The following is a 55490-nucleotide window of genomic DNA, read 5'->3' on the forward strand; positions in this document are numbered from 1 at the left end:
CGAGTACATCGACGTGGACGTCGAGGGCCCCTACAAGCCCGAGCACTACCGCTACTGAGTTGTTGGCCCCGCCTCCGGCGGGGCGGCGAGTTCGCCATGAAGTCGGCAGTTCGAGGCCGATCCCGCGACGATCGAAAAGCGTGATCGCCGCGGGATGGGCCTCGACCTACCGACGCGAACTCGCGGGGTGGGGGCGTTGCGCTACGTCCACTCGACGCTGATCCCGGCCACGCCGGGCCCGATGTCCTCGAAGTAGGCGCTGGCGAACCCGCCCAGCCCGCACACCAGCTCCTCCAGGTCCACCGGCACGGCCTCGGCGTCCACCCGGAACTGCTTGGTGCACCGCGCGGGCAGGGCGCGGCGGTTGAACGCCAGTTGCAGCAGGTACCCGCGGCACGGTTCGCGGAACGCCCGCCGGTGCCCCGGCGTCGGCCCACCTGTGTCGTCCACCACGGTGAAGCTGAACACGTGCTCCTCGCCCTCGGCGAGCCTGCGGTCGAACAGCAGCTCGAACGCCAGCCCGCGGGTGGCCGGCTGCCTGCGCAGCCGTCCCAGCCGGCAGCCCTCGCCCGGCCGCACGAGCGCGTTGTCGATCAGGCACCCCTGGTCGCCCTGGTGCACGGCCAGGTACCGGTCCGGCCCGGCCTTCGCCGCGCGCACCACCATCCGCGTGCTGATCGACCGCTGCTCGCGTTCCGGCCCGATCAGCACGGTGTCGTGCACGGACAGCACCTCGATGTCGGTGTTCGCGCCGACATCGGTGACGGCCTCGAACTCCGACAGCACCGGCACCGGCGACACCCAGCCGCTCGGTCTGGGCGGCCGGGGCGGCGGCCGGTTGCCGACCAGCGACACCAGCGACTCCGGCGGCAGCTTCAGCACGGTCTCCAGCGCGCGCACGGTGGCGATGGCGCGGGGCACTTCGGGGTGCCGCAGGCCGCGCTGCCAGTAGCTCAGGGTGGACTGCCCGACCTGGACGCCGAGCTGCTCCAGGTGCGCCCGCAGCCGGGCCAGGGACAGGCCGCGGTGCGCGATGGCGTCGTGCAGGGCGCGGTGGAACGGCCCGTAGCGCAGGGTCTCGGCGAGACCGCCGGGCAGGCTCCCGGGCAGGTGGGCGGCCTGCTCGTCAACCGGTGTGGCGTGCCCGGAATCCGCGGTCACCGCGGCACCACCCTTCGCGCAACCGGAAATGGGGTTCACCGTAGTCACTCAATCTGGTGACGCAAAGGATCTCTCGTCACCCGACTGGGCGATGTCATGCGGCCGATCGTGAGCGAGCACCGCCCCTTAGGGTGTTCTCGTGGGAAAACTCGTCGTGATCGAGGGCTTGGACGGCGCGGGCAAGCGCACCCTGGCCAAGGCGTTGACCGACGCGCTGGAGGCGCGTGGCGCGAAGTTCGCCACCGGCGCGTTCCCGCGCTACGACGAGGACGTGCACGCCGACCTGGTGCGCGACGCGCTGCACGGCAGGCTGGGTGACCTGACGGAGTCGGTGTACGGCATGTCGGTGCTCTACGCGCTGGACCGGCGTGGCGCGGCCGACCGGATCCGGGCCGACCTGGACCGGTACGACGTGGTGCTGCTCGACCGGTACATCGCGTCCAACGCGGCTTACGGCGCGGCCAGGCTGCACCAGGAAGCGGACGGCGAGTTCGTCGAGTGGCTGCGGTCGCTGGAGGTGGACCGCTTCGGGTTGCCGATCCCGGACCTGCACCTGCTGTTGCGCGTGCCCGCGGGGGTGGCCGCGGACCGGGCGGCCCACCGCGAGGCGGAAGAGGCCAGGGGACGGGACCTGTACGAGTCGGACGGTGGCCTGCAGGCTCGCTGCGCCGCCGTCTACGACGGGCTGGCCGCGGCCGGGTGGCTCTCGCCGTGGGAGGTGCTGGACGGCACCGCTGACCTGCGGGTCGAGTCGATCCTCGACCGGTGGTTCACCCATTAGTGTAAGAAGGTAACAAAACGTCACCACTGCGCCGATGAGTCGCTGAGGATTCCCGTTCAGCGAGACGAGGTGGGCTCGTGGACCGGCGGCAGAGACTGGCTACGGAGTGGACGCGCGCGGCGACCAGCAGCGATGACCGCTGGGCGGTGCGTGGGCTCCCGGCCACTAGTGGGACGATGTTGGGTATGAAGGCACGCGTGCTCGTCGTGGACGACGACCCCGCTCTGGCGGAGATGCTGACCATCGTGCTGCGGGGCGAGGGCTTCGACACCGCTGTGGTGGCCGACGGCGCCCGCGCGCTGCCCGCGCTGCGCGAGTTGAAGCCCGACCTGGTCCTGCTGGACCTGATGCTGCCCGGCATGAACGGCATCGACGTCTGCAAGGCGATCCGGTCCGAGTCGGGCGTCCCGATCGTGATGCTGACCGCGAAGAGCGACACGGTGGACGTGGTGCTCGGCCTGGAGTCCGGTGCGGACGACTACGTGGTCAAGCCGTTCAAGCCGAAGGAGCTGGTGGCCCGCATCCGCGCCCGCCTGCGCCGCACCGAGGCCGAGCCCGCCGAGGTGCTGCAGATCGGCGACCTGACCATCGACGTGCCCGGCCACGAGGTGCTGCGCGAGGGCAAGCCGATCCAGCTCACGCCGCTGGAGTTCGACCTGCTCGTGGCGCTGGCCCGCAAGCCGCGCCAGGTGTTCACCCGCGAGGTGCTGCTGGAGCAGGTGTGGGGCTACCGGCACGCGGCGGACACCCGGCTGGTGAACGTCCACGTGCAGCGGCTGCGGTCGAAGGTCGAGCGCGACCCGGAGCACCCCGAGGTGGTGCTGACCGTGCGCGGCGTGGGTTACAAGGCCGGCCCTCCGTGACAGGGCGCCACCCCGGACGACCCCGCGAGGTCGCGTCGGTCGTTCGTGACTCATCCTCCGGCGACCACGCTCTTCGATCGTCGGAGGATCAGTCGCGAACGACCGACTTCCAGGCGACCGGGCCTCGCGACGCCGGAGGTGGCGCAATCCGACGCCGTTTCGACCCCGTGGTGCGCGAGATCCGCCGCGGGGTGGAACGCGCGCGTCGCCAGGCGATCGCGTTCGGCGAGCTGTGGCGCCGCTCGCTGCAGCTGCGCGTCGTGGTCAGCACGCTGGCGCTGTCGTCGGCCGTGGTGTTCGTGCTGGGCATGGTGCTCCAGGTGCAGATCACCGGCCAGCTGCTGGAGACCAAGATCGACGCGGCGGTCCGGCAGACCGAGGCCAGCGCGGCGGCGATCGCACCCGACCTGGCGGGCCTCAACCCCGGCCCGGACAGCGTCAAGACCCGGTTCACCACCGCCCTGAACAAGATCAACACGTCGGGTGTCGACCTCGACCCGACCAGTTCCGGCGCGGGCGCGTTCGAGCCGGTGCTCCGCGACCCCGTCGGCACCGGCTCCGACGGCCTGCCGGTCGCCGTCGGCCAGTACTGGGACGTGCCCGACGGGCTGTTCAAGATGCTCGAACGGGGCAGCGCCGGCTACCAGATCACCACCGTGGAACGCGAGGCCGGACCCACCACGCTGCTCGTCGTCGGCAAACCGGTGAACAGCTCCGCCCGGCCCATGCACCTGTACCTGCTGTTCCCGCTGACCAGCGAGCAGGCCACCGCGGACGTCGTGCAGAGCACCCTGGTCGTCGGCGGCGTGGTGCTGCTCCTGCTGCTCGCGCTGATCGCGAACCTGGTCACCCGGCAGGTCGTGCGACCCGTGCGACAGGCCGCCGAGATCGCCGAGCGGTTCGCCGAGGGCAGCCTGGACCAGCGCATGCCCGTGGTCGGCGAGGACGACGTGGCGCGGCTGGCCGAGTCGTACAACGAGATGGCCGCCAGCATCCAGCGCCAGATCCACCAGCTGGAGGAGTTCGGCCAGCTGCAACGCCGCTTCACCTCCGACGTCTCGCACGAGCTGCGCACACCGCTGACGACCGTGCGGATGGCCGCGGACGTGCTGCACGCCTCGCGCGAGCAGTTCCCCGGCGGTCTGGCCCGCTCGACCGAGCTGCTGGTGGACGAGCTGGACCGGTTCGAGTCGCTGCTCGGCGACCTGCTGGAGATCAGCAGGCTGGACGCGGGCGTCGAGGAGCTGGCCGCCGAGCTGGTCGACATCCGCGTGCTGGCCAGGCGCGCCCACGACGCGGTGCGCGCCATCGCCAACAGCAGCGGCACCACGATCGTGATGGACCTGCCCGACCACGAGGTCACCGCGGAGCTGGACTCGCGCCGGGTCGAGCGGATCCTGCGCAACCTGCTGGCCAACGCCATCGACCACGGCGAGGGCATGCCGGTCGAGCTGACCCTGCGCGGTGACGGCGAGGCGGTCGCGGTGACCGTCCGGGACCACGGCGTCGGCCTGCGGGCCGGCGAGGCGGACCTGGTGTTCAACCGGTTCTGGCGCGCCGATCCGTCCCGCAACCGCCGCACCGGCGGCACCGGCCTCGGCCTGTCGATCAGCCTGGAGGACGCCCGGCTGCACGGCGGCTGGCTGCAGGCGTGGGGCGAACGCGGCCTCGGCGCGGTGTTCCGGCTCACCCTGCCGTGCCGGCTCGGCCACGAGCTGACCTCCAGCCCGTTGCCGCTGGAGCCGCCCGACCTGCCGCCGGTGGTCGAGCCTGAGCCGGACGCGCCCGAGCCGGTCGAGGAGGTCGAGCTGACCGAGGAGGAGATCACGTGGCAGCCCGCGCAACCGGTCACCGGCGAACGCGAGGAGGTCCGGTGAGGCTGCTCGTCGTGCTGCTGGGCGTGCTCGTGGCCGCGGGCTGCGCCGCGATACCCACCGAGACCTCGCCGATCGCGGTCAACCCGTCGGCGGGCAACGCCAGCGCGGCCGCCGCGCCCGAGCCGGTCGACGACATCGACCCGTTGACGCTGGTCCGGGAGTTCGTCAACGCCTCCGCCAACCCCGAGAGCGACTACGCGGCGGCCAAGGCGTACCTGACCGAGGACGCCAAGAAGACCTGGAACACCAAGGGCGCGCCGACGATCATCGACACGACGTTCAACACCGTGCCGACACCGGGCGTGACGGCGGACGACAAGCACCGCACGGTGCTGCTCCAAGGCCGCAACGTCGGCCGCCTGCAGCTGGAGGACAACTCGTTCATCCAGCTCATCGGCCCTCTCGACACCGCGATCGGGATCGAGCGCGACGCCGACGGCCAGTGGCGCATCTCCTCGCCGCCGGACGGCGTCTACGTGCCGCTGGGCGGGTTCCAGCAGAACTACCGGCGCGTGACGCTGTTCTTCTACAGCCTGGACTTTAGCGTGCTGGTGCCCGACCCGCGGTGGGTCGTCATCGCGCCGTCCACGTCGATCCCGAGCCGGGTGACGAGCCTGCTGCTCAAGGGCCCTTCGGTCGGCATGCGCGGCGCGGTGACCACGGCCATCCCGAACGGGGCGACGCAGCGCCGCAACACCTCCGAGGCCAACGACGGCGCGTTGGAAGTCGACCTCACCAAGGTCGGTGACATCACCGTGCAGGTCGGCAAGCAGATCGTCGCGCAGGTGGTGAAGTCGCTCGCCGGCGTCACCAGCAGCCGCATCCGGGTGATGGTCGAGGGCCAGCCGGTCAACGACGAGCAGCACGAGTGGCGGCCCGCGGACGTGCAGACCGGCGAGGAGTTGACCACGCCGAACGCCGACCTGACCGGCATGCTGGTCGGCAACGGGCGGGTCAGGCAGGTCAACGGCGACGCGGTGCCCGGCCCCGCGGGCGCGGGCGAGTACCAGGCGTTGAGCGCGGCGCAGTCGCTGGACGGCAGCCGGCTGGCCGTGGTCAGCCGGGTCGGCGACGACGCCGTGCGGCTGCGGGTCGGGCCGGTGCAGGAGCAGCTGGCCGAGGTCGACCTGCGCGCGTCCGCCATGACCAGGCCGACGTGGCTGCTCAGCGGTCGCCAGGGCGAGCCGGGCGTCGAGGTGTGGACGGTCGCCGACGGCGCGAACGTGGTGCGCGTGATCAAGACCGACCGCGGGTGGACGGCGAACGCGGTCAACGCCTCCGAGCTGGCCGAGCTGGGCGGCATCACCGAGCTGAGGCTGTCGCGCGACGGCACCAGGGTGGCGGCCGTGGTGGGCGGGAAGCTCGTGGTGGCGGCCGTGGTGCGGGACCAGGACTCGGCGGTGTCGCTGCGGTCGCCGCGCCACCTGCAGCCGTCCGTGCTGGGCAACAACGCGTTGTCGGTGGACTGGCTGGCGCAGGACGTGCTGGTGGTGAGCACGTCGGTGTCGGCGTACCCGATCGCCAAGGTGAACATCGACGGCGTCCGGGTGGAGCGGTACAACACGTCGAACCTGACCGTCCCGGTGGCCTCGGTGACCGCGGCGCCGGGTCGCAACGTGCTGGCGGTGGACCAGAGCGGGTTGTGGAGCGCGAACGACGTGGGTGACGTGTGGCGTGCGTCGACCACCAAGGTCGACCCGGGCACCCAGGCCTTCTACCCGGGCTGAGGGTCGGGGACGGGGCCGCCCCCATCTTCACCCGATCGTGCAAGGTGCGCACCTCGGCGGAGGGGCCGGTTTTGTCGGTGGTCGCCGGCATCGTCGGGGCCATGCTGATCAACCTGCTGTTCCCGCCCCGTTGCCCCGGCTGCGGCACGTGGGGCGTGCGCCTTTGTGGTCGTTGCCTGGCCCTGTTCGGGATGCCGAAGCGCGTACCCGGTACGGGGCCACCGGTGTTCGCGCTGGCCGGGTACGCGGGCGCGGCGCGTGAGCTGGTGCTCGCGTTCAAGGAGCGCGGGCGTCGTGAGCTGGCGGCCGTGTTCGGGGCGCTGGTCGCCGCCGCGGTGCCCCGGCTGCCCGGCGTGGGGTCCGATCCTTGGCTGGTGCCCGCGCCGTCGCGGGCGTCGGCGGCCCGTGCCCGCGGCGGTTCCCACGTGCTGAGAATGGCACGTGCGTCCGGCTTTTCCGCCGTGCCAGCGCTCGCGTTCGCGAGAGGAGTTCGCGATTCGGCGCGGCTCGACGCGGCGTCCCGGCAGGTGAATCTGGCGGGCCGTGTCCTACTCGTCCCGGATTGCCTGCCACCACCGGGAACACCGGTTGTCCTGCTGGATGACGTGGTGACGACGGGATCGACGGCACGAGCCTGCGTTTCGGTGTTGAAAGCGGCCGGAATGCGGGTACCCGCTGTGCTCACCCTGACCGCCGCACGCAGAACCCACCCACACGGGTGAATCCGTCCGGGAACCTCCCGGGACGCTCGGCCGTTGGCCGGTTATGACGCCCGCGCAGAGGCCGTTCGCCGTAACCACTCTGCCGACGAGCGCCTGTGCCGGTCTCGGCCGTTCGGGTGAGCGGTGGCCGGGGTGGCGATCGAACGCGCCCGCGTGGCGTGCCGCCGGGAGGAGTTTTTCGTCGCTCTGCGTTACGACAAGAAAATCTTGGATCTCCCCCGCCCCGGGGGCTGTCGCAGCGGCGAATACCGGGCTAACGTGCACCGCTATCAGCGTTCCCGGCACGCGGGGAGGAGGCGAACAGCCCATGACCCTGGCGCCGGTGGGGCGCTGAGGGGCCACCCTCAGCGACAAGTCCGCGAAGACGATCGCGGTCCGGCGCCCAAGCGATCCAAAGCCATTGCTCGCAGCAAAGCGAGGGAGGTCGTGTATGGACATCGTCGTTAAGGGCCGCAACGTCGAGGTGCCCGATCACTACCGGGTTCACGTCGCCGAAAAGCTGGCCAGGCTTGAGCGTTACGACCGCAAGGTCATCCGCTTCGACGTGGAACTCTTCCACGAACCGAACCGCAGGCAGTCCAAGAACTGCCAGCGGGTCGAGATCACCGGCAAGGGGCGCGGTCCGGTGATTCGTTCCGAAGCATGTGCGGGCGACTTCTACGCCGCCCTCGACTCCGCGGTGAACAAGCTCGAGAACCGGCTGCGGCGCTCGCATGATCGCAGGCGCGTGCACCACGGGCGACGCGGCCCGACGTCGGTCGCCGAGGCGACCAGCGGACTCGCGGAGTCGCTACCCCTCCGGCCCGACGGCGACGGCGGCCAGGCACAGGGCCTGTGGCTCGGCCACACCGCGGTGCTGGAAGCGACCGAGCCGGAACCCACGCACGAGGGCATGGCGGAAGTGCCCGCGCAGCGCTGGGAAGACGGCATCGAGGACAACCTGCCCGGCCAGATCGTGCGCGAGAAAGAGCACACGGCCAAGCCGATGACCGTCGACCAGGCCCTCTACGAGATGGAACTGGTCGGCCACGACTTCTACCTGTTCTCCGACGCCGACAGCGGCCGTCCGAGCGTGGTCTACCGCCGAAAGGGGTTCGACTACGGCGTGATCAGGTTGGCCTGAGCGCCATCTGACCACGGTCCCCTCACTCGACTTCGCCGCAACCCCCGGCGTCCCGCACGCCGGGGGTTGCGTTGCCCGGACCATTTCCCGCACCCCGCGAACCGTGATCACCGGAAAATCGGTCACGGACCATCGGTGCGACGTCGCGAAATCATCACCTCGAGCACGGTGATCTCCGGCCAAGACCGGTGTTCCCCGTGACGTGGGATTTGTCTCCGAATCGGGCGAGCCGGCAGGCGCCGGACCCCCTACGTCCGTCCGGGTGATGGCCTACCGGTCCCGGTCACGCAACGCGATCTTGACCCCCTGCCAGGGGTGCCGGAACGGGCGCGCCAGAGCCGCCCGCCGAGCCCTTCGAACCGGGTTCCTACCTGTGTCTGTGCACACACCTTCACGACTTGCCTACGATGGCAGGTGGTGAAGGCTCGCCATGGCCGTGGCGAGCCCCTGTGGAAGGCGCCCGTCCCCCGGGCGCGTCGCGATGAGGTAATGAGGTCGACCCGGATGGTGCTGTCCCGACTGCTCCGCGCTGGCGAGGGCAAGATGCTCAAGCGCCTGCGCAACATCGCAGCGCACATCAACAACCTCGAAGACGACGTCGTCGACCTCTCCGATGCGGAGCTGCGCGCGAAGACCGAGGAGTTCCGCAAGCGCTACGCCGACGGCGAGTCCCTGGACGAGCTGCTGCCCGAGGCCTTCGCGGTCGTCCGCGAAGGCGCCAAGCGCACCCTGGGCCAACGCCACTTCGACGTCCAGCTGATGGGCGGCGCGGCGCTGCACCTCGGTCAGATCGCCGAGATGCGCACCGGTGAGGGCAAGACGCTGACCTCCGTGCTGCCCGCCTACCTGAACGCCATCGCGGGCGAGGGCGTGCACGTCGTCACCACCAACGACTACCTGGCCAAACGTGACGCGGAGTGGATGGGCCGCATCCACCGCTTCCTCGGCCTGACCGTCGGCGCGATCCTGTCGGAGATGACGCCCGAGCAGCGCCGCGTCGCCTACAACGCCGACATCACCTACGGCACGAACAACGAGTTCGGCTTCGACTACCTGCGCGACAACATGGCCTGGAGCCGTGACGAGATGGTCCAGCGCGGCCACTTCTTCGCGCTGGTCGACGAGGTCGACTCGATCCTGATCGACGAGGCCCGCACGCCGCTGATCATCTCCGGCCCGGCCGACCAGTCGTCGCGCTGGTACGTCGAGTTCGCGCGGCTGGCCACGAAGATGCGCCGCGACACCCACTACGAGGTGGACGAGCGCAAGCGCACGATCGGCGTCACCGAGGCGGGCGTGCAGTACGTCGAGGACCAGCTCGGCATCGACAACCTGTACGACTCGACCAACACCCCGCTGGTCGGCTACTTCCAGAACGCGATCAAGGCCAAGGAGCTGTTCACCAAGGACAAGGACTACATCGTCCGCAACGGTGAGGTCATGATCGTCGACGAGTTCACCGGCCGCGTGCTGGCGGGTCGTCGTTACAACGAGGGCATGCACCAGGCGATCGAGGCCAAGGAAGGCGTCGAGATCAAGGCGGAGAACCAGACGCTCGCCACGATCACGCTGCAGAACTACTTCCGGCTCTACTCGAAGCTCGGCGGCATGACCGGTACCGCCGAGACCGAGGCGGCCGAGTTCCACCAGACCTACAAGCTCGGCGTGGTGCCGATCCCGACGAACCGCCCGATGCAGCGCAAGGACGAGTCCGACCTGGTCTACAAGACCGAGGAGGCCAAGTTCGAGGCGGTCGCCGAGGACATCGCCGAGCGGCACGAGAAGGGCCAGCCGGTGCTGGTCGGCACGACCAGCGTCGAGCGCTCCGAGTACCTGTCGAAGCTGCTGGTCCGCAAGGGCATCCCGCACGAGGTGCTCAACGCCAAGCACCACGAGCGCGAGGCCCTGATCATCGCCAAGGCCGGCCGCAAGGGCGCCGTCACGGTCGCCACGAACATGGCCGGTCGCGGTACCGACATCGTGCTGGGCGGCAACCCGGACATCATCACCGACCACGAGCTGCGGGAACGCGGCCTGGACCCGGTGGAGAACCCGGAGGAGTACGAGGCCGCCTGGGCGAAGCTGATCGAGGAGATCACCGCCGACGTCAAGTCCGAGGCCGAGGAGGTCCGCGCGGCCGGCGGCCTGTACGTGCTGGGCACCGAGCGGCACGAGTCGCGGCGCATCGACAACCAGCTGCGCGGTCGTTCCGGCCGGCAGGGCGACCCCGGCGAGTCGCGGTTCTACCTGTCGCTGAAGGACGAGCTGATGCGCCGCTTCAACGCGGCGATGGTCGAGACGGTCATGACCCGGCTGAAGGTGCCGGACGACGTGCCGATCGAGCACAAGATGGTCACCCGGGCCATCCGCAGCGCGCAGACGCAGGTCGAGCAGCAGAACTTCGAGATCCGCAAGAACGTCCTCAAGTACGACGAGGTCATGAACGAGCAGCGCAAGGTGATCTACGCCGAGCGCCGCCGCGTGCTCGACGGCGAGGACCTGCGCGACCAGGTTGAGCACATGATCACCAGCGTGGTCGGCGCGTACGTCGACGGCGCGACCGCGGAGGGCTACGCCGAGGACTGGGACCTCGACCAGCTGTGGACGGCGCTCAAGACGCTGTACCCGATCACGCTCGACCCGAAGAGGATCCTTGAAGAGGACGAGGACGTCTCGGCCGAAGCGCTGAAGTCCAAGCTCGAGGCCGACGCCCTGGCCGCGTACGAGGCGCGTGAGGCGGACATCGACGGCCGGGTCGGTCCGGGCGCCATGCGCGAGCTGGAGCGCCGCGTCCTGCTCTCCGTCCTCGACCGCAAGTGGCGCGAGCACCTGTACGAGATGGACTACCTGAAGGAGGGCATCGGCCTGCGGGCGATGGCCCAGCGCGACCCGCTGATCGAGTACCAGCGGGAAGGCTTCGACATGTTCAACGGCATGCTCGAGGCGCTGAAGGAGGAGACGGTCGGCTTCCTGTTCAACCTGCAGGTCGAAGCCGCCGAACCCGAGCCCACCGCCGAGCCGCCGGTCCAGGTCTCGATCGCCAACGGCGGCCCGCTGGCCGGCAGCCGAGCGAGGGCCCGCGCCGCCGCCGCTGCCGCCGCGCAGCAGCAGGCCGACGCCGCCAACCAGGCCCCCGCCGGCCCGGCGCTGGCGCAACTGCAGAGCGGCAACGCCATCCCCCCGGCCCTGCGCGGCAAGGGCCTGGACGGCCGCGCCCAGCAAGGCCTGACCTACACGGGCCCGTCCGAAAGCGGCGACGCCGAAACCACCGGCAACACCGCCCAGCAGGGCGGCCCCCAGCAGGGCGGCACCCGAAAAGAACGCCGCGCCGCCGCCCGCGCCCAGGCCAAGGGCCAACGCAAGGGCCCCCGCCAGTAACCCAACCCCCACCGAGAACCCACCGGAAGCGGGCCACCGACCACCGTCGGCGGCCCGCTTCCGCATTCACCCCACCCTTCCCCCTGGGCGCGCCCTCATCCCGCCGTGCCCGCCCCCACACCGCGACCCGGACCCCTGGCGGCCCACAAACCCACCCCGGCTCCTCCCCGCCCCCGGCATCCGAACCCGGCCCTGCCCGTACCCAAACCCGGCGCCCAGTGGCCCCCGCATCCAACCCGGCTCCTGCCTGCTCCCGGGACCCGAACCCGGCCCTGCCCGTACCCGAACGCGGCGCCCAGTGCCCGCCTCGCACCCCAACCGGCTCCTGCCTGCTCCCGGAACCCGAATCCGGCCCCTGCCTGCACCGAACCCGGCCCGCGGCCACCTCCCCGTGCCACCTCCCTCTGCACCTCCCAAACTGGCGCTCGTCGCCCGCCCCGCACCTGTCCTGACCGAGCACCGAGGGCCCTCCGCGCCGCTCATGTGGGCCGTCCCACGGCCGCCCGCGCGTGCTCACGCCCGCCGCGCCTGGCACCTCGCGACTCGACCGGTCCCTGCCCAACCCCCTGCGGCCCCGGCCAGCCACCCTCGGCTACGTCGCGCGACTCGTCCGACCGCTACCCCGCGCGCACCGGACCGGCCCAGCGTTCCCGGACCCCCGCGTCGCGATGGCGTCCGCCCTCGCCGGCGGTCGTGCTGCGCGTCGCAGCGCGGCCGGCTTCGCGTTCTCCGCCGGTCGGGTTCCGGGGCTGTGGTCGCTGGTCCTGGTGGTGTTGCTGGGGCGCTCGGGGCGGTCGTCGTTTGTGGTGGGTCGTGATTGGCGCCTGGCCGGGTGGGTGGTCCTTTCTGGTGTGTCCTGCGGCGGGAGTCGGGGGGTGCGGCGGGGCGGTGGTTTCGGGTAGTCGGGGTGGTTGCCGGCTCCGTCTTAATCAACCGAGGTACGAGAACAGTGTTTCCGTACATTTTTGGGGAAATGTCACTCGATCGTGTTAGGGGCGGGCGGGCGGGGCCGGGGGTGGGGTGGCCCCGCCCAGGTGGGTTAGGGGAGCAGGTGGAATTCGGTGCAGTGCCAGCGGGAGCCCTGGCGTTCTACGCGGGCGGCGAAGGCGCGGACTTTGGTCGGCATGTGGAGGGTGCCGGCGAGTTCCGCGGCGTCCGGTGACACGTGGCACAGGCGGTAGCGGCCCAGGCGGGTTTGGGTTGGGGTGGCGGCTTCGGTCACGGTGGTCAGGGCGCGTGGGGTGAAGGTTGCAGCTAGCTGGCGGGGTGGGCGTCGGCCGCTCAGAGCCTCTACCAGGGGAAACAGGAAGTGGCGGGCGTCCAGTGGTGTGGCGGGAGGTGGTGGGGTGGGGGAGCTTGGCGGTTCCGGGGACGGGTTGTCGGTGGTGGTGGGCTTCGTGGACGACAGGGTGCGGAGTTGAGGTGGCATGCTGAACCGAGGGCGCACAGCCGGGGTTTCGTACCAAGATCACCCGATGGAGGAACGGTGCGGGGACTGGTTCTCGACTTCGGCGGCGTCCTGACGGACCTCGGTGACGACCACGCGGCCACCGAACCGCCCTTGCTCGCGGCCACGCGCCAAGCCCGCCACCAGGGCATTCTCACCGCCATGCTGTCCAACGCCGACTTCCTGTGGCGTCCGCCGGCGGGCTGGGAGGACCTGTTCGACGTCGTCATCACCTCCGGCGAGGTCGGCATGGCCAAACCGGACCGCCGCATCTACCTGCTCGCCGCCGAACGGCTCGGCCTGCCGACGTGCGACTGCGTCTTCGTGGACGACCTGGCGGTCAATGTCCGGGGCGCCGCGGCGGCCGGAATGGTCGGTGTGCACCACCAGTCGGTGCGATCCACGCTCGAGGAACTGGAAATTCTGCTCCAGGTCCCCCTGCGGAGTTAATCGACCACGAACGGCTACCGCGAAAACACCTGGGCGGTGAATTGCCGCTCACTCCACTTGCTCCGTACGTTCTGAGCGCTGCCGACGAATATCACGCCTGAACAGCACGACCGCGTGCTGCTGTTCCGCATCCGATGCCATACGAGGGGCGCGGGTGCGGGACGTCGAGGGCTGGTCGGGACGGCCCGACGGGTACCGCGTCGGGTGGCTGTGGTGAGCCGCCGATCAGCCGGGTTAGGCAGCGCGGGTGTCGGAGCGGCCCTCCGGCACCCGCGCTGCGCAACCCGAAGCCCTAGGCCGTACGGCGGCGGACCACCTCGAAGCACAGCACGGCCGCCGCACTGGCCACGTTCAGCGACTCCACCCCCGCCGCCATCGGGATCGACAGCCACCCGGTCACGTGCGGCCGCACGTCGTCCGAGATGCCCGCCGTCTCGCTGCCCAGCACGAACGCCGACCGTGCCGGCAACTCCGCCGTGTACACCGACGACCTGGCCTGGGCGTCCAGCGCGAAGACCGGGTACCCGGCGCCCCGCAGCTCGGCCACGGCCTCCGCCGCTGTCGCACACCGCAGCACGGGCGCCCGGAACGCCACCCCGGCCGACGCCTTGACCACCATCGGGTCGATCGACGCCACCCCCCGCCGCGGCACGACGATGCCGTCCATCCCGGCCGCCGTCGCCGTGCGCAGGATCATGCCGACGTTCGCCGGCGTGGTGATCCCGTCGAGCACCAGCACACCTCGCGGCCGCTCGGCCAACCCGACCGACAGCGGACGCATCCGCGGCGCGACGACGTCCGCCAGCACGCCCTGGTCCTGCTTGCCGTTCCCGGCCAGCACCTTGACGCGTTGCGCGGACGCCCGCTGCACCGCGACGCCACGCCGACCGGCCGCGTCCAGGATCTCCCGGGCGGCGGCGCCGCGGGCCGTGTCGGCGAGCACGACCTTGTCGACCTGGAGCCGAGGGTCGTCCAACGCCTCCAGCACGGGCTTGCGGCCGTAGACGGTGACGAACTTGTCCTTGGGTGACACATCCACGGAGCAAGTGTCCTCTACCCGTTCGGGGCTTGTTTTCCCGCTGTCAATCATGATGATCGTCACATGACAACGCGCGACGAGGCGCATCGTCTGCTGGCCAGCGGCCGGGAGGCGGACGTCTACCTGCGTCCCGACGGCATGCTGGTCAAACGCAGCCGCACGGGCCGTGACCCGGGGCCCGAGGCCGAGCTGATGCGCTACCTGCGCCGGCACGGCATACCGGTGCCCAGGGTGGCGGACGCCACGGAGACCGACCTCGTCATGGAGTACGTGCCCGGTCCGCGCATGTCGCAGGAGCTGGACGCCAAGCCGTGGCGGGCGGGCGCGTTGGGCCGGGAGCTGGCCGAGCTGCACGGCAAGCTGGACCGGGTGCCCGCGCCCGAGTTCCTCAACGGTGACGGCGGCCTGCTGCACCTCGACCTGCACCCCGGCAACGTCGTGATGGGCCCCGAGGGGGCGGTCGTCGTGGACTGGGGCAGTGCGGGCAAGGGCGAGCGGAAGATCGACGTCGCGCTGAGCTGGCTGGCGATCGCGGTGGCGCCGCTGCGGCCGTTCAAGCGGCTGGCCCGGTCGCGGATGGTGCGCGGGTTCCTGTCCGGGGTCGACGTCTCGGTGCGGGTCGAGGCTCGGCGCGCGATGCCGGCCGCGGCGGCGATCAGGCTGGCCCGGCACGAACGCGACGAAGCCGAGGTCAGCGCCGTGCGCAGGCTCGTGCGCGATTGCAGCGACTAGCCTGGACCGCATGCCCGACCGCCTGTCCGCGCTGGACGCCTCGTTCCTGTACCTGGAGGACTCCACGACGCCGATGCACGTCGGTGGGGTGGCGGTGTTCCGGCGACCGCGCACGGGCTTCGACTACGACCGGCTGGTCGACCTGATCGAGCAGCGGCTGTCGCTGGTGCCCCGGTACCGGCAGAAGGTCGTGCACGTGCCGGGGCGGCTCGCGCGGCCGGTGTGGGTGGACGACGCGGACTTCGACGTCACCTACCACGTGCGGCGGTCGGCGTTGCCGAAACCGGGCAGCGACCAGCAGTTGCACGACCTGGTGGCCCGGCTGATGTCCCGCCCGCTCGACCACACCCGGCCGCTGTGGGAGATCTACCTGGTCGAGGGCCTGGCCCGGAACCGGACCGCGGTGATCACCAAGACGCACCAGGCGATGGTGGACGGCATCGGCGCGCCGGAGATCGGGCAGGTGATGCTGGACGTGTCCGCCACGCCGCGGCCGCCGGTGGAGTCGCTGTGGATGCCTTCGCCGCAGCCGAGCGGGTTGCAGCTGGTGGCCGACGCGGTGGCCGAAGCCGTGCAGCGGCCGGGTGCGGTGGTGGAGAACGCCCGTTCGGCGGCGATGGACACGGTGGCGACGGTGCGGAAGGTCGCCGGGGTGTTCGGCGGGTTGGCGTCCGCGGTGCGGACCGCCGCGACGCCCGCGCCCGGCAGCCCGTTGAACGTGCGGATCTCGCCGCAGCGCCGGTTCGCGGTGGCGCGCACGCGGCTGGACGTGCTGCGCGAGATCCGGCGGGTGCACGGCGGCACGGTCAACGACGGCGTGCTCGCGGTGCTGTCCGGTGCGCTGCGGAACTGGCTGCTGTCCCGCGGCGAGGTCGTCACGGCGGGCACCACGATCCGGGCGATGACGCCGATGTCGGTGCGCGACGACGAGACGCAGGTGTCGGCGTACCTGGTCGACCTGCCGGTGGGTGAGCCGAACCCGGTCGTGCGGCTGCACCACGTGTCGCACGCGATGCGCGCGCACCAGGAGTCGGGGCAGTCGGTGGCGGCTCAGACGCTGGTGCGGTTCTCCGGCTTCGCGCCGCCGACGTTGCACGCTTTGGGTGCGCGGGCGGCGTCGTCGTTCTCGCGGCGGTTGTTCAACGTCGTGGTGACGAACGTGCCCGGGCCCCAGGTGCCGCTGTACGCGGCGGGGGCGAAGATGATCGAGATGTTCCCGGTCGTGCCGTTGGCGAAGAACCAGGCGTTGTCGATCGGTGTGACCTCTTATGACGGTGGCGTGTACTTCGGGCTGAACGCCGATCGTGACGCGATGTCCGATGTGGACGTGTTGGCGGCGATGGTCGAGGAGTCGGTGGAGGAACTGATGGGAACGGTGTCCGCATGAGGGTGTACCTCCCGGCGACCGTCGCGATGCTGCGCGACCTGGTGGAGAAGGGCGAGTTCGTGCCGGTGGGCGGGACGGGGTTCGCCCTGACGCCAGCGTTGCGCGAGTCGTACGCGACCGGTGACACGGAGGAGCTGGAGTACTCGGCCATGCTCGACGCCGCTCGCGGTTCGCTGCGGTTGATCTCGGGTGACGAGAAGGCCGTGCCGCGACGGGCGGTGGTGTCGGCGGACGTCGAGGACGTGAAGCTGCGGCCGGACTTGGACTTCTCGGTGGTGAAGCTGTCGGGCCCGGTGCCGATGAAGGCGATCGCCGCGATCCACTTGGACACGCTGGAGGCCGAGGACGACGTGCGTGCGGCGGCGGAGGTGATCGACGCGGCGGACCTCGGTGATCCGGACGCGGAGTTCGCGCTGGGCGGGGCGGAGGACCACGAGCTGGCCTGGTACGCGCTGCAGGAGCTGCCGTTCCTGCTGGAGCTGATGTAACCGGGGCTACATGCCGGCCGCGGGTTGCCAGAGCTCGATCCGGTTGCCCTCGGGGTCGACGCACCACCCGAACCGGCCGAACTCGGAGTCCTCGGTCTGCGGCAGCACCTCGACGCCTCGGCTGCGCAGCTGGGCCAGCAGCTCGGCCAGGTCGTCCACCCTGAGGTTGATCATGGCGCGCTGGCCCGGTTCGCCGAAGTAGTCGGTGTCGTTGGCGAACAGGGCGAACGTCGTCGTCTCGGCTTCGCCCCAGTGGAACGTGATGGCGCCGCCGTCGCTCATCGGCACGCCCAGGTGCCGGCGGTACCACTCGGCCATGCGTTCCGGGTTGCGGGCGCGCAGGAAAACGCCGCCGATGCCAGTCACCTTCGCCACGGCCGGTCACCGTACTACCGGTGCCGCGCCCAGGCCCATGGACGCGGTCACCTCGCCACCCGATCCGGTCAACGAAAGCACGCACCCGGCCGCGTCCAGCGTGACGCTCCGCTGCGCCCCAACCGTGTTCTGAGCGTTGAATTCAGGGGTCCTGAACGTACGACTCACGCGTCCTGAACGTACGACTCACGCGTTCTGAACGTAGGACACGCGCGTTCTGGAGGTAGGACACGCGGGGGTTAGTCGTATTCCTCCAGCTTGCTGCGGGAGGAGAGGAGGCGGCGCAGGGAGGCCAGGCGGCCGGGGGAGGCGTCGCCCGAGCGGACCAGGTCGTCCAGCATGCAGTCCGGGTCGTCGGGGGCGCCCAGGTGGCCGCAGCCCGACGGGCACTCCTCGGCCATCGCCTTCATGTCCGGGAACGCGCCGACGATGTCGTCCGGGGTGATGTGCGCCAGGCCGAACGACCGGATGCCGGGGGTGTCCACCGCCCACCCGCCCTCGGGCAGGGGCAGGGCGACGGCCTGCGTGGACGTGTGGCGGCCCTTGCCCACACCGCTCACCACGCCCACCGCCCGGTGGGCGTCCGGCACCAGCTTGTTCACCAGCGTCGACTTGCCCACGCCCGAGTGCCCGATCAACGCCGACAACCGGTGCACCAGCCGCGCCCTCAGCTCCTCCGGGTCGTGGTCCGACCGCGTCACGACCACCGGCAGGTCCAGCTCCGCGTACGCGGCGACCAGGTCGTCCGGTGGCGCCAGGTCCGACTTCGTCAGGCACAGCAGCGGTTCCAGGCCGCCCGCGTACGCGGCCACCAGGCACCGGTCGATGAAACCCCGGCGCGGCTGCGGGTCGGCCAGCGCCGACACGATCACCAGCTGCTCGGCGTTGGCCACCACCACCCGCTCGAACGGGTCCGTGTCGTCCGCCGTGCGTCGCAGCACGCTGCGCCGCTCCTCCACCCGCACGATCCGCGCCAACGTGTCCGGCTGCCCGGACGTGTCGCCCACCAACCCCACCTGATCGCCCACGACGACCGGCGTGCGGCCGAGTTCCCGCGCCCGCATGGCGACGACCACCCGTGCCGGGTCGGCCGAGAGCGCGCACGTCCACCGCCCCCGGTCCACCCCGACGACCATGGCGGGCACCGCGTCCGCGTGCTCGGGTCTGCGCTTGCTGCGCGGCCGGGTCCCCTTGCCCGGCCGCACCCGCACGTCGGACTCGTCCAACCGCCGCCAGTCGCCGCGTGCCACGTCAGCGCGCCCCCGGCACCGACAGCATGGCCGCCCACATGCCCGGGAAGTCGGGCAGCGTCTTCGTGGTGCAGCCGATGTCGTCCACCGACACGCCGTCGACCACCAGGCCGATGATCGCGCCCGCGGTGGCCATCCGGTGGTCGGCGTACGCGCGCCACACGCCGCCGTGCAGCGGCCGGGGCTCGATGATCAGGCCGTCCTCGGTCTCCGACGCGTCGCCGCCCAGCCGGTTGATCTCGGTGGCGAGCGCGGCGAGCCGGTCGGTCTCGTGGCCGCGGATGTGCGCGACACCGCGGATCCGCGTCGTACCGTCGGCCAACGCCGCCAGAGCCGCGATGGTGGGCGTCAGCTCGCTCTCGTCACGCAGGTCCACGTCGATCCCGGTCAGGCGCTCCGGCCCGCGCAGCACCAGCCCCGCGTCGGTCAGCGCCACCTCGCACCCCATGCGCTCGAACAGGTCCCGCGCGGCGCCGCCGGGCTGGGTGGTCTCGGTGGGCCAGCCGGGGATGATCACCTGACCGCCGGTCACGGCCGCCGCCGCCAGGAACGCCGTCGCGTTGGACAGGTCCGGCTCGACGTGCCAGTCGCGGCCCTCGATCGGGCCCGGCTCGACCCGCCACTCGTTCGGCGACGCGTCGTCCACGACGACACCGGCTTGGCGCATCATCGCCACGGTCATCTCGATGTGCGGCATCGAGGGCACGGGCTTGCCGTCGTGTCGGACGGTCACGCCGCTTTCGTACCGCGCACCGGACAGCAGCAGCCCGGACACGAACTGGGACGACGCCGACGCGTCGATGGTGACCTCGCCGCCGGGCACGCCGCCCTTGCCGTGCAGCGTGAACGGCAGCGCGTCGCCCGCCACGTCCGCGCCCAGCGCCCGCAGCGCGCCCAGGATCGTGGTCATCGGCCGGGTCCGCGCGTGCGGGTCGCCGTCGAACGTGACCTCGCCGACCGCGAGCGCGGCGGCGGGCGGCAGGAACCGCATCACGGTGCCCGCCAAGCCGCAGTCGACCTGCGCCGGCCCGCGCAGCTCATGGGGTGTGACCAGCCAGGACCCGTCCGGCCCGTCGGTGACGTCCACGCCGAGCGACCGCAGCGCGGCGACCATCAGGTTCGTGTCCCGGCTGCGCAGAGGTGCGTGCAGGGTGGACGCGCGGTCGGCCAGGGCGGCGAGCACGAGCGCGCGGTTGGTGATCGACTTGGAGCCGGGCACGGGTACCGTCGCGTCGACCGGGCCGTCGGCGGTGGGAGCGGACCACTGCTGAGTCATGGCTTGATGATTCCGCATCGGGTGGTCGACAGCTCGCACCGGGCTTTCCGACGTGCGACGATGGCAGCGCCCGAGGGTAATCGGTGGAGAGGTGATCGGTGTGTGCGGCAGGTACGCGTCCACCAAGAACCCGGCGCTGCTCGCGGCGGAGTTCGACGCGGTCGACGGCACCGAGGGCGACGCGCCCGGCCCGGACTACAACGTCGCGCCGACCAAGCAGGTGCTCGCCGTGGTCGAACGGCACCCGCGCGACGACGAGGGCAACCCCGACCCGGACACCACCGAGCGCAGCGTCCGGGTGATGCGCTGGGGCCTGGTGCCGCACTGGGCCAAGGACCTGTCCGGCGCCGCCAAGATGATCAACGCGCGGGCGGAGAGCGTGCTGGACAAGCCCGCCTACCGCGACTCGGCGGCCAAGCGCCGGTGCATCGTCCCGGCCGCGGGCTGGTACGAGTGGCAGCCGGGTGAGGGCCGCAAGCAGCCGTACTTCATCAACCCCGGCGACGACTCCAGCATCGCCATGGCCGGCATCTGGTCGGTGTGGTGGCAGCAGGAGGGCGACGAGCGCAAGCCGATCATCACGTGCGCCGTGCTGACCACGGACGCGATCGGCGAGATGACCTCCGTGCACCACCGGATGCCGCTGGTGCTGCCGAGGGACCGCTGGGCGGCGTGGCTCGACCCGGACAACGCCGACCCGAAGAGCCTGCTCCAGCCCGACCTGGACCTGGTCGACGCGCTGGAGCTGCGCCCGGTGTCGATGAAGGTCAACAGCATCAAGAACAACGACCCGTCGTTGATGGACGCGGTCGCGCTGGGGGAGTCCGAGAAGCCGGAGCCCACCTTGTTCGAGCTCACATGACCTCGCGGGTGGTCGACACCCCGTACGGCCCCGCGCGGGCCGAGCTGCACTGCGCCTCCGAGAGCCGTGCCGTGCTGCTGCTCGGGCACGGCGCGGGTGGCGGGATCGCCGCGCCCGACCTGGTGGCGGCGACCCGTGCGGCGGTGGACGTCGGCGTGCACGTGGCGCTGGTCGAGCAGCCCTACCGGGTGGCCGGCCGTCGTGCGCCCGCGCCCGCCAAGCAGCTCGACGCGGCGTGGCTCGCGGTGGCCGACGAGCTGGGCACGACGTGGTTCGACGACCTGCCGCTGCTGTTCGGCGGCCGGTCGTCCGGTGCGCGGGTGGCGTGCCGGACGTCGTCGGAGGGCCAGGCGGTGGCCGTGCTGTGCCTGGCGTTCCCGGTGCACCCGCCGGGCAAGCCGGAGAAGTCCCGGATGGCCGAGCTGGACGGCGTCGAGGTGGCCACGCTGGTCGTGCAGGGCGAGAACGACCCGTTCGGCCGGCCCGAGGCGGCGCACCACCGCGACGTCGTGCTGCTGCCCGGCGACCACAACCTGAAGGCCGACGTGGCCGGGGTCGGCCGTGCCGTCGGCGAGTGGCTGAACCGGGTGCTGCGCCCGCTCGAAGTCTGACCGCGGGCCTCAGGCCGAGATCGGCGCCACGACCGCCTGCGTGAGCCTGACCAGGTCTTTCGGTGCGATCTCGACCTCCAGTCCACGCCGTCCGGCCGAGCAGTAAACGGTCTCGAAACCCTCCGCCGACGCGTCCACCGCCACCGGCAGCCGCTTCTTCTGCCCCAACGGCGAGATACCGCCCGCCACGTACCCGGTGGCGCGCTCGGCCGCCGCGACGTCGGCCATCTTCGCCTTCTTCCCGCCCACGGCGGCGGCCAGCGCCTTCAGGTCCAGCTGGCCGGTGACCGGAACCACGCCGACGGCCAGCTTGCCGTCCACCTCGGCGACCAGCGTCTTGAACACCCGTTCGGGTGCGATGCCCAACGCCTCCGCCGCTTCCAGCCCGTACGACTCGTGGCGGGGGTCGTGCTCGTACGCGTGCAGCGTGTAGGCCACCTTCTGCTTGTCCAGCAACGCGGTGGCGGGCGTCCCTCGACCGGCCATGATCGCGCACGATAGCCGAGGGAATGCGCGGCGAGGTCGTCGCGTTGCCAGGAGCGTGGCTATCGAGGTGATGGATCAGCAGGTCGGCAGGCAGGTCAAGGCACGCCCCCCGCGTGGCTCCGCTCACTGCCGACCGGGAGACCGCCGCGTATCCTCGACTGCGTCCCAGACAGTACCGGCCACCGCGCTGACCAGCAGGTGGGAAGGGAGCGCGGTGCCAGCCACGCGAACGCAGGACACGCCGACTGACGAGACAACGGCCGAGCGCGCCGCCAGGTTCGAGCGCGACGCGATGCCGATGCTCGACCAGTTGTACTCGGCGGCCCTGCGGATGACCCGCAACCCGGCCGATGCCGAGGACCTGGTCCAGGAGACCTACCTCAAGGCCTACGCGGCGTTCGCGTCCTTCTCGCAGGGCACGAACCTCAAGGCCTGGCTGTACCGCATCCTCACCAACACCTACATCAACGGCTACCGCAAGAAGCAGCGCCAGCCGATCCAGCAGCCGACCGACGAGATCACGGACTGGCAGCTGGCGCAGGCGGAGAGCCACACGTCGACCGGGCTGCGGTCGGCCGAGGTCGAGGCGATGGACCGGCTGCCGGACTCAGACGTCAAGGAAGCCTTGCAGCGACTGCCGGAGGAGTTCCGGATCGCGGTGTACCTCGCGGACGTGGAGGGCTTCGCCTACAAGGAGATCGCAGACATCATGGGCACCCCCATCGGCACCGTGATGTCCCGGTTGCACCGGGGCCGCAGGCAGCTTCGCGACCAGTTGGCGGACACCGCACGCGAGCGCGGCATCATCCGCGACGGTCGGCAGGAGGTGGCGGGCTGATGAGCTGCGGCAAACCGCACGAGACGGACTGCTCCGAGGTGCTGTCCGAGGTCTACCTGTTCCTCGACCACGAGTGCGACCAGAAGCGGAAGGAACTGCTCCAGACCCACCTGGAGGAGTGCCACCCGTGCCTGGAGCAGTACGGCATCGAGGAGCACCTGAAGGCCCTGCTGGCCCGCAAGTGCGGCGGCGAGCACGCGCCGGAGGAGCTGCGGCGGCGACTGCGCGCCCGGCTCTACCAGACCGCGGACCAGACGACGGTGGAGGTCGAGGTCACCACGACGGTGACCCGCACCGAGACGTCGAACAGCTGAACGATCGGGGTCACCCGGGCGCGGGCCCGGTAACCCCGGAAAGCCGAAGGCCCCGGAGCAGGTGCTCCGGGGCCTTCGCACGCCGTGGAACCGATCAGGCGTTGGGGCGCTTCCCGTGGTTGGCGCCACCCTTCTTGCGGTCGCGGCGCTTGCGGGCACGCTTCGACATGGGGTTCTCCTAGTGCTCGAACTACCTCGCCCCAGTGTGTCACGCGGTCGCCTGGGCACGGCACCGGGCCTGAATCGTGGTTGGATGACCCTCGGACGAAGGAGGACCATGGCCGAGGAAATCCGGGCCGAGATCGTGGCGAACGTGGCCCAGATCGCCGTCAAAGAGGGTGACGAGGTCACGCACGAGACCACCCTCGTGGTGCTCGAGAGCATGAAGATGGAGATCCCGGTCCTGCCGGAGGGCGCCGGCCGGATCACCCGCATCGCCGTGTCCCCCGGTGACGTGGTCCAGGAGGGCGACCTGATCGCGGTGGTGGAGTAGCTGTCCACGCTCACCGACCTCCTCGCCGAGCACACCAAGCTCTCCGGCGGTGCCGTCGACCACCTGCAGCTGGTGGTCGCGGAGTGGCAGCTGCTGTCCGACCTCAGCTTCGCCGACTTCCTCATGTGGGTGCCGCTGGACGAGACGACGTTCCTGTGCGTCGCCCAGGCACGGCCGACCACCGCGCCCACGGCGCACCCCGAGGACGTCGTCGGCAGCATGGTGGACGTCGAGGAGCACCCCCAGCTGCGCCGGGCCATGAGCGAGGCGCGGATCTGCCGCGAGGAGGACCCGCGCTGGCACCTGGGCGTGCCGGTGCGCCGCGAGGCGATCCCGGTCAAGCGGGACGGCGTGGTCATCGGGGTGCTCAGCCGCAACACGAACCTGGCCGTGCCGCGCGTGCCGAGCCCGTTGGAGATCTCCTACCTGGGCAGCGCCGCCGACCTGTGCCAGATGATCTCGGATGGCACGTTCCCGACCACCGAGCCGTCCCCGGACGTGCACACCAGCCCCCGCGTCGGTGACGGCCTGATCCGGCTGGACGCCTCGGGCGCTGTCGTGTTCGCCAGCCCGAACGCGCTGAGCGCCTACCACCGCATGGGGCACGCGTCCGACCTGGTCGGCGTGCACCTGGCCCCGCTGACCAGGTCCCTCATCGGCGACCCGTTCGACGCCACCGAGGTCGCGCAGCGCATCCGGGCGGCCCTGGACGGCCAGCCGTCGATGCGCATCGAGGCCGAGTCGCGCCGTGGGGCGGCGGTGCTGTTCCGCGCCCTGCCGCTGCGCCCGCGGGGCAGTGCGGCGGGCGCGCTGGTGCTGTGCCGGGACGTCACCGAGGTCCGCCGCCGCGACCGCGCGCTGATGTCGAAGGACGCGACGATCCGCGAGATCCACCACCGGGTGAAGAACAACCTGCAGACGGTGGCCGCGCTGCTGCGCCTGCAGAGCCGCCGCACCAGCAGCGAGGAGGCGCGCGAGGCGCTGGCCGAGTCGGTGCGCCGCGTCACGTCCATCGCCCTGGTGCACGAGACGCTGTCCATGTCGGTGGACGAGCGGGTGGACCTGGACGACGTGGTGGACAAGGTCATCCCGATGATGTCGGACGTGGCCGCCACCGAGTCGCAGGTGGTGGTGCGCCGCGAGGGGCCGTTCGGCATCGTGCCCGCGGAGCTGGCGACCCCGCTGGTGATGGTGCTGACCGAACTCGTGCAGAACGCGTTCGAGCACGCCTACGCGGCCGGCCAGCGCGGTGAGGTGGTCGTGCACGCCGAGCGCTCGGCGAAGTGGCTGGACGTGGTGATCTCGGACGACGGCCGCGGCCTGCCGCAGGGCTTCTCGCTGGAGCGCACCGACCGGCTCGGGCTGCAGATCGTCCGGACGCTGGTGGAGTCCGAACTCAGGGGCTCGTTGAGCTTGCGGCGGCGGTCCCGAGGCGGTACAGAGGCGGTCCTGCGCGTACCCCTCAGAGCGCGGCGTTAGACTGCTCCCCGTGCACACGTGACGACCTACCTCAGCGGAGTCACGTGGTCATGCGGGAGGGTGTGCAACACAAGCGAAAGGCCCGACACCTGGCACGGTGTCGGGCCTTTCGTGTGCTTGCTCGAAGGCAGCTCTCAGGCGTTGCTGCGAGCCCGGGTGCGAGCGTTGCGGCGCTTGAGGGCGCGACGCTCGTCTTCGCTCATCCCGCCCCACACGCCGGCGTCCTGGCCGCTCTCGAGCGCCCACGAGAGGCAGTCGGAGACGACGGGGCAGCGGCGGCAGACGGTCTTCGCCTCGGCGATCTGCAGGAGCGCAGGACCGCTGTTCCCCACGGGGAAGAACAGCTCGGGGTCCTCGTCGCGGCAGATCGCGCGGTGGCGCCAGTCCATTGGAACTACTCCTCAGCTAGGCGCGCGCGAAGGCGCGCCACTCGTCAGCGGTCGGTTTTTGGGGTGCTTGTGAATGCTTTCACGAACGCCGGGGATGTCAAGGGTTTAGCCCCAACCCGGTGAGTGAACTCACCCGAAAGATCGACTGGGTTCACCTGAGCTTCCACGCACTGGTGTCACAGCAGGTCACAACATCGCGGATGGATACCGAGCCGGTCACACCACGGTCACACAGCGACCGTGAGCGCGCCGGGCACGCCGGTGAACTCCACCTCGGTGCACGCGCCGAGCAAGTCGCCGTCGACCTGGAGGTTGACGGGCTCGGGACTCGTCACCCGGACGAACTCGACGTCGTCGCGCCGCAGCAGGTTCCCGCCTTTGGGGTTCCCGTCCGTGGCCAAGAGATGCGCGACATAGCGAAGAACTGTCGGCAATCCCATCCCGTGCAGCGCGAACAGGCCGAGACCGCCGTCGAACGACGTGCTCGGGTTGAGCCGGATCGCCTTGTCGCCGAGGTAGGTCCACGGGTCGGTGTTGGAGATGAACGCCAACCGGACGTCCTCGAACGGCGGCTCGTCCGGGATGTGCACGGTGAGCGTCGGTGGCTGTCTGCGCTGGGTGAAGTAGCTGGTCAGCGCGGTGCGCGCGTAGAGGGTGGGTGACGCCTGGCGGCCCTTGGCGCGCTGGTGCTCCACGGCCGCGACCACGTCGGCGTCCCAGCCGACGCCCGCGTTGAAGGTGAACCAGCGGTCGTGGTCGGGGCCCGCGCCGGTCGCCGCGACGTGCCCGACGCTGACCTTGCGGCTGGTGCCGTGCTCGATCGCCTGCAGCAGGCGGTAGGTCGCCTCGACGGGGTCGCGCGGCAGCCCGAGGGCGCCCGCGAACACGTTCGCCGACCCGCCCGGCACGACGCCGAGCATGGGCAGGCCCGGCCGTGCGCCGTCCCGCAGCACGCCGTTGACGACCTCGTTCACCGTGCCGTCGCCGCCGTGGGCCACGACCAGGTCGTACCCGTCCACGACGGCCTGCGCCGCGGCGTTCGCCGCGTGACCGCGGTAGTCCGTCTCGACGATGTCGAGCTTCACATCGCTGGCCAGTGCGTGCGCGAGCACGTCCCGACCGGCAGGCGTGGTTGCCGTCGCCTGCGGGTTGACCACCAGAAGTGCGCGCACCCCTGCAGGGTAAGACAGCGCGTGACCTCGGACAGGTTGCGCGTCACCCGGTAGGAGGGCTGAGAGCGCACTAAAGTGGCCGACATCTCCTTTCCGTGTCGCGTTTCCGCGGTGTCCTGCGTCTCGCGACAAGTGCACCCCGGCCCGACCGCCGGCTCGCCGAAGAGACTGGTGTGATCATCGCTCCTGGGGCGGCCGAAAGGGACACGCCAACCGGGTGGCCTACGATCCGTGACGAGTACGCACCGTGAGGAAAGGTCCAGCGTGTCGACCCAGAGCAAGGTGCCGCCGGCGGTCCGCGTCGCCGGTGCGCTGACCGCGTTGCAGGGTTTGACCGGGCTGGCCTTCGCGGTCGCGCTGGTGGTGCGGTCGTTCAGCGCGGAGGAGTCCGGCGAGGTGCTCGGCGAGGCCGCCTACTTCGCGGTGCTGGCGGGTGGCGTGCTCGCCGCCGGGGTCGGCCTGGTGCTCGGCAGGCACTGGGGCCGCACGCCCGCGATCGTCGTCCAACTCCTCCTCCTGGGTGTCGCCTGGTACATGTACGGGCCGTCCGACCGCCAGCTGTGGGGCGCCCTGCTCGGCGTCTACGTGGTGGGGACCCTCGCTCTGCTGTTCACCAACCCGGTGCGGCGGTGGGCGCTCGGCGTGGATTCGGACGAAGCGGACGCTTAGGGCATTCGGTCGCCGACCATCGTCTGGCTGCTCGCCGACGAACGGCGGGTGGCCAGCGTCACTCCAACAGGTGACGCTGTGAGTGGTGAATTCACCACTCCCTGCGTTCGTTGAGGTGACAACTCCATGCGACTCAATCGCGCCCTGTCCGCGGTGGTCGGAGCCACTACCGCACTGCTGTCCGCGCTCGCCCTGACCACGCTCGCCCCGGCGGCGTCGGCCCAGGAAGCCGGCGGCGTCGAGCCGTACATCATCGGCGGCGGCACGGCCACCAACGCCCCGTGGGCGGCCCGCCTGTTCCGCAACGGCCAGCAGAACTGCTCGGCCACCATCATCGCGTCGACGTGGGTCCTGACCGCCCAGCACTGCGTGGCGAGCTCGGGCACCTACACGTTCCGCATCGGCAGCCTCGACCAGACCAGCGGCGGCACCATGGCCACCGCCACCCGGATCATCCAGCACCCGTCCGCGGACCTCGCGCTGGCGCGGCTGGACCGGTCGGTCGCGGGCACGTACGCGCCGCTGGGCACCACCAGCGCCGTGACCGTCGGCCAGACCGTGCAGCTCTACGGCTGGGGTGCGACCTGCACCAACCAGCCGGAGATCAACTGCCAGTCCCGCTACCTGAAGTACGCCAACACCCGCGTGACCTCGGTCAACGGGCGTGACTACCGCGGCGGCATCGCGATCTCGGTGACCCGGATCGACGGCATCGCCGCCGGCGGCGACTCGGGCGGCCCGATGTTCGCCACCAGCCCGGTCGACGGCCGCCGCTACCAGGTCGGCGTGGCCTCCACCAGCGACCGCTCCACGCGGTCGAACTACACCGCCGTCACCCGCTACCGCGACTGGATCCGCTCCTACACCGGCGTGTGACCCCGAGCTCCCGGCCGAGGGGGCAGGCATCTCTCCCCCTGCGCCGCCCCCTCGGCCGGGGCACCACGGTTTGAGTTCGGCGCCACTCACCAGTCACAATCACCCTACGTGTTCACATTTGGCGGATGGACACGAACGGAGTAGCCAGCTACGGTCTGGCAGGGCGTTCACGCCGCTCCGGGTGCAGTCAGGGTGAGGTGCGCAGTGCAGAACCCCCCGAAGTGGGTGTCGACCAAGGGTGGCGTCGAGCGCCCCAACGTGGCCCGGCTGTACGACTACTACCTCGGCGGCGCGCACAACTTCGCGGTCGACCGCGAGTTCGCCGACCGGTCCATGAGCGAGATCCCGACCGCCGCGATGGTCCAGCACACCCGGTCGTTCCTGCGCCGGGCCGTGCGGCTGTGCGTGGCGCACGGCATCCGCCAGTTCCTCGACCTCGGTTCCGGCATCCCGACCGCGGGCAACGTGCACGAGGTCGCCCAGCAGGCCGACCCCACGTGCCGCGTCGTGTACGTGGACAACGAGCCCGCCACGGTCGCGCACAGCCGCACCATGCTGCGCGACAACGAGGGCGCCGCCATCGCCGAGGCCGACATCCGGGACGTGGCCGCGGTGCTGGACGCGCCCGAGGTCCGCACCCTGCTCGACCTGACCCGGCCCGTCGCCGTGCTGATGGTGGCGATCCTGCCGTACATCGCCGACGAGGACCGGCCGGCCGAGCTGGTCGGCCGCTACCGCGACGCGATCGCCGACGGCAGCTACCTGGTGATCAGCCACCTGACCGCGGACGAGCAGCCGGAGCTGGTGCGCAAGCTGGTCGGCGTGGCGGAGGAGACCGAGTCGCCGATCGTGGCGCGGACCAAGGCGGACGTGGAGACCATGCTCGACGGGTTCGACCTGCTCGAACCCGGGCTGGTGCTGGCGACGAAGTGGCGTGGCGAGGGTGAGCCGGCCACCAGCGCCGAGGCGGTGGCCTACGGCGCGGTGGGCGTGAAGCGGCCGATCGGCTGATTCGCGAGTCGTCGAACCGGTCTAGGATTCGGCAACCGCGTTTCGCGGTGTTGTGGGCCGGGGGGATCACCATGACTTGTCCGAACTGTGGCACGCCCGTTTTGTCCGGTGTGTCGACGTGCCGCTCGTGTCACGCGTCGTTGGCGCCACAGCCGACGCCTCACCTGACCTCGCCGGTGGCCGAGGTGCACCAGGCACCGCAACAGCCATACGCGCAAATGCCGTACACGGCTCCGTACGCGGCGATGCCGGAGCCGCGGCGGTGGGAGAACGTCACCTCGTTGCGCGTGCCGCTGGTGGCGTTGCTGGGGCTGGACTCGGTGTTGGCGCTGCTGATGACGGTTGCGCCGCTCGCCCTCGTGGCGTTCATCCTGCTGTCCCTGGCGACCGTCGTCGTGTTCCTGGTGTGGCTCCAGCGGGCTCGGCGCAACGCGGCGAGCGGGCGGCACCAGTTCCCGCCGGGCATGGTGTTCGGCGGCTGGTTCGTGCCTTTCGCCAACTTCTACATCCCCCTGCGGGTCGTGCTCGACACCGGCTGGGCCGCGGCGCAGCCGGGCAGGCGAGGCGCGGTGGCCGGGCCGGTCGTCGTGTGGTGGGTGTTCTGGGTCTTGTCGTGGCTGACCGCGTTCGAGGTGACGATGCGGGAGCGGGTGACCGCCGCGGGAAGCGCGTCCGAGCTGTACTTCGGGGTGAACCTGGGTGCGACGTGGCTGAACACGGTGTGCCTGGCGGTGGCCGCCGCGGCGCTGGCGGTGGTCGTGCACCGGATCACGGTCGACCAGGAGCGGGCGGTGTCCGCCCTTCGCTGAGCAGGCGGGTCTGCTCCTTGAGCACGTCGACCGTGCGGACCACCCAGTCCGCGATCACCTGCTGCTCCCGCGGGCTGTAGCGCGCCGTCAGCTCGCCCATGGCCGCGCTCAGCCCGGCGAAGACCTGCCCGAACGCGCCGGGGACCGCGCTGATCACCACCCGCCTGCGGTCCGCGGGGTCGGGTTCGCGCCGCACGAGGCCCGCGCGTTCGAGCCGGTCGGCGACGCCGGTGACCGCGCCGGGGGTCAGGTTGATCTCCTTGGCCAGTTCGCCCGCCGAGAGCGGGCCCTTGCCGGCGATGAGCGCGAGCGCGCGCTGGTCCACCGCGGTCACGCCCAGCCGTGCGCCGACGGCCTCGTGGAACGCGACCACCGCCGTGCTCAGCTCGCGTCCGAAGTCCCGCCCGTCCATGCCGTCACTTTACCTCGCTCGATATTTCAGTACACTGAACTAAAATATTCGGCGGATGAGGGGGTTCGGCGTAGTGGCGGAGCTGAGGCTGGCGGCGGAGGTGCCGCGGTGGGCCGGGCGGTTCTACCTGCGGCACTGGGCGGTGATCGTCGGGCTGTCGCTCGTGGCGTCCGTGCAGCGGCTGGTCGCGGTGAACTGGGGCCTGCCGGGCGCGGTGGGGTTCGCGTCGGAGGTCGTGGTGTTGGCCGCACGGGTGCTGCTGGTCGTGGTGATCTGGCGGTTGGCGACCCGGGGCGAGCGGTTGAGCTGGGCGAACGCGCGGTCGTTCGCGACGCGGCACTGGCCGAGCCTGGTGTGGCAGGGCGTGCTGCTGTCGGTGGCGTTCCTGGTCTTCGACGCGGTCGCGGAGCAGGTGGTCGGCGGGCTGCTGCCGGAGGGCGCGCGGCAGACCTACCTCGCCGTGCTGCTGTTCGTGAAGAACCCGACCGTGATCGCGTTCACGTTCGTGTGGTGGGTGGGGTTGGTCCGGCAGGCCGCCGTCAGTCGCCCCGTCCCAGTCGGCTGAGGTCGTCGTCGGTGAGGCGGAAGACGGTCCACTCGTCCATCGGGACCGCGCCGAGCGACTTGTAGAAGCCGATCGCGGGCGCGTTCCAGTCGAGCACCCACCACTCCAGCCGCGCGTAGCCGCGGGCGACGCACTCCTCGGCGAGGGCTCGCAGGAGTGCCTTGCCCAGGCCGCTCTTGCGCTGGTCCGGTTGGACGTAGAGGTCTTCGAGGTAGATGCCGTGCGTGCCCCGCCAGGTGGAGAAGTTGAGGAACCACAGGGCCATGCCGACGACCCGACCGTCCACTTCGGCCACGTGGCCGAACAGGGCGGGCGAGGGGCGGAACAGCGCGTCGTGCAGCTGCTCGACGGTCAGGTGGCACTCGTGCCGGGCGCGTTCGTACTCGGCCAGCTCCTCGACCAGGCCGACGACGGCGGGCACGTCCTCCTCGCGGACGCGCCTGATCCGTGGGTCAGTCAACGTCGACCTCCCAGGCGGGCACGTTCAGCCTGCGGACCTGCGGGTCGCCGCGCTCGTCGCCGAGCACCGTCGTACCGGCCGGGTCCAGTCCGAAGTGGACACCCTCGCTCGGCGGCAGGTTGAGCCAGGTGGCGATGAGCACGCGGCTGAAGTGCCCGTGCCCGACCAGCACCACGTCACCGCTCGTCAACGCCTGCCGCGCCCGGTCGAGCACCTTGGCGGCGCGCGCGGCCACCTCGTCGTGCGTCTCGCCGCCGGGCACCGCGTGGGTCCAGACCGTCCAGCCGGGGTCGGTCTCCCGGATCTGCGGCGTGGTCAGGCCCTCGTAGTCGCCGTAGTCCCACTCCGAGAGCTCCTCGGTGCGCTCCACGTCGTGCAGCCCGGCCAACTCTGCCGTCCGCCAGGCCCGCTGCCGGGGACTGGCCAGCACCAGGGCGGGCGGCAGGTCGGTGGCGCGCAGCCGGGCCAGCACGGCTCCGGCGCGCCGGGCCTGCTGCACTCCGGTGTCGGTGAGCGGGACGTCGGTCAGCCCGGTGTGCCGCCCGCTCTCGGACCACTCGGTTTGCCCGTGCCGGAGCAGGTAGACGTGTGAGGTCACGGTTCGCAGCTTACGGAGGTCGCGCGGTCGTGGTGGGGTGGGTCGAGGTGGCGTTCGTGACAGGGTGGGGGTCGTGGGTGGTCATCACGACGCCGTGCGGCGCAGCTACGACACCGTCGCCGAGGAGTACGCGACCCGGCTCGGGGACGAGCTGGCGGACAAGCCGGTCGACCGGGCGCTGCTGGCCGGCCTGCTGGAGCAGGCCGACCGGGGCCTCCCGATCGCCGACCTCGGCTGCGGACCCGGGCACGTGGCGGCGTGGCCGGCGCAGCGGGGCGCGCGTGCGGTGGGGATCGACCTGTCGGCCGGGATGGTCTCCGCGGGCCGCCGCCGGTTCGCCGCCGTCGAGTTCCGCGAGGGCGACCTGCTGGACCTGCCGGCCCCGGACGGCGAGTTCGGCGCCGCCGTGGCCTTCTACTCGATCATCCACTTGGACCCGGCCGACCTCGGCCGTGCGTTCTCCGAAGTGCGGCGGGTGCTGCGGCCCACGGGGCTGTTCCTCGTGTCGTTCCACGTCGGTGAAGAGGTCCGCCACCTGGACGAGTGGTGGGGGCACGACGTCGACGTGGACTTCCACTTCCTGCGGACGGCGCACGTCGAGGCGCTGCTCGAAGCGGCAGGGTTCGCGGTCGAGGTGCGGCTGGAACGGGTCCACTACGCCCACGAGGTGGGAACCCGCCGCGCCTACCTCCTGGCCCGCCGTCGTTGACGGTGCCGTGACCGTCACGGCCGTGTCGGCCGGCTTCCGGGCCCGGCGTGAAGGCTGTGGCCGCACGCAAAACGGCGCTGACCGGGCGGAAGGTCTCCGTTGGTCAGCGCCGTGTACCGCAAGTGATCAGGCCGCGGCCTTGGTCTCCCAGAAGATCTTGTCGATCTGGGCGATCAGGTCGAGCAGCTCCTGGCCCTTGGCCGGGTCCATGGAGCCCTTCGCGCCCGACGCGCCCGCCGCCTTCGTCGCCCGGTTGAACAGGTCGTGCAGCTCCGGGTACTTCTCGAAGTGCGGCGGCTTGAAGTAGTCGGTCCACAGCACCCACAGGTGGTGCTTGACGAGCTCCGACCGCTGCTCCTTGATCAGGATGGCACGGGCGCGGAACTCGGGGTCCTCGTTCGCCTGGTACTTCTCCTGAATCGCCTTGACCGACTCGGCCTCGATCCGGGCCTGGGCCGGGTCGTAAACACCGCACGGGAGGTCGCAGTGCGCGGTGGCCTCCAGGAGCGGGCGGCGGAGTGAACGGATGCGCGACAGAAGTCGCATCTTTCCTCCCTGACAGTGGATGCTCCGACGTGACGAACCCTACTCCGGGGCCTCGGCGCGAGCAGGTGGAGGTGATCGTTGGCACGGGAGGAAGCAAACCCGTTGCCGCTGGTTCGGGTGGTCGGACCCTCGATGGTGCCCACCCTGAGGACGGGCGACGTGGTGTGGGTCGGGTACGGGAAACCGCCGGCGACGGGCGATCTTGTGCTGGTCAGGTGGGCGGCGCGGCCCGGGCAGCTGTCCGTGAAGCGGGCCGTCCGGCGCGACGGGACCGGGTGGCACGTGGAGGGCGACAACCCGTTCGCCTCCACCGACTCGCGCACGCTCGGCGCCGCCGAGGTGGTCGGCGTGGTCCGCGCCCGGCTCTGGCCGCGGCCGCGACCGCTCCGCCGGCGGCGGGCCGCGAAGGGCTGAGCCGCCGGTCGGAGCACGACTCTACGAACGCAGCTTCGCGTACCAGGCCACGCACTCGTCGTACGACGGCAGCAGCCCGGCGTCGCGCGCCTCGTCGAGCGTCGGCGCGTCGGCGTCCCTCGGCGACAGCAGCGGCGCCACGTCGGCCGGCCACGGCAGGTCCACCGACAACGGGTGCACGCCGCGCTCGGCCTTCGGGTTGAACCCCTCCGAGCACAGGTACGACGCGACCGTGCCGTCTTCGAGCGCCATCAGCGCGTGCCCCAGCCCCTCGGGCAGGTACACGGAGTTGAACACCTCCTCCGACAGCTCCACCGCGTCCCACTCGCCGAACGTCGGGGAACCGACGCGCAGGTCCACCACGACGTCGAGCAGCCGCCCGCGCGGGCAGTGCACGTACTTGGCCTGCCCCGGCGGGGTGTCGGCGTAGTGGATGCCGCGCACCACGCCGCGCTTGGACACGCTGTGGTTGGTCTGGGCGACCTTGAGCGGGTGCCCGACGGCTTCGGTGAACACCGCTTCCTGGTACGGCGCGACGAACAAACCGCGGTCATCGGGGAACACCGAAGGGGTGAACTCGAAAGCGCCGGAAATTTTCAACTCACGTACCTGCATGGCGCACACCCTAGAGCGAGCCGGCTCTTGACCGATCCTGCCTGCGGAAACTGACCGGTCGGTTCAGAAAACCGGACGTACGTTCTGTGGCACTACCTCTGACCTGCGGAAAAACTGTGATCCCCGCCGCAGACAGCGGCCGGCGACACTGCCATGCTTGCCCGCACACCGCCCTCAGAGAGCCGTCCGACAGACCGTGTGGACGACCGCAGACAGGCCCCGTCGACCCGCGTGACAACGCCGGTCCCGGTGCGCCGCAGGTTATCGCGCACCGCAGGAGGACTTCCTTGACCGCAGTCAACGACCAGCCCCAGATGACCACCGAATTGAGCGACGAGGAAATCTTCCGCGCGCACGAAGGCGGAAAGCTGGCCGTGGGCGCGACCGCGTCACTGGCCGACCCGCGCGCTCTCTCCATCGCCTACACGCCGGGTGTGGCGCGGGTCAGCCGGGCCATCGCGGACGACCCGGGGCTGGCCGCGAAGTACACGTGGGCGCACCGCCTGGTCGCCGTGGTCAGCGACGGCACGGCCGTGCTCGGCCTCGGCGACATCGGCCCGAGCGCGTCGCTGCCGGTCATGGAGGGCAAGGCGGCGCTGTTCAAGACGTTCGGCGGCCTGGACTCCATCCCCCTGGTGCTGAACACCACGGACGTCGACGAGATCGTGGAGACGCTGGTCCGGCTGCGCCCGTCGTTCGGCGCGGTCAACCTGGAGGACGTCGCCGCGCCGCGCTGCTTCGAGCTGGAGGCCCGGCTGATCGAGGCCTTGGACGTGCCGGTCATGCACGACGACCAGCACGGCACGGCGGTCGTGGTGCTGGCCGCCCTGCGCGGCGCGAACACCGTGCTGGGCAAGGACGTGGCGAACCAGCGCGTGGTCATCTCCGGCGCGGGCGCGGCCGGGGTGGCGTGCGCGAAGATCCTGCTGGCCGCGGGCATCGGCGAGGTCACCGTGGTCGACTCGCGCGGCATCGTGCACGTGGGCCGGGACGGGCTGAACCCGGTGAAGGCCGAGCTCGCCGAGGTCACCAACGCCAGTGGCCTGCGCGGCGGCATCGCCGAGGCGTTGCGCGGCGCGGACGTGTTCGTCGGCGTCTCGTCGTCCAAGGTGCCCGAGGACCTGATCGCGAGCATGGCCGACGACTCGATCGTGTTCGCGCTGTCCAACCCCGACCCGGAGGTGCACCCGGACGTGGCCGGGCGGCACGCCGCCGTGGTCGCCACCGGTCGCAGCGACTTCCCCAACCAGATCAACAACGTCCTCGCGTTCCCCGGCATCTTCCGCGGTGCGCTGGACGCGGGCGCGACGAAGATCACCGAGGGCATGAAGCTCGCCGCCGCGCGGGCCATCGCCGCGGTCGCCGCGGACGACCTCTCGGTCGACCGGATCGTGCCGAGCGCCCTCGACCCGCGGGTCGGCCCGGAAGTGGCCGCCGCTGTGGCCTTGGCAGCCCGCGAAGACGGAGTAGCCTGACTCCAAGTCGGAGTTGGGAGAGCTCCGGCCGCATCCGTCCGTACCCGTCAACAGGCAACGGAACCGCTAACGTGTTGTTTCGTTAGCCCGTTGAGGGGTGGGCGATGACGCTCCGAAGCGCTACCGTCCCTCTCCTCGGGTGAATATTGCCCGTGGAGAGGGACGCCGTCTTTGGGTGCGGTCGGGCCGGTCATCCCTGCCGTAGACACGGGAAGGTGGGACCGTGCCCAAGCGGGTTGGACGCGCTCCGGTGATGCTCGACCCAGCGCGTTCGCAGAACGGCGACGTGGCGCTGGCCGGTATCACCCTGCCCGAGGCGCCCACGCTGCTGTGCGATCCCAAGGGCGTGGTCATGCGAGCCAGTGCCGCCGCGGTGGCGCTGACCAAGGCCCGGTCCGCCGACGACCTCGTCGGCCGTTCCCTGGGCGAACTGCTGCTCGGCGGCCCCGACGACCTGCGCCTGCACCAGGCCGACGGCGCGCTGGTGCCGGTCCGCGTGGTGCGCACCCAGGTACCCGGTACCGGTTTGCACGCCGTGCTGATGGTCGACGTGTCCGACCTGGCGCAAGCCGCCGAAGACCTGCGGGACGAGCAGCGGAGGCTGCGCACCGTGCAACGGGTCGCGCAGATCGGCTCGTGGGAGTACGACCCGCACACCGGCGTCACGGTCTGGTCGGAGTCGCACTACGAGATGATGGGCGTGCGGCCCGGCGAGGTGGTGCCCGGCGCGCAGGCCGTGCTGGACGTCGTGCACCCCGACGACTACGAGATGGTCGCCCGCTACTGGGCCAACCGCGAACTCGACGGCAACCCGATCGACATCGTCTACCGGATCATCCTGCCCGACGGCGAGCAGCGATGGATCCGCGGTGTCGCCGAGGCGAAGTTGAGATCCGACGGCCGGACCCAGTTCATCACCGGCTACATCCGCGACATCACCGACCAGTGGCGGTCCGACCGCGCGCTGGAGACCGAGCGCGCCCGGCTGCTGGAGGCCCAGCGCCTCGCGCGCATGGGCAGCTGGAGCTACGACGTCGCGTCCGGCGCGGTGCACCGCAGCGAGGTGCTGCTGGAGATGTACGCCGAGCTGGGCGTCGTCCCCGACGACGACCTGCTGTGCGGCGTGCACCCGGACGACCGGGGCGTGCTGAAGGACCTGCGCCGCAAGCTGTTGAGGCTGGACGACGGCGGCACCGCGACCGAGGGCCGGACGCTGGAGGCGGAGGTGCGCAGCGAGGTCGGCGACCGCGTCTACGTCTGCCGCGCGCGGGCCGAGTTCGAGGGCGGCCAGGTCAGCCTGCTGCACGGCACCGTCCAGGACGTGACCGAGGCCCGCGCGCTGGAACGCCAGCTCCGCGACGACCGCCGCCGGCTCGCCGACGCGCAGAAGGCCGCGCAGCTCGGCGTCTGGGAGTGGAACCTGCAGACCGGTGACGTGGTGTGGTCGGACATGCTGCACGAGCTGTTCGACGTGCCGCGCGACGAGCGCACCCGCTACCAGAGCTACCTCGACCTGGTGCACCCCGACGACCGCGCCTGGGTGGACGACCTGTGGCAGCAGCTGGCCAACGAAGAGGTGCCGATCCAGCTGGAGCACCGGATCGTGCGCCGCGACGGCAGGCAGCGCGTGTTCCGCTGCTACGGCGTCGTGGTCAAGGGACCGGACGGCCTGCCGCTCGCGGTCGGCACGGCGCAGGACATCACCGAGCAGCGCGCCGCCGAGACCAGGATGAAACGGTCCAGCCAGCGCTTCGCGGACCTGGTGTCGCTCACCCCGGTCGGCATCGGCCTGTTCGACGAGGGCGAGCGGCTGGTCGACGCCAACGACGCGCTGTGCGACCTGCTGGGCATGGACCTGGAGCAGCTGCGCGGCATGACCGCCGACCGGCTCACCCACCCCGACGACACCAGCGGCGGGTTGCCGTCGATCGACGAGATGTCCGCGCCGGACGCCGAGCGCACGCACAAGGTCCCGCAGCGCATCCTGGTCCGCCGCGACGGCGTGCAGGTGTACTGCGAGCTGCACATCGCGTTGTCCGTGCAGGACGACGGCCGCCGGTTCTGGCTGATCGTGTTCCAGGACATCACCGAGCGCCGTCGCACGGCCGAGGCGTTGCGGCACCAGGCCACCCACGACGAGCTGACCGGGTTGCCGAACCGCGCGCTGGTCAAGGAGATGCTGGGCGAGCTGCTGGAGTCGCCGGACCGGTCGAAGGTCGCGGTGCTGTTCTGCGACATCGACAACTTCAAGCGGGTCAACGACTCGCTCGGTCACGACGCCGGTGACGAGTTGCTGGTGGCGTTGGCGCGGCGGTTGGAGGGTGGACTGCCCGACGGCTGCACGGCGGCTCGCCTGTCCGGTGACGAGTACGTGATCATCTGCGAGAACCTCGACCGGGTCGGCGGGGTGGACGCGCTGGCCACGCGGGTGGCCGGGCTGTTGCGCACGGCGGTGCCGGTGCACGGGCAGCTGGTGCGGGTGTCGGCGTCGATCGGCGCGGCGGTGCCGAACGGGTCCCGGGCCACGGGCAACGACCTGTTGCGCTTCGCCGACGCGGCGATGTTCGAGGCCAAGCGGTCGGGCGCGGGCCGGGTGTCGCTGGCCAGCGCGGCGTTGATCGCGTCGGCCGACCGGCAGGTGCACTTGGAGGGCCAGCTGCGGGAGGCGTTGCAGCACGACGGGTTGGCGCTGCACTTCCAGCCGGTGGTCGGGGTGGACGGCGTGGTGCAGACGGCGGAGGCGCTGGTGCGCTGGCCGCACCCGGACCGCGGGCTGCTGCCGCCGGACATCTTCCTGCCCGTGGCCGAGCAGGGCGACCTGATGCGCGAGCTGGACCGCTGGGTGCTGCGGACCGCGTTGAAGGAGGCGTCGAGCTGGCCCGAGCCGGGCGGCAAGCCGGTGTCGGTGGCGGTGAACCTGGCCGGTCTGGTGCCGGGCGACCCGGAGTTCGCCGACATCGTGGCCGACGCGATCGCCGAGGCGGGCATCCCGTGGGACCGGGTGGTGCTGGAGCTGGTGGAGACCGCGCTGGTCGACCTGCCGTCCCGGGTGCGCCAGACGATGGACGAGCTGGTGGAGCGCGGGATCCGGTTCGCCGTGGACGACTTCGGTACCGGATACTCGTCGTTGGCGAGGCTGAAGGACCTGCCCGCGCAGATCATCAAGGTGGACCGGCGGTTCGTCTCGGGCCTGGGCAAGGACCCGTCCGACTTCGCCGTCGCCAAGGCGGTGGTCGACATGGCCCGCGCGATGGACCGCCGGTGCGTGGCCGAGGGCGTGGAGACCGCGACGCAGTTCCAGGTGCTGCGGGGCATCGGCGTGGACACCTACCAGGGCTGGCTGTTCTCGCGTCCGGTGCCGCCCAAGGAGTTCCGCGCGGTGCTGGCACTTGGTCCGTTGCACATCCCCCGCGCCGGTTGATCCGGGATACTCCACGGATCGGTGCAGTCCGGACTAGGGGGACGAACGGGTGGACCCGGCACGCATGATCGCCGACCTGGAGGCCAAGGCGCGCGACCTGGCCCGGCGGTCGCGGGAGGTGCAGGACGGCATCCGCGCCGCCGAGGCGACCGTACGCTCGCCGAACGGCTGGGTCACGGTGACCGTGGCGCCCAACGGCGCGTTGCGCGACATCGGGTTCTCGCTGCCCGGTGACGGGGTGTCGGACGCCGACCTGGGCGAGACCGTGATGGCGACCGTGCGGCGGGCGCGGGCGAAGGTGGCGCGGCGGGTGGCGGAGGCCGTCGAGCCGGAGTTCGCGGGCACCGCGGCGATGGAGTTCATGACCGCGTTCGAGCCGGTCGAGCCCGTCCGGCGGGTGGGCGCGCGGGCGGACGTCCCGCGTCCGGAAGCGCCCGAGGTGGAACTGCCGCGCAGCCTGTGGTGGCCGGCGGAGCGGTGAGCGGGACAGAGGCGAGATCGCCGGCCGCGGCGCACGAGCGTGAGGCGATCGTCGACGGGCTGGGCGGCGTGGATCCGGACGCGTTCGGGTTGCTGGCGGGGTTCTTCGCCGAGGGCGCCGGTGAGCTGACCGCCCGCGTCGCCGAGGACGTACGGCGCCCGGTGACGGCGGGTTCGGTCGTGCCGCCACCGGCGGACGGCGCGGCGCGGGAGGCCGACGAGCACTGGACGCCGGCACCGGACCTGGCACTGGCGTCCGCGTGGCTGGACACCCTCGGTCTGGTGCTCGACCCGTTGGCGCCGTTGGCCGAGCTGGGGTGGTTGGCCGAGCACGTGCGCTTCTTGAACGCGCCGCTGGACTGGCTCGCGGGCGACGGCGACCGGATCAAGGAGGCGGTCGGCCGGTGGCGTGCCGCCGCGGTCGACCTCGACCGCCTGGCCCGTGCCGAACCACACCCCGCGACGGCCGCCGACGTGCGAGCCGCGAGCCGCCGGTGTGCCGGGGTCGCCGAGCAGTTGTCGACCGCGGGCACCATCACGGCGGCGGTGCGGGGCATGGTCCGCGACCTGATCGGGATGTTCGCGGCGGAGGTCGTCCGCAACGCCGCCGTCGCGCTGGCGACAGCCGAGGCGAGCGGTGGTGCGTCGCTGGCGGCGTTCACGGGGTGGGCGGTCGGCCGGGCGGCGGCGGTGCTGGAACGGATCACCGGCCAGATCAAGCGGCTGCTGCACGCGCTCGCGCGCATCCTCGTGCGGCTGGAGGCGCTGGCCGACGTGTCGGCGTGAAGTTGCCGCAATCCGCGGACAGCGGGCGGAGCGTTCCGAAATACTCGGCAGCCGTCACGAGACGAGTTGAGGGGGACACGCTCGGTGAACCCGGAGCGGATGATCGCGGACCTGGAGGCACGGGCGCAGGACTTGGCCCGGCGGTCCGAGGACGTGCAGGCACAGATCAACGACGCGGCGGCCACGGTCCGCTCGCCGGACGGCGCGGTGACCGTCACGGTGGCGCCGAACGGCGCGTTGCAGCACATCGAGTTCTCGCCCCGCGCGGCCGACTTCTCGCACGTGCAGCTCGGCCAGGCGGTGATGGCGGTCGTGCGTCGGGCCCAGGCCCAGGCCGCGCAGCAGGTGGCGTCGATCGTCGAGCCGCAGTTCGGTGGCACGGAGGCGATGGACTTCCTGACCAGCTTCATCCCGCAGGAGGAACCGCCGCCGCCACCTGCTCCAGTGGCCGAGGAGGGCAGCGTGCTGCGGCAGGACTCGTGGGGCGCTCCGCCACCACCGCCTCGGCCCGCTCAGCGGCCGCCGGCGCACCGGCGTGACGAGGGCGATGACGACGATGGCTTCGGGACGGTGCTGCGGTGAGCGGGTTCAAGGTCCAGGCCGGGCAGTTGCGGAAGTTCGCCGGTGGCCAGGAGGGGCGGCAGGGCGAGATCGCCAAGGTCGCCGACGACGTCGCCGGGGTCGACCTCGGCGGGGACACGTTCGGCGTGCTGCTCCAGTTCTTCGCCGACGGGGCGCAGTCGTTCGCCGACCAGACGGCGGACGCGATCCGGAAACTGGCGACGGCCAACAGCGAGGCGGCGGCCGACACCATCGCCACGGCCGTGGACTACGAGAACGTCGAGGACGGCAACCGGGAGCGGTTCGGGGGAGGTTCCTGATGGGTGACGACGGCCTGATCACCGGGATCGACTCCACCAAGCCAGGGAACCCGGACAACTACGCCGGCGCGGGCCCGGTCGAGTCGGTGATGCAGTTGGCCGATTCGTGGGGCCGTCGGTCAGAGGGCGATTACGCCGAGATCGGTCTGAATGCGGCTGCCGTTGGTTTGGACCTGCTCAGCTTGGCCATCGATCCCCTCGGCACGCTGGCCACGGCCGGTATCGGGTGGTTGATCGAGCACATCAGCTTCCTGCGCGAGCCGCTGGACTGGCTGGCCGGGAACGGCGACAAGATCAAGGCGGCGGTCGCCAAGTGGAACCAGGCGGCGACCACCCTCGACGGCATCGCCCAGGCCCACCACGACGCGGTGGAGTCGCAGGTCAGCGGCTGGGAACAGGCGGCGGCGGACGCGTTCCGGAAGAGCCAGGGCCAGTTGGTCGGGGAAACGCTCGCCCTCAGCCGGACCTGTGTGACCGTGGCGGAGCAGGTCGCCACGGCGGGCACGATCACGGCGGCGTTGCGCGGCATGATCCGCGACCTGATCGCCATGTTCATCTTCGAGGTCATCCGCAACGCGGTGATCGCCCTGGCGTCGTCGGTGGTGAGCTTCGGCAGCTCGGTCGCCGCGTTCGCCGCGTGGACGGTCGGCCGGGCGGCAGTCGTGCTCGGCAAGATCACCCAGATGATCGCCAAGTTGATGCGGGTCGTCACGCGCATCATGGGGCGGTTGAAGGGTTTGTTCGGCGCGCTTGGCGACGTGCTCAAGGGTCTTGGCCGGTTCGGCAAGGGTGCCGGCGGCGGGACGACGCGTGCGGCTGGTGCGCGGGTGCCCGACACGCCGGGTGTGAAGTTCGAAGGCTTGGAGAACGCGGGCAAGCGGATGGAGGACTGGGGCAACGCCCGTCCGACCCTGGGTGACGCGGGTACCAAGCTCGCGGACGCGGGCAGGCAGTTCGGCCGTGCCTACGGTGACGCTGGGAACACCTGGCAGAAGGTCACCGACAAAGTGCCGCACTTGACCTGGAAACCGGGTGAAGCTGCCGTCGACGCCTACACGCCGTTCAAGGCGACCCGTCCGGATGGCACGGTGGCGCCGCACTCGGTGCCGAGCGTCACGGATGGCGCGTTCTTCACCAAGCTGACGGCCGATCTCGCCCGCGAGAAGGCGAAGCAAGACGAACTGGAGAACGAGGGCGTTCCCGAGCCGCAGCAGTCGACTTTCAAACGAGTGACGGGATACCTCGACGAATGACCAGGAGAAGGCGCGTCTGGACCGTGGTGGCGGTCGTGGCTGTGCTCGGGGAGGTCGCGGCGGCGCCGTTCGCGGGCTCCAGCACTTTCCCACCGGCTGTTGCGGTCCTTATTTTCGCAGGGTTCCTGTTCCCCGTCTCCGTCATCGTCATGAAGGTTCCGGGTCGGGTCATCGCCGCCGCGCTCGGCATCGCGCTCAGCCTTCTCATGGCATGTGGTACCGCTCATCCGGCGTGGATGTCGGTGTTCGGTGAACAGGTCGAGTGCACGGTTCTCGGTAGTCACATGGAGCGGACGTCGAAGTACGGCAAGGAGTGGCACTATTCGTTGCAGTGTGGTGATCGGCGTCATGATTCGGTGGTGTTGACCTCGAACGAAACCTACGTGGGTGATCCCGGCGATCGGACGGTCGTGGTGTTCGACCGGCACGAGCTGGTGGCCCCACTCCGTCCGGAGAACATGACCAGCGTGGGCTTGTGGTTGCTCCCGCTGTTGTTGGTCGGGGCGCTCGGGATCATCGCGTGGGCGGCGACCGGTCCGGTCCGCATCGACCCGCCACGACGTCCGCGCGGGAAGCCGGAGCCCGAGCCGGTGGACCAGGAGTTCCTGTGATTCAGCGCCACCTGACACCGGGAGCCGCACTCGGTGCCGAGCGTCGCGGACCGGGGGTTCCACACCGAGCTGGCGGCTGATCTCGCCCGCGAGACGGCCAAGCAGGACGAGTTGGAGGACGAGGGCGTGGCCAAGGCGCAGCAGGACGCGTTCAAGCGAGTGACGGGATACCTGGACGAATGACGAAGAAGCGCGCCGTGGCGTTGAGCATCGCCGGCCTGTTCTCAGCGATGTTCGCCGGGTTCCTGTTCAATTCCGCGGGGTTGTTCTGGCTGGGTGTTGTCCTGTTCGTACTGGGTATGGCAGGTCTGCTGATTGGCGCGATGTGGCTGTGGAGGAGCGTGCTGGCCTTCTTCGCCACCATCGCCGTCCTGACAGTGTTGCTCGTGACGACAAGCGCGAATGGCCCGCGGCTGTGGTTCTCGGCGTTCGGGGAACTCCGCACCGACTGCCAGGTGCTGGACGCGACGGTCGTCACGAGGACCAAATCCTCGTCCTACACCGTCTACACCGTCCAGTGCGGCGACCGTCGGATCGACTACGAGCCGTACCGAGGTTCCGAGTACATCGGCGACGTCGGCGAACGAACCTCGCTGATGTTCGACCGGACCGGGCTGATGAAACCGTTGCGGTCGTCGGGCATCACGGGTGCCGACAGGTGGGCGGTGCCCGGGGCGGTGTTGTTGGGGCTGCTGTACATCTGGCTCGCGGCGACCGTGTTGTTCGCGTGGTCGCGGCGGAAGAAGCCGCTGGTAGTGGATCAGGAGTTCACGTGATTCAGCGCCACTGACCGGGCGCCGGGGGACCGGCGGGGCGCGGCGGGGTCCTGGGTTTCGCGCCCCGCATCGCACGACCCACCGGCGGCAGCGCGACGACCAGGCCGGACACCAGCCACAGCAGCAGCGCGATCGCGGGCAGCACCACGAACTCGCCCGGGATGTTGGCCAGGATGTCGATGACGACGTAGACGTAGTTCGCCACGGCCACCAGCGCGATCCCCAGCAGCGCCCACCGCACGCCGGGGACTCGGCACGCGAGCAGCACGGCGAGGACGAGGACGACCGACGCCACGGTCAGCGACACCGACACGGCGAAGTCGACGTTCCCGGTCATCTCCTCGCTGAGCGGGATGCCGATCAGCGAGACCATGAAGTGCGGCGACGGCGTGCCGTCCGCCACGAACGGCATGGACACCACGTACAAGAGGATCACGTTCGGCAGGAACAACAGTGCGGACAGCACCGCGGCTGCCTTGCTCGGCGGCTTGGGCCCGCCGGGGTACGCCTGCGGCCCGCCGGGGTAGCCGACCGGCGGCTGACCCGGGTGCGGCTGGCCGGGATAGGGCTGGCCGGGGTGCGGCTGACCTGGATGGGGCTGCTGCCCTGGGTACGGCGGCTGACCCGGGTAGGGCTGGCCTGGGTGTGGCTGACCGGGGTACTGCTGCGGACCCGGCTGCTGACCGGGGTGGGGATGAGTCATGAGCGCGCCTCCAGGTTCGAGCGAGAAGTTACCGTCGGAGGTGGCCCCGACGTGGAGGTTCGCTGAATTTCCGCCGGCTAGTGGGACGCCGAGGCGCGGATCAGCGGCAGCAGTGCGGCGATCCGGTGCCGGGGCAGGTCGATCAGGCGCAGCTCCAGGTCGTCGTGCTCGCCGATGCGCTCCCGCGCCTCCCGCTTGGTCAACGCGCCGCGCGTGGCCGTGACCAGCGCCTCCCGCCACACGTTGCCCAACTTGCCGTGCGCCCGCATCAGCACCTCGCGCACGGCCAGCCCGCCCGCGTCCAGCGTGCCCGCCAGCACCTGGTCGGCCACCACGACGCAGTGCTTGCCGTCCGGAGTGGACCGCAGGAACCGCAGCGCGAACCTGGTGTCCACCAACGACCTCAGCTCCTGCTGGCCCGCCGCCGATGACACGTTGGGGTGGTTGTTGGGCACGAGGGCCGCCATCCGGCCGGGTGAGCACGCCAGCAGCGTCCGCAGCAGCCACGGACCGGGGTCGCCGGACAGGTCCACCGCCAGCGACGCCGCGCCCTTGCCGATCGGCTCGGCCCACCCCGGCGCACGCGGCTTCGGCGGCGGCGAGGACTCCGGCCGGGGTGCGAGGTCGACGAGGGCCGCCAACGCCGTCGACCCCGGCCCGGTCGCCTCCACCGACTGCGGGCCGTGCGTGTAGATCGAGGTCTTCGCCGAGGCGGGTGACACCGAACGGCGTGACGTGGGACGGCACACGTACAGGTCGGCGGCGCTGCCGATGGCCTGCGCGCCGTCGAACCGGTGGAACGCGGGCAGGATCGCCTCGAACACCAACCCGAGCCGCTGCAGCTCCTGCTGCACCTTCAGTCCGAGCGCGGGCGTGCGGTCGCTGAACCCGTACGCGAGCAGCACCCGTCCCCGACCGAGGTCGGCCAGGCACTCGACCGCCCGTGCGGCGAACAAGCCGATGCCCTCCGGCGTGTACGGCGGGTCGCTGAACACCAGGTCCGCCGACTCCAGCACGGCGGGGGGCAGGCCGAACCGGAAATCGGCGTGCACGGTGCGGATCGGCCACCCGCGTTCCTCGGCGCGGCGCGAGATGTACTCCAGCAGCCGGTCGTCCACATCGACCACGACCACCTCGACGGACGGGTTCACCGCGCACACGGCCAGCGACGTCAGGTCGTGGTCGCCCAGGCACAGCAGCGTGCGGCCGGCCAGGTCGTAGGTCGTGTCCAGCCACAACGCCCGCTTCAACGCCGTCTCGGCGGTCGCCTGCACGTGGTCCAGCGCGGCCAGCGGCGGCGGCACGTCCGCGATGTCGGCCAGGACCGACCGCAGCTGCGCGGTGTGCCGCGACACCAGCGCGTCCACCGGGTCCACGAGGTCGTCACCGGCGCGGAACACGGCGTAGTCGGCGGCCTTGGCCGGGGCGAGCCGGAACCGGTCGCCACTGGACTCCAGGTCGTCGCCGACGGCGGTCAGCACCTCCTGCACGGTGCGCCGCGGCACAGCGGGAAGCCGAACCAATTCGGCCAACGTGTGCCAGTCGTCGGCGAGCAGGTCGAGCACGCGCCGCAGCTTGCGGGCGTGCGGGCCGCGTTCGGCGAGGAGTGCTCGCACCGGTTCGGTCGCCACAACCGGTGCAGCCTACTGACCGGATGCTGAAACGCCGTGCCCCGGTCGGACTGACGGGCTAGGGTCGTTCGACGCTTGATGCCCATCGGCAGGAGGACCACGGGTGATCGAGTTCCGCGACGTGACCAAGCGGTTCGACGACGGGACCACCGCGGTGAACGGCCTGGACCTCGTGGTCGAGGCGGGCACGATCACGGTCTTCGTCGGACCGTCCGGCTGCGGGAAGACGACGTCCCTGCGCATGGTGAACCGGATGATCGACCCCACGTCGGGCACCGTCCTGGTGGACGGCAGGGACGTGCTGGGTGTCGACCCGCCCACCCTGCGGCGCGGCATCGGGTACGTGATCCAGCAGGCGGGCCTGTTCCCGCACCGGACGGTGCTGGACAACGTGGCCACTGTGCCGTTGCTCACCGGGTGGACCCGGCGCAAGGCCCGTCAGCGCGCCGCCGAGCTGTTGGAGCTGGTCGGCCTGCCGGTCGAACTCGGCCGCCGTTACCCCGTGCAGCTGTCCGGGGGTCAGCAGCAGCGGGTGGGTGTGGCGCGGGCGTTGGCGGCGGACCCGCCGGTGCTGCTGATGGACGAGCCGTTCAGCGCGGTCGACCCGGTGGTGCGGGAGGGTTTGCAGGACGAGTTGCTGCGGTTGCAGGCGGAGCTGGGCAAGACCATCGTGTTCGTCACCCACGACATCGACGAGGCCATCAAGGTCGGTGAGAAGGTCGCGGTGATGCGGACCGGCGGCTTCCTCGCCCAGTACGCGCCGCCCGCCGAGCTGCTCACCCGGCCCGCGGACGACTTCGTGGCGGGCTTCGTGGGCAAGGACCGCGGCTACCGAAGTCTGTCCTTTGTGGACTCGTCGGGGGTGGAGGTGGCCGAGGTGCCGACGGTGGTCGGGGGTGCACCGGTCGAGTCCTCTTCGGACTGGCGGCTCGTGGTGGACGCGGAGAAGCGGCCGCAGGGGTGGATCGCGCCGGATGCGTCGGTCGTCCCCGGTGGCTCGCTGTACGAAGTGGGCGCGTCGATCCGGGGCGCGCTGGACGCGGCGCTGTCGTCACCGTCGGGGCTGGGTGTGGCGGTGGACGAGTCCGGGAGGCTGGCCGGTGTGGTGACCGCGCGGCAGGTGCTGGACGTGATCGAGAGCCGCCGTGGGTGATATCGGGAAGTACCTCAGCGACGCCGGGACGAGGGCGGCGCTGCTGGACATGCTGCTCGACCACGTCTACCTGTCGTTGGTGCCGCTGGCGGTGTCGGTGGTGCTGGCGATCGTGCTGGGCTGGCTGTGCCACCGGTTCCGGCCCGTCAACGCGACGTTGATCGGGTTGTCGAACGTGGTCTACACGATCCCGTCGCTGGCGCTGTTCGCGATCATCCCGGCGGTCATCGGCACGCAGGTGCTCGACCCGCTGAACGTGATCATCGCGTTGACGGTCTACACGACCGCGCTGCTGGTCCGGCCGGTGGCCGAGGCGCTGGCCGCGGTGCCCGCGCACATCACCGCCGCCGCCACGGCGATGGGCTTCCGGCCGCTGCGCCGGTTCTTCGCGGTGGAGCTGCCGCTGGCCGTGCCGGTGCTGGCCGCCGGTGTGCGAGTCGGCTCGGTGAGCAACATCAGCCTGGTCAGCGTGGGTGCGTTGATCGGCACGGGCGGTCTGGGCACGTTGTTCACCGACGGGTTCCGGCAGCGGTACCTGGCGCCGATCATCATCGGCATCGTGCTCACGCTGGTGCTGGCGCTGGTGGTCGACCTGCTGCTGGTGCTGCTGCGGGACCGGTTGACGCCGTGGGCGCGGGCGGGTGAGCGGCTGTGATCTTCGCGGACGCGTTCGCGTGGCTGGTCGACCCGGTCAACTGGTCGGGCGGCAAGTCGATCCCGGTGCGGGTCGGCGTCCACCTGCTGTACTGCCTGGGCGCGGTGCTCGGCGCCGCGCTGATCGCCGTGCCGCTCGGCCTGTTCGTCGGGCACACCGGGCGCGGCGGGGTGGTGCTGGTCGGCGGCAGCAACGCGTTGCGGGCGCTGCCGACGTTGGGCCTGGTCACGTTCCTGTACCTGGTTGCCGGCGGTGGCACGTTCGGGGTGCTCATCGGTCTGGTGGTGCTGGCCGTGCCGCCGATCCTGGCCGGGACGTACGCGGGCATCCAGGACGTCGACCGCGGTGTGGTGGACGCGGCGAGCGGCATGGGCATGACCGGCGCGCAGCGGCTGTGGCAGGTCGAGGTGCCCAACGCGCTGCCGCTGCTCGTCGGCGGTCTGCGCAACGCCATGTTGCAGGTGGTCGCGACCGCTTCGGTGGCGGCGTACGTCGGTATCGAGACGTTGGGGCGTCCCCTGCTGGACGGACTGCGGGTGCTGGACTACGGGCAGTTCGTCGGTGGCGCGATTCTGATCGCGCTGCTGGCGGTCGTGCTGGACGTGGTGCTCGCGGGCGTGGGCAGGCTGGTCGTGCCCGCGGGTTTGCGGCTGTCGTCGCGGAGTCGTCGCGCGGGGGCGCGGTCGAGCGGGGCGAGGCCGAGGCGCCGGGGAGAGCCGGCGCCCGTCGAATCTGGAGGAAGTACGGCATGAAGCGCACGTTGGCCGTTGTCGTCACGGCGGCCGCTCTGGTCGTCTCCGCGTGCGGGTCCAAAGAGGACCTGGGCGGGAGCGGCCAGCAGGCCGCGTCGGGTGAGGTCGTCGTCGGTTCGGCCGACTTCACCGAGAACAAGATCCTGGCCGAGATCTACGCCGGCGCGTTGAAGGCGACCGGCGCGACGGTGACGGTGAAGGCCGGCATCGGCGCCCGCGAGCTGCTCGTGAAGGCGTTGCAGGACAAGTCGCTCGGCGTGGTGCCGGAGTACTCGGGCAACCTGCTCAACTACTTCGACAAGGCCAACACCACCACCGAGGCCGAAGAGGTCTACACGGCGCTGAAGGCCAAGACGCCGTCGGGCCTGGAGGTGCTGGAGAAGTCGGCGGCGGAGGACAAGGACGTCCTGGTGGTCACCAAGGCCACCGCGGACGGCGGGGTGAAGTCGATCGCCGACCTGGGTACCGGGAAGTACGCGCTGGGTGCCGCCGGTGAGTGGGCGCAGCGGTGGGAGGCGAAGATCAAGGAGCTGTACGGGGTGACGTTCACCGAGATCAAGACGACCGACGCGGGTGGTCCGATCACGGTGGACGCGCTGAACAACGGCACCGTGCAGGTCGCCAACCTCTACACGACGTCGGCGGACATCAAGGCGAACGGGTTCGTGGAGCTGGAGGACCCGAAGACGATGTACCCGGCGCAGAACATCGTGCCGTTGCTGCGGTCGGACGCGGTCGACGCGAAGGGCAAGGAGGCGCTGAACAAGGTGTCGGCGGCGTTGACCACGGAGAAGCTCGCGGACCTGGTCAAGCGGGTGGACGTGGACAAGGAGACGATCGCCAACGTGGCGGCGGACTTCCTGAAGTCCGTCACGCTGTAGTTCTTACCGGCACGACACGGCCCGGTCGCCCGATGGGTGGCCGGGCCGCGTCGTGCCCGGCTTCAAGGAAGCTCGAAGAGCTCGTCCATCACCGGTGTCGGCTGCCTGGTCGGGGCGAGACCGGATCTTCGCGCGGACGTCACCGGATCGAGCGACGCGTGCCCAGGGGTGCCGAGCTGGTCAAGCTCGGCCGCCGATGCGGGTGGTCAGTTCCTCCGCCGCACGGCGGGTCTCGGTGGCGAGGTCCGGCCACGTCTCGCCGCACTCCGTCTCGCACACGTGCCGGAACGTGACGGTGATCGCCGCGATCGGCCGTTCACCGTGGTCGAAGACGGGGGCGGCGACGGAGGCGAAGCCGGCGGTCACGTAGCCGTCCTCCACCGCCCACCCACGCCTGCGCTCGACGGTCAGCAGCCTCCGCAGCGCGGGCAGGTTGCGCGGACCCCGTCCGGTCCGGTCCACGAACGAGCCCGGGAACAGGGCCCTGACCTGCGCGGCGGGCAGTCGGCCCAGCATGGCCCGGCCCGAGGCGGTCAGGTGGGCGGGCAGGCGCACGCCGACGTCGGAGACGATGGTGGTCGGTTGGCGTGGCTGCTCGCGCACCAGGTAGAGGGCCTCGGAGCCGTGCAGGACGCCCAGGTGGGCGGTTCGGCCGACCGTGTCCACGAGGCGGCGCAGGACGGGCCGGGCCAGTCGTTCCAGCGGGTCGTGGCGCAGGTAGGCCGAGCCGAGCTCGAACGCGGCCACGCCGAGCCCGTAGCGTCGTTCCTCGGGGAAGTGGGTGGCGAAGCCGGCGGCGGTCAGCTCGGCCAGCAGGTGGTAGGTGGTTGACCTGGGCAGGGACAGTTCGCGCGCCACGGTCGCCGCCGACACCGGTCCCGGTCGGCCTGCCAGCAGCCGCAGCACCGCGAGCCCTCGGCGCAACGCCGGCACGTCGCTGCTGCCTCCCACGAATCCCATTCTCAACAGAACCGCGACCGGGCGCATTGGAAAGGTATGACGGACAGCTTCGAGGACTTCGCCACCAGGCAGGTCACCCCGCTGCTGCGCTACGCCACCGTGCTGACCGGCGACCCGCACCTCGCCCAGGACGTGGTCCAGGAGTGCCTGCTGCGCGCTCAACAACGCTGGACGCGCATCGCGGCGGTGGACGCGCCCGCCGCCTACCTGAAGAGGATGGTCACCAACGAGTTCCTGGGCTGGCGCCGCCGCCGCAAGGCGCACACCCCGCTGCACGCGGTCGACCCGCCAGGGCCCGACCCGTCGGCGCACTACGACGAGCGCGAAGCGATGCTCCAGAGCATCGACAAGCTGCCGCGCAAGCAGAAGGCCGCCATCGTGCTCCGGTACTACGAGGGCTACGACGACGCCGAGATCGCCGCGACGCTGGGCTGTTCCCAGGGCACGGTCCGCAGCCACATTTCCCGCGCGCTGGCGACGCTGCGCGCGAACGACCGCGTGAAGGAGGCACTGTGATGGACACCGAGGACCTGATCCGGGACGCGCTGCGGGCGCGTGCCGAGCGGACGCCGCCTGCCGGCCACGTCCTGGCCGCGCTGCACCGGCCCCGCAAGAGCCGCAAGCCGCTGTTCCTGGCCGTCACGGCGGCCACCGCCGCAGCGGCCGTCGCGGTGGTCGCCACGACGGTCGGCCGGCCGAGCGCGGAGGCACCGCCGGCGGCCGGCGGCACCCTCCAGACGACGTCCACCACGACGACCAAGCCGACGGCCGCCGCCGCTGCGGCGCTCGACCCGGGCACGCTTGGCTACAGCCCGTCGTGGCTGGTCGACGGCCTGACCGAGCGCAACCGGTTCGTGGACGGGACCGGGGCGATCCAGCGCGTCTGGAAGCACAGCAGCGAGCAGCTGCACACGCCGTCGTTGACCTGGCTCGTGCCGAAGGACGTCGCGCGCCAGGAGGAGCTGCGACAGCAGATCGCGGGTGCGCCCGCCGCCGACCAGGTGACGATCAACGGCTCGCCCGCCCTGGTCGTGGACCCGGCGAAGACCGTGACGCCGCGATCGGGTGAACCCGAGACGCCGGCGACGCCGGACGGGACGCCACCGGACGCGAGGGTGGTCTTCAGCCCCGGGCCGGGCCACTACGTCGAGCTGGTGCTCTCGAACGCGCCGCAGGCACGTGCCGACGCGATCCGGATCGCCGAGTCCACGCGGCCGGACCCGACGGCGCTGGGCGGACCGGTGTCGGTCGGCGGCGCGCTCGCCTACCAGGCGCGCGTGAACAGCCGGGGCTGGCACGTGTCCACGAACGGCCAGATCGGTGGCGTCACCTACGGGGCGAACCTCAGCTCCTTCGTCGACGACCCGATCGGCAACCCGAGCGTCACCCCGGTGCCCGTCACGGCCCGCGGCGCGTCCGCCGAGTACCTCGGGCAGATGGTGGGCTACCTGCGGGTCGACCTCCGCCCGGACCTGCACCTGCTGGTCTACGGCCCCGGACCGGGCACCGCCTCGGCGCAGGAGCTGATCGCGGCGGCCGAGGCGCTCACGGTCGACGTGAACGCCACCGGCCCTTGGGCGACCGGCTGACGTGACGACGCGGTGGGGCGCTCCCGCGGGGTGAGCGCCCCACCCCGGCACTTCAGCCGCCGAACTCGATGGAACCGTCACGCCGGCCGCGGCGGACCATGCGGCTGAAGCTCATCGCCGCCACGGCGAGCCACCCGGCGCCGACGCACACCTCCAGCGCGAGCTGCCCGAGCACGGTCGACGCGGGCGCCTGCGCGATGAACGCCCGGATCGCCGCCAGCCCGTGCGTCATCGGCAGCACGGACGTGATCGCCCGCAGCCAGTCCGGCCAGAACGACGTCGGCACGTTGACACCGCAGAACGTCATCAGCACCAGGTAGCTGAGGTTCAGCGCCAGCCACCGCGCCGACGGGAACCCGAGCACGAACGACGCCACGCACGTCCCGTAGCAGTAGCAGGACAAGCCGACCACCAGGATCATCAGCGGTACGAGCGCCGCCTCCGGCCACGGCAGCCGCACCCCGAACAGCGGCGGCAGCACCAGGAACGCCGTGGTGGACGCGGCCACGCCCGAGCCGAGGTTCACCAGCCCCTTGCCCAGGTACACGGTGAGGTGGGTGGACGGCGCCGCGACCATCAGGGCCAGCGTGCCGGACTGCCGTTCGCCGACGCTGATCAGAATCACCACGGTCGCGTCGATGGCCATGACGGCGACCACGTTGCCGATGAGCAGGTAGTCGACCTGCTGCTGCGACCCGAGCATCCGGCCGATCAGCGCGTAGAAGCAGGCTTGGATCAGCAGCCGGGACAGCCAGGTGAACGTCCACAGCCGCCACGTCTGGTACGCCGAGTACATGGTCCACGAGGCGATGAGCCCGTGCTTGAGCACCCGCAGCTGGTCACGCATACGTCACCGTCCCCAGCTCGCGCGCCCGGCGCAGGGTCAGCGCCAGCAGGACCCGGCCGCCGACCAGCGCGGCGACGCCGAGGCCGACGATCGCCAGCAGCCGCCAGCCGACCCCCGCCACCGGCGCGGCGGCCAGGGCGTCGCGCATCAGGTCCGCCGACCACGACAGGAAGATCACGTGGGACAGCGGTTGCAGGAACTCCGGCAGGTACTGCACCGGCACCATCACGCCGGACAGCAGGTAGATCGGGAAGCTCAGGAAGTTCAGGTAGTTGTTGCTGTTCTTGGACAGCAGCATGGACACCGCGAGCAGCAGGCTGGTGCCGGCCATCGCGAACACCGACGCCGCCATCGCCGCCCAGAACACCCACGGGTGGTGCACCGTCGGCGCCACGCCGAACAGGAGCTTGCCCAGCAGCCACGTCTCGCCGAGCGGGACGACGCCCAGCACCATGACCGCCGAGATCCGACCGAGGTAGACGGGGTGCAGCGAGCCGGGCGCGGCCATGCCCAGCTCCAGCGCCGACGTCCAGCGCTCGCCGACGAGCACCTCCGCCGCCAGGCCCGTGGAGAAGCCCCACAGGCCGATCAGCGTGGGCGCGAGGAACGCGTTGGCGATCAGGTCGGGCCGGGCCGCGTGCATCACGATCGACAGCAGCATCACCACGGTGAACGGGATCGTGCACAGCGTCAGCAGCTCGTCGGGGTGCTTGCGGACCAGCCAGAACTGGGTGCGCGCACCGGACAGGAACAGGCGCACGCTCAGACCTCCATGCCGCGGCGGCCGATGAGGTCCAGGTAGACGTCCTCCAGCCGGGGCGGCACCGCGTGCACCGAGCGCACCCCGTTGTCCAGCAGGAAGTCGAGCACCGCGCGGGCCGCCCGGTCGTCGGTGGTCTTGACGCGCAGCACGCCGTTGCGGGTCTCGGTGTCGACCACACCGGGGATGCCGGTGACGTCGAGCGTGGTCTCCGCCTCGACCCAGCGGTGCAGGCCGGACATCTCGGCCAGGCCGCGCGGCGTCTCGGTGGCGAGCACCCGGCCGTTGTCGATCAGGGTGACGCGGTCGCAGACCTCTTCGGCCTCGTCCATGTCGTGCGTGGTGATGAGGATGGTGCGGCCTTCGTCGCGCAGCTCGGTGATGAGCTTGCGGAAGTCGCGCGCGGCCACCGGGTCCATGCCGGTGGTCGGCTCGTCGAACAGGATCAGCTTCGGGTCGCCGATCAGGCCGCGCGCCAGGTGCACGCGCTGCTTCATGCCGCGCGAGAACGTCTCCACCAGGTCGTCGGCCTTGTCGGCGAGGCCGAGGCGGGCCAGCAGCGCGTCGGTGCGCTCCTTGGCCCGCGCGTCCGGGAGCAGGTGGAGCGCGGCCCAGTAGCGCAGGGTCTGCCGCGCGGTGAGCTTGCCGTACAGGCCGCGTTCGCCGCCGAACACGATGCCGACGTGGCGCCTGATCTCGGCCGCGCCGGTCACCACGTCGTGGCCGAGCACCTCGGCGGTGCCCGAGGTGGGCAGCAGGATCGTGGACAGGATCTTGCAGAGCGTGGTCTTGCCCGCGCCGTTCGGGCCGAGCAGTCCGTGGACCTCGTGCTCCGGCACGTCCAGCGTGAGCCCGTCGAGCGCGGTCACCTCGTCGCCCTTGGGCCGCCAGCCCTTGCCCTTGCGGAACGTGCGGGTCAAATCCTGCACGCGGACACTCATGGTCACCCCCCATGGTGGAATTCGCGACGCTACCGGTGGACCAGGACGTGTGGGGAGCGATTTCGGTTCGCCGAGCCGTCTCGGATCCCAGACACGATCGGCGGATGTCGGGTCGTGCGGAACCGGTCGCCGGGTTGAGATGGGCACATGCAGCAACCCGTGCAGCTGGGTCCGAAACCCCTGACCCGCGACGACGTCCACGCCGTGGCCCGAGGTGACGCGCGCGTGGAGATCACGGAGGCGGCCCGCGAGGCGGTCACCACCGCCCGGGCGCACATCGAACGCCTGGCCACCGCCGAGCGGCCCACCTACGGCGTGTCCACCGGCTTCGGCGCGCTGGCGGTCCGGCACATCCCGCCGGACCGCCGTGCCGCCCTCCAGCAGTCCCTGGTCCGCTCGCACGCGGCGGGCGCCGGTGCCGAGGTCGAGCGCGAGGTCGTGCGCGCCCTCGTGCTGCTCCGGCTGAAGACGCTGGCCGGCGGCCACACGGGCGTCCGGCTGGAGACCGCCGAGGCGATGGCCGCGATGCTC

62 protein-coding genes (1 of these 62 running past the window's edge) are annotated in these 55490 nt (G+C 71.2%); 41 read left to right on the top strand and 21 right to left on the bottom strand.

Annotated features, from left to right (window positions below; genetic code table 11):
* Positions 1-201: 201 nt before the first annotated feature.
* Positions 202-1161: a hypothetical protein gene (locus A6A25_RS17315; RefSeq protein WP_073891305.1), complete on the bottom strand. Its 960-nt coding sequence runs from the start codon at positions 1159-1161 to the stop codon at positions 202-204.
* Between the two features lie 139 nt (positions 1162-1300).
* Between A6A25_RS17315 and A6A25_RS17320 the strand changes: the two genes are divergently transcribed.
* The 7 genes from A6A25_RS17320 (at position 1301) to secA (ending at position 11632) form a co-directional block, all read left to right on the top strand.
* Positions 1301-1942 (top strand): dTMP kinase, encoded by a 642-nt coding sequence (locus A6A25_RS17320; RefSeq protein ID WP_073891307.1) that lies wholly within the window; start codon positions 1301-1303, stop codon positions 1940-1942.
* 185 nt (positions 1943-2127) lie between these two features.
* Positions 2128-2805, top strand: a complete 678-nt coding sequence (gene mtrA / locus A6A25_RS17325) for an MtrAB system response regulator MtrA (RefSeq protein WP_015104936.1) — start codon at positions 2128-2130, stop codon at positions 2803-2805.
* A gap of 170 nt (positions 2806-2975) precedes the next feature.
* Positions 2976-4682 carry an MtrAB system histidine kinase MtrB gene (gene mtrB / locus A6A25_RS17330; RefSeq protein WP_241828765.1) on the top strand — a complete coding sequence of 569 codons (1707 nt, stop codon included), beginning with the start codon at positions 2976-2978 and terminating at the stop codon, positions 4680-4682.
* Complete coding sequence (locus tag A6A25_RS17335; RefSeq protein ID WP_073891309.1) at positions 4679-6409, top strand: LpqB family beta-propeller domain-containing protein; 1731 nt, start codon at positions 4679-4681, stop codon at positions 6407-6409. Before mtrB ends, A6A25_RS17335 begins: the two co-directional genes overlap by 4 nt.
* Before the next feature lie 44 nt (positions 6410-6453).
* Positions 6454-7131 carry a ComF family protein gene (locus A6A25_RS17340; protein WP_338013211.1) on the top strand — a complete coding sequence of 226 codons (678 nt, stop codon included), beginning with the start codon at positions 6454-6456 and terminating at the stop codon, positions 7129-7131.
* A gap of 430 nt (positions 7132-7561) precedes the next feature.
* Positions 7562-8254: a ribosome hibernation-promoting factor, HPF/YfiA family gene (hpf, locus tag A6A25_RS17345; protein ID WP_073891311.1), complete on the top strand. Its 693-nt coding sequence runs from the start codon at positions 7562-7564 to the stop codon at positions 8252-8254.
* Between the two features lie 504 nt (positions 8255-8758).
* Positions 8759-11632 (top strand): preprotein translocase subunit SecA, encoded by a 2874-nt coding sequence (gene secA / locus A6A25_RS17350; protein ID WP_073891313.1) that lies wholly within the window; start codon positions 8759-8761, stop codon positions 11630-11632.
* Positions 11633-12671: 1039 nt separating this feature from the next.
* Here secA and A6A25_RS46835 read toward each other — a convergent pair.
* Positions 12672-13061, bottom strand: coding sequence for an Rv3235 family protein (locus A6A25_RS46835; protein WP_380735348.1), 390 nt, complete (start codon positions 13059-13061; stop codon positions 12672-12674).
* Between the two features lie 57 nt (positions 13062-13118).
* Here A6A25_RS46835 and A6A25_RS17355 point away from each other — a divergent pair, with 57 nt between their 5' ends.
* Positions 13119-13529 (top strand): HAD-IA family hydrolase, encoded by a 411-nt coding sequence (locus A6A25_RS17355; protein ID WP_073891315.1) that lies wholly within the window; start codon positions 13119-13121, stop codon positions 13527-13529.
* Between the two features lie 292 nt (positions 13530-13821).
* Here A6A25_RS17355 and A6A25_RS17360 read toward each other — a convergent pair whose 3' ends face one another.
* Positions 13822-14568 carry a TrmH family RNA methyltransferase gene (locus A6A25_RS17360; protein ID WP_380735351.1) on the bottom strand — a complete coding sequence of 249 codons (747 nt, stop codon included), beginning with the start codon at positions 14566-14568 and terminating at the stop codon, positions 13822-13824.
* A 63-nt stretch (positions 14569-14631) separates the two neighbouring features.
* On the opposite strand from A6A25_RS17360, the gene A6A25_RS17365 reads away from it, so the two are divergent.
* Genes A6A25_RS17365 through A6A25_RS17375 form a run of 3 tightly spaced genes read left to right on the top strand, consistent with a single transcriptional unit; the run spans position 14632 to position 17175 of the window.
* Complete coding sequence (locus tag A6A25_RS17365) at positions 14632-15300, top strand: phosphotransferase (protein ID WP_073891318.1); 669 nt, start codon at positions 14632-14634, stop codon at positions 15298-15300.
* Positions 15301-15310: 10 nt separating this feature from the next.
* Positions 15311-16687 (top strand): WS/DGAT/MGAT family O-acyltransferase, encoded by a 1377-nt coding sequence (locus A6A25_RS17370; protein WP_073891320.1) that lies wholly within the window; start codon positions 15311-15313, stop codon positions 16685-16687.
* Entirely contained in the window at positions 16684-17175 is a 492-nt protein-coding gene (locus A6A25_RS17375; RefSeq protein ID WP_073891323.1) for a DUF6912 family protein, read from the top strand. Before A6A25_RS17370 ends, A6A25_RS17375 begins: the two co-directional genes overlap by 4 nt.
* Before the next feature lie 6 nt (positions 17176-17181).
* Here A6A25_RS17375 and A6A25_RS17380 read toward each other — a convergent pair whose 3' ends face one another.
* From A6A25_RS17380 to aroA, 3 genes are all read right to left on the bottom strand, one after another.
* Positions 17182-17550 carry a VOC family protein gene (locus A6A25_RS17380; protein ID WP_073891326.1) on the bottom strand — a complete coding sequence of 123 codons (369 nt, stop codon included), beginning with the start codon at positions 17548-17550 and terminating at the stop codon, positions 17182-17184.
* Positions 17551-17789: 239 nt separating this feature from the next.
* Positions 17790-18800, bottom strand: coding sequence for a ribosome small subunit-dependent GTPase A (rsgA, locus tag A6A25_RS17385; RefSeq protein ID WP_073891328.1), 1011 nt, complete (start codon positions 18798-18800; stop codon positions 17790-17792).
* A 1-nt stretch (position 18801) separates the two neighbouring features.
* Entirely contained in the window at positions 18802-20076 is a 1275-nt protein-coding gene (gene aroA / locus A6A25_RS17390; RefSeq protein WP_073891331.1) for a 3-phosphoshikimate 1-carboxyvinyltransferase, read from the bottom strand.
* Positions 20077-20176: 100 nt separating this feature from the next.
* Here aroA and A6A25_RS17395 point away from each other — a divergent pair, with 100 nt between their 5' ends.
* Positions 20177-20938 (top strand): SOS response-associated peptidase, encoded by a 762-nt coding sequence (locus tag A6A25_RS17395; protein ID WP_073891536.1) that lies wholly within the window; start codon positions 20177-20179, stop codon positions 20936-20938.
* A complete protein-coding gene (locus A6A25_RS17400) occupies positions 20935-21549 on the top strand; it encodes an alpha/beta hydrolase family protein (RefSeq protein WP_073891333.1) in 615 nt (204 codons plus the stop codon). Before A6A25_RS17395 ends, A6A25_RS17400 begins: the two co-directional genes overlap by 4 nt.
* A gap of 9 nt (positions 21550-21558) precedes the next feature.
* Here A6A25_RS17400 and ybaK read toward each other — a convergent pair whose 3' ends face one another.
* The gene (gene ybaK, locus A6A25_RS17405) at positions 21559-22035 is read right to left on the bottom strand and encodes a Cys-tRNA(Pro) deacylase (RefSeq protein ID WP_073891336.1); all 477 of its coding nucleotides are present in this window, start codon (positions 22033-22035) and stop codon (positions 21559-21561) included.
* A 214-nt stretch (positions 22036-22249) separates the two neighbouring features.
* Here ybaK and A6A25_RS17410 point away from each other — a divergent pair, with 214 nt between their 5' ends.
* Positions 22250-22873: a sigma-70 family RNA polymerase sigma factor gene (locus A6A25_RS17410; protein WP_073891339.1), complete on the top strand. Its 624-nt coding sequence runs from the start codon at positions 22250-22252 to the stop codon at positions 22871-22873.
* A complete protein-coding gene (gene rsrA, locus A6A25_RS17415; protein ID WP_073891342.1) occupies positions 22873-23187 on the top strand; it encodes a mycothiol system anti-sigma-R factor in 315 nt (104 codons plus the stop codon). Before A6A25_RS17410 ends, rsrA begins: the two co-directional genes overlap by 1 nt.
* Before the next feature lie 94 nt (positions 23188-23281).
* Here the strand turns inward: rsrA and A6A25_RS46840 are convergent, their stop codons facing one another.
* The gene (locus A6A25_RS46840) at positions 23282-23356 is read right to left on the bottom strand and encodes a 50S ribosomal protein bL37 (protein WP_096498094.1); all 75 of its coding nucleotides are present in this window, start codon (positions 23354-23356) and stop codon (positions 23282-23284) included.
* A 108-nt stretch (positions 23357-23464) separates the two neighbouring features.
* On the opposite strand from A6A25_RS46840, the gene A6A25_RS17420 reads away from it, so the two are divergent.
* On the top strand, positions 23465-23680 hold the full coding sequence (locus A6A25_RS17420) for a biotin/lipoyl-binding carrier protein (RefSeq protein WP_073891345.1): 216 nt from the start codon (positions 23465-23467) through the stop codon (positions 23678-23680).
* Complete coding sequence (locus tag A6A25_RS17425; protein WP_073891347.1) at positions 23681-25159, top strand: PAS domain-containing sensor histidine kinase; 1479 nt, start codon at positions 23681-23683, stop codon at positions 25157-25159.
* A gap of 134 nt (positions 25160-25293) precedes the next feature.
* Here the strand turns inward: A6A25_RS17425 and A6A25_RS17430 are convergent, their stop codons facing one another.
* Both A6A25_RS17430 and A6A25_RS17435 read right to left on the bottom strand, forming a co-directional pair.
* Positions 25294-25548: a WhiB family transcriptional regulator gene (locus A6A25_RS17430; RefSeq protein WP_053719541.1), complete on the bottom strand. Its 255-nt coding sequence runs from the start codon at positions 25546-25548 to the stop codon at positions 25294-25296.
* A gap of 227 nt (positions 25549-25775) precedes the next feature.
* Positions 25776-26720: a diacylglycerol/lipid kinase family protein gene (locus A6A25_RS17435; protein ID WP_073891349.1), complete on the bottom strand. Its 945-nt coding sequence runs from the start codon at positions 26718-26720 to the stop codon at positions 25776-25778.
* A 264-nt stretch (positions 26721-26984) separates the two neighbouring features.
* Between A6A25_RS17435 and A6A25_RS17440 the strand changes: the two genes are divergently transcribed.
* The 4 genes from A6A25_RS17440 (at position 26985) to A6A25_RS17455 (ending at position 30085) form a co-directional block, all read left to right on the top strand.
* Positions 26985-27389 (top strand): hypothetical protein, encoded by a 405-nt coding sequence (locus tag A6A25_RS17440; protein ID WP_073891351.1) that lies wholly within the window; start codon positions 26985-26987, stop codon positions 27387-27389.
* Positions 27390-27515: 126 nt separating this feature from the next.
* The gene (locus A6A25_RS17445) at positions 27516-28265 is read left to right on the top strand and encodes a S1 family peptidase (RefSeq protein ID WP_073891353.1); all 750 of its coding nucleotides are present in this window, start codon (positions 27516-27518) and stop codon (positions 28263-28265) included.
* Between the two features lie 204 nt (positions 28266-28469).
* Positions 28470-29276 (top strand): SAM-dependent methyltransferase, encoded by an 807-nt coding sequence (locus A6A25_RS17450; protein WP_241828766.1) that lies wholly within the window; start codon positions 28470-28472, stop codon positions 29274-29276.
* A gap of 218 nt (positions 29277-29494) precedes the next feature.
* Positions 29495-30085 carry a DUF4328 domain-containing protein gene (locus A6A25_RS17455; RefSeq protein WP_073891357.1) on the top strand — a complete coding sequence of 197 codons (591 nt, stop codon included), beginning with the start codon at positions 29495-29497 and terminating at the stop codon, positions 30083-30085.
* Here the strand turns inward: A6A25_RS17455 and A6A25_RS17460 are convergent.
* Positions 30045-30497, bottom strand: coding sequence for a MarR family winged helix-turn-helix transcriptional regulator (locus A6A25_RS17460; protein WP_073891359.1), 453 nt, complete (start codon positions 30495-30497; stop codon positions 30045-30047). The genes A6A25_RS17455 and A6A25_RS17460 overlap by 41 nt on opposite strands.
* A 55-nt stretch (positions 30498-30552) precedes the next feature.
* Here A6A25_RS17460 and A6A25_RS17465 point away from each other — a divergent pair, with 55 nt between their 5' ends.
* Positions 30553-31062, top strand: coding sequence for a hypothetical protein (locus A6A25_RS17465; protein ID WP_073891362.1), 510 nt, complete (start codon positions 30553-30555; stop codon positions 31060-31062).
* On the opposite strand, the gene A6A25_RS17470 is transcribed toward A6A25_RS17465, so the two are convergent.
* Complete coding sequence (locus tag A6A25_RS17470) at positions 31037-31522, bottom strand: GNAT family N-acetyltransferase (RefSeq protein WP_073891364.1); 486 nt, start codon at positions 31520-31522, stop codon at positions 31037-31039. The two genes, A6A25_RS17465 and A6A25_RS17470, sit on opposite strands and share 26 nt — an antisense overlap.
* Entirely contained in the window at positions 31515-32120 is a 606-nt protein-coding gene (locus A6A25_RS17475) for a histidine phosphatase family protein (protein ID WP_073891366.1), read from the bottom strand. The genes A6A25_RS17470 and A6A25_RS17475 overlap by 8 nt, the downstream gene beginning before the upstream one ends.
* Positions 32121-32193: 73 nt before the next feature.
* On the opposite strand from A6A25_RS17475, the gene A6A25_RS17480 reads away from it, so the two are divergent.
* Positions 32194-32829 (top strand): class I SAM-dependent DNA methyltransferase, encoded by a 636-nt coding sequence (locus tag A6A25_RS17480; RefSeq protein ID WP_073891368.1) that lies wholly within the window; start codon positions 32194-32196, stop codon positions 32827-32829.
* A 126-nt stretch (positions 32830-32955) separates the two neighbouring features.
* Here A6A25_RS17480 and sodN read toward each other — a convergent pair whose 3' ends face one another.
* Positions 32956-33375: a superoxide dismutase, Ni gene (sodN, locus tag A6A25_RS17485; RefSeq protein ID WP_073891370.1), complete on the bottom strand. Its 420-nt coding sequence runs from the start codon at positions 33373-33375 to the stop codon at positions 32956-32958.
* Between the two features lie 102 nt (positions 33376-33477).
* Between sodN and A6A25_RS17490 the strand changes: the two genes are divergently transcribed.
* Positions 33478-33789 (top strand): S26 family signal peptidase, encoded by a 312-nt coding sequence (locus A6A25_RS17490; protein ID WP_338013212.1) that lies wholly within the window; start codon positions 33478-33480, stop codon positions 33787-33789.
* A gap of 21 nt (positions 33790-33810) precedes the next feature.
* Here the strand turns inward: A6A25_RS17490 and A6A25_RS17495 are convergent, their stop codons facing one another.
* Positions 33811-34404, bottom strand: coding sequence for a dTDP-4-dehydrorhamnose 3,5-epimerase family protein (locus A6A25_RS17495; RefSeq protein WP_073891374.1), 594 nt, complete (start codon positions 34402-34404; stop codon positions 33811-33813).
* 314 nt (positions 34405-34718) lie between these two features.
* Here A6A25_RS17495 and A6A25_RS17500 point away from each other — a divergent pair, with 314 nt between their 5' ends.
* The 10 genes from A6A25_RS17500 to A6A25_RS17540 all read left to right on the top strand — a co-directional run bounded on the left by A6A25_RS17500 (position 34719) and on the right by A6A25_RS17540 (position 44087).
* Positions 34719-35879 carry an NAD(P)-dependent malic enzyme gene (locus A6A25_RS17500; RefSeq protein WP_073891376.1) on the top strand — a complete coding sequence of 387 codons (1161 nt, stop codon included), beginning with the start codon at positions 34719-34721 and terminating at the stop codon, positions 35877-35879.
* Between the two features lie 223 nt (positions 35880-36102).
* Positions 36103-39300 (top strand): sensor domain-containing protein, encoded by a 3198-nt coding sequence (locus A6A25_RS17505; RefSeq protein WP_073891378.1) that lies wholly within the window; start codon positions 36103-36105, stop codon positions 39298-39300.
* A 49-nt stretch (positions 39301-39349) separates the two neighbouring features.
* A complete protein-coding gene (locus tag A6A25_RS17510) occupies positions 39350-39781 on the top strand; it encodes a YbaB/EbfC family nucleoid-associated protein (RefSeq protein WP_073891380.1) in 432 nt (143 codons plus the stop codon).
* The gene (locus A6A25_RS17515) at positions 39778-40566 is read left to right on the top strand and encodes a hypothetical protein (protein WP_143193227.1); all 789 of its coding nucleotides are present in this window, start codon (positions 39778-39780) and stop codon (positions 40564-40566) included. Before A6A25_RS17510 ends, A6A25_RS17515 begins: the two co-directional genes overlap by 4 nt.
* A gap of 66 nt (positions 40567-40632) precedes the next feature.
* A complete protein-coding gene (locus A6A25_RS17520; RefSeq protein WP_158073753.1) occupies positions 40633-41148 on the top strand; it encodes a YbaB/EbfC family nucleoid-associated protein in 516 nt (171 codons plus the stop codon).
* Positions 41145-41447, top strand: coding sequence for a type VII secretion target (locus tag A6A25_RS17525; protein ID WP_073891384.1), 303 nt, complete (start codon positions 41145-41147; stop codon positions 41445-41447). Before A6A25_RS17520 ends, A6A25_RS17525 begins: the two co-directional genes overlap by 4 nt.
* Entirely contained in the window at positions 41447-42700 is a 1254-nt protein-coding gene (locus A6A25_RS17530; RefSeq protein WP_073891386.1) for a WXG100 family type VII secretion target, read from the top strand. The genes A6A25_RS17525 and A6A25_RS17530 overlap by 1 nt, the downstream gene beginning before the upstream one ends.
* Positions 42701-42849: 149 nt before the next feature.
* Positions 42850-43311 (top strand): hypothetical protein, encoded by a 462-nt coding sequence (locus A6A25_RS17535; protein WP_143193228.1) that lies wholly within the window; start codon positions 42850-42852, stop codon positions 43309-43311.
* 33 nt (positions 43312-43344) lie between these two features.
* Positions 43345-43494, top strand: a complete 150-nt coding sequence (locus tag A6A25_RS44065; protein WP_158073754.1) for a hypothetical protein — start codon at positions 43345-43347, stop codon at positions 43492-43494.
* Positions 43491-44087, top strand: a complete 597-nt coding sequence (locus tag A6A25_RS17540) for a hypothetical protein (RefSeq protein WP_073891390.1) — start codon at positions 43491-43493, stop codon at positions 44085-44087. Before A6A25_RS44065 ends, A6A25_RS17540 begins: the two co-directional genes overlap by 4 nt.
* Before the next feature lies 1 nt (position 44088).
* Here the strand turns inward: A6A25_RS17540 and A6A25_RS44750 are convergent, their stop codons facing one another.
* Positions 44089-44790, bottom strand: coding sequence for a hypothetical protein (locus tag A6A25_RS44750; protein ID WP_198932750.1), 702 nt, complete (start codon positions 44788-44790; stop codon positions 44089-44091).
* A 77-nt stretch (positions 44791-44867) separates the two neighbouring features.
* Positions 44868-46421: a bis-aminopropyl spermidine synthase family protein gene (locus tag A6A25_RS17555; RefSeq protein WP_143193229.1), complete on the bottom strand. Its 1554-nt coding sequence runs from the start codon at positions 46419-46421 to the stop codon at positions 44868-44870.
* 103 nt (positions 46422-46524) lie between these two features.
* On the opposite strand from A6A25_RS17555, the gene A6A25_RS17560 reads away from it, so the two are divergent.
* The 4 genes from A6A25_RS17560 to A6A25_RS17575 are packed head-to-tail and all read left to right on the top strand — an operon-like array spanning position 46525 to position 49862.
* A complete protein-coding gene (locus tag A6A25_RS17560) occupies positions 46525-47574 on the top strand; it encodes an ABC transporter ATP-binding protein (protein ID WP_073891396.1) in 1050 nt (349 codons plus the stop codon).
* 49 nt (positions 47575-47623) lie between these two features.
* Positions 47624-48229: an ABC transporter permease gene (locus A6A25_RS17565; protein WP_198932754.1), complete on the top strand. Its 606-nt coding sequence runs from the start codon at positions 47624-47626 to the stop codon at positions 48227-48229.
* Positions 48229-48981: an ABC transporter permease gene (locus A6A25_RS17570; protein WP_380734088.1), complete on the top strand. Its 753-nt coding sequence runs from the start codon at positions 48229-48231 to the stop codon at positions 48979-48981. The genes A6A25_RS17565 and A6A25_RS17570 overlap by 1 nt, the downstream gene beginning before the upstream one ends.
* Positions 48978-49862, top strand: a complete 885-nt coding sequence (locus A6A25_RS17575; protein WP_073891401.1) for an ABC transporter substrate-binding protein — start codon at positions 48978-48980, stop codon at positions 49860-49862. Before A6A25_RS17570 ends, A6A25_RS17575 begins: the two co-directional genes overlap by 4 nt.
* 180 nt (positions 49863-50042) lie before the next feature.
* Here A6A25_RS17575 and A6A25_RS17580 read toward each other — a convergent pair whose 3' ends face one another.
* On the bottom strand, positions 50043-50813 hold the full coding sequence (locus A6A25_RS17580; protein WP_073891542.1) for an IclR family transcriptional regulator: 771 nt from the start codon (positions 50811-50813) through the stop codon (positions 50043-50045).
* Between the two features lie 45 nt (positions 50814-50858).
* Here A6A25_RS17580 and A6A25_RS17585 point away from each other — a divergent pair, with 45 nt between their 5' ends.
* Together A6A25_RS17585 and A6A25_RS17590 are read left to right on the top strand one after the other, a co-directional pair.
* The gene (locus A6A25_RS17585) at positions 50859-51338 is read left to right on the top strand and encodes a SigE family RNA polymerase sigma factor (protein WP_073891403.1); all 480 of its coding nucleotides are present in this window, start codon (positions 50859-50861) and stop codon (positions 51336-51338) included.
* Positions 51338-52411 (top strand): hypothetical protein, encoded by a 1074-nt coding sequence (locus tag A6A25_RS17590; RefSeq protein ID WP_073891405.1) that lies wholly within the window; start codon positions 51338-51340, stop codon positions 52409-52411. The genes A6A25_RS17585 and A6A25_RS17590 overlap by 1 nt, the downstream gene beginning before the upstream one ends.
* Before the next feature lie 52 nt (positions 52412-52463).
* Here A6A25_RS17590 and A6A25_RS17595 read toward each other — a convergent pair whose 3' ends face one another.
* The 3 genes from A6A25_RS17595 to A6A25_RS17605 are packed head-to-tail and all read right to left on the bottom strand — an operon-like array spanning position 52464 to position 54959.
* The gene (locus tag A6A25_RS17595) at positions 52464-53258 is read right to left on the bottom strand and encodes an ABC transporter permease (protein ID WP_073891407.1); all 795 of its coding nucleotides are present in this window, start codon (positions 53256-53258) and stop codon (positions 52464-52466) included.
* Positions 53251-54018 carry an ABC transporter permease gene (locus tag A6A25_RS17600; RefSeq protein WP_073891409.1) on the bottom strand — a complete coding sequence of 256 codons (768 nt, stop codon included), beginning with the start codon at positions 54016-54018 and terminating at the stop codon, positions 53251-53253. Before A6A25_RS17600 ends, A6A25_RS17595 begins: the two co-directional genes overlap by 8 nt.
* Before the next feature lie 2 nt (positions 54019-54020).
* Positions 54021-54959: an ABC transporter ATP-binding protein gene (locus A6A25_RS17605; RefSeq protein ID WP_073891544.1), complete on the bottom strand. Its 939-nt coding sequence runs from the start codon at positions 54957-54959 to the stop codon at positions 54021-54023.
* Between the two features lie 147 nt (positions 54960-55106).
* On the opposite strand from A6A25_RS17605, the gene hutH reads away from it, so the two are divergent.
* Positions 55107-55490, top strand: partial view of a histidine ammonia-lyase gene (gene hutH / locus A6A25_RS17610; protein ID WP_073891411.1) — the 5' end (the start) only. 1122 nt of this gene lie beyond the right edge of the window; the window shows 384 of its 1506 coding nt (coding positions 1-384); its start codon is at positions 55107-55109; its stop codon lies beyond the right edge, outside the window.

Source organism: Saccharothrix sp. CB00851 (genome assembly GCF_001905065.1).
Lineage (GTDB): Bacteria > Actinomycetota > Actinomycetes > Mycobacteriales > Pseudonocardiaceae > Actinosynnema.

Coding starts and splice junctions, on each gene's coding strand:
- mtrA (WP_015104936.1), top strand. CDS start 2,128: ATGAAGGCACGCGTGCTCGTCGTGGACGACGACCCCGCTCTGGCGGAG.
- hpf (WP_073891311.1), top strand. CDS start 7,562: ATGGACATCGTCGTTAAGGGCCGCAACGTCGAGGTGCCCGATCACTAC.
- secA (WP_073891313.1), top strand. CDS start 8,759: ATGGTGCTGTCCCGACTGCTCCGCGCTGGCGAGGGCAAGATGCTCAAG.
- A6A25_RS46835 (WP_380735348.1), bottom strand. CDS start 13,061: ATGCCACCTCAACTCCGCACCCTGTCGTCCACGAAGCCCACCACCACC.
- A6A25_RS17365 (WP_073891318.1), top strand. CDS start 14,632: ATGACAACGCGCGACGAGGCGCATCGTCTGCTGGCCAGCGGCCGGGAG.
- A6A25_RS17370 (WP_073891320.1), top strand. CDS start 15,311: ATGCCCGACCGCCTGTCCGCGCTGGACGCCTCGTTCCTGTACCTGGAG.
- A6A25_RS17375 (WP_073891323.1), top strand. CDS start 16,684: ATGAGGGTGTACCTCCCGGCGACCGTCGCGATGCTGCGCGACCTGGTG.
- aroA (WP_073891331.1), bottom strand. CDS start 20,076: ATGACTCAGCAGTGGTCCGCTCCCACCGCCGACGGCCCGGTCGACGCG.
- A6A25_RS17400 (WP_073891333.1), top strand. CDS start 20,935: ATGACCTCGCGGGTGGTCGACACCCCGTACGGCCCCGCGCGGGCCGAG.
- ybaK (WP_073891336.1), bottom strand. CDS start 22,035: ATGGCCGGTCGAGGGACGCCCGCCACCGCGTTGCTGGACAAGCAGAAG.
- rsrA (WP_073891342.1), top strand. CDS start 22,873: ATGAGCTGCGGCAAACCGCACGAGACGGACTGCTCCGAGGTGCTGTCC.
- A6A25_RS17420 (WP_073891345.1), top strand. CDS start 23,465: ATGGCCGAGGAAATCCGGGCCGAGATCGTGGCGAACGTGGCCCAGATC.
- A6A25_RS17430 (WP_053719541.1), bottom strand. CDS start 25,548: ATGGACTGGCGCCACCGCGCGATCTGCCGCGACGAGGACCCCGAGCTG.
- A6A25_RS17445 (WP_073891353.1), top strand. CDS start 27,516: ATGCGACTCAATCGCGCCCTGTCCGCGGTGGTCGGAGCCACTACCGCA.
- A6A25_RS17455 (WP_073891357.1), top strand. CDS start 29,495: ATGCCGTACACGGCTCCGTACGCGGCGATGCCGGAGCCGCGGCGGTGG.
- A6A25_RS17460 (WP_073891359.1), bottom strand. CDS start 30,497: ATGGACGGGCGGGACTTCGGACGCGAGCTGAGCACGGCGGTGGTCGCG.
- A6A25_RS17465 (WP_073891362.1), top strand. CDS start 30,553: ATGAGGGGGTTCGGCGTAGTGGCGGAGCTGAGGCTGGCGGCGGAGGTG.
- sodN (WP_073891370.1), bottom strand. CDS start 33,375: ATGCGACTTCTGTCGCGCATCCGTTCACTCCGCCGCCCGCTCCTGGAG.
- A6A25_RS17495 (WP_073891374.1), bottom strand. CDS start 34,404: ATGCAGGTACGTGAGTTGAAAATTTCCGGCGCTTTCGAGTTCACCCCT.
- A6A25_RS17500 (WP_073891376.1), top strand. CDS start 34,719: ATGACCACCGAATTGAGCGACGAGGAAATCTTCCGCGCGCACGAAGGC.
- A6A25_RS17530 (WP_073891386.1), top strand. CDS start 41,447: ATGGGTGACGACGGCCTGATCACCGGGATCGACTCCACCAAGCCAGGG.
- A6A25_RS17535 (WP_143193228.1), top strand. CDS start 42,850: ATGAAGGTTCCGGGTCGGGTCATCGCCGCCGCGCTCGGCATCGCGCTC.
- A6A25_RS17540 (WP_073891390.1), top strand. CDS start 43,491: ATGACGAAGAAGCGCGCCGTGGCGTTGAGCATCGCCGGCCTGTTCTCA.
- A6A25_RS44750 (WP_198932750.1), bottom strand. CDS start 44,790: ATGACTCATCCCCACCCCGGTCAGCAGCCGGGTCCGCAGCAGTACCCC.
- A6A25_RS17565 (WP_198932754.1), top strand. CDS start 47,624: ATGCTGCTCGACCACGTCTACCTGTCGTTGGTGCCGCTGGCGGTGTCG.
- A6A25_RS17575 (WP_073891401.1), top strand. CDS start 48,978: ATGAAGCGCACGTTGGCCGTTGTCGTCACGGCGGCCGCTCTGGTCGTC.
- A6A25_RS17585 (WP_073891403.1), top strand. CDS start 50,859: ATGACGGACAGCTTCGAGGACTTCGCCACCAGGCAGGTCACCCCGCTG.
- A6A25_RS17590 (WP_073891405.1), top strand. CDS start 51,338: ATGGACACCGAGGACCTGATCCGGGACGCGCTGCGGGCGCGTGCCGAG.
- A6A25_RS17595 (WP_073891407.1), bottom strand. CDS start 53,258: ATGCGTGACCAGCTGCGGGTGCTCAAGCACGGGCTCATCGCCTCGTGG.
- A6A25_RS17605 (WP_073891544.1), bottom strand. CDS start 54,959: ATGAGTGTCCGCGTGCAGGATTTGACCCGCACGTTCCGCAAGGGCAAG.